This is a genomic window from Bifidobacterium callimiconis, assembly GCF_003952005.1.
In the GTDB taxonomy this organism is placed as follows: domain Bacteria; phylum Actinomycetota; class Actinomycetes; order Actinomycetales; family Bifidobacteriaceae; genus Galliscardovia; species Galliscardovia callimiconis.
Genome location: NZ_QXGJ01000008.1, coordinates 57,672 through 115,342 on the forward strand (window position 1 = coordinate 57,672; position 57,671 = coordinate 115,342).

General features: G+C 61.3%; 41 protein-coding genes, 1 tRNA gene and 2 pseudogenes (2 of these 44 cut by a window edge). 14 read left to right on the forward strand and 30 right to left on the reverse strand.

Annotated features, from left to right (window positions below; translation table 11 throughout):
* From D2E23_RS08310 to D2E23_RS08330, 5 genes are all read right to left on the reverse strand, one after another.
* Positions 1-703: the 5' portion of an aspartate kinase gene (locus tag D2E23_RS08310; RefSeq protein ID WP_126030455.1), read on the reverse strand. It extends 62 nt beyond the left edge of the window; only the first 703 of its 765 coding nucleotides appear in the window; the start codon lies at positions 701-703; its stop codon lies off the left edge, out of view.
* 224 nt (positions 704-927) lie between these two features.
* Positions 928-1,530, reverse strand: a complete 603-nt coding sequence (gene recR / locus D2E23_RS08315) for a recombination mediator RecR (protein ID WP_126030456.1) — start codon at positions 1,528-1,530, stop codon at positions 928-930.
* A 285-nt stretch (positions 1,531-1,815) separates the two neighbouring features.
* A complete protein-coding gene (dnaX, locus tag D2E23_RS08320; protein ID WP_126030457.1) occupies positions 1,816-4,725 on the reverse strand; it encodes a DNA polymerase III subunit gamma/tau in 2,910 nt (969 codons plus the stop codon).
* 343 nt (positions 4,726-5,068) lie between these two features.
* On the reverse strand, positions 5,069-5,413 hold the full coding sequence (locus D2E23_RS08325) for a hypothetical protein (protein WP_240541678.1): 345 nt from the start codon (positions 5,411-5,413) through the stop codon (positions 5,069-5,071).
* Positions 5,410-5,724: a toxin gene (locus tag D2E23_RS08330; protein ID WP_241227257.1), complete on the reverse strand. Its 315-nt coding sequence runs from the start codon at positions 5,722-5,724 to the stop codon at positions 5,410-5,412. The genes D2E23_RS08325 and D2E23_RS08330 overlap by 4 nt, the downstream gene beginning before the upstream one ends.
* A gap of 156 nt (positions 5,725-5,880) precedes the next feature.
* Between D2E23_RS08330 and D2E23_RS08335 the strand changes: the two genes are divergently transcribed.
* Positions 5,881-6,792 carry a formate/nitrite transporter family protein gene (locus tag D2E23_RS08335; RefSeq protein ID WP_126030458.1) on the forward strand — a complete coding sequence of 304 codons (912 nt, stop codon included), beginning with the start codon at positions 5,881-5,883 and terminating at the stop codon, positions 6,790-6,792.
* Between the two features lie 254 nt (positions 6,793-7,046).
* Here D2E23_RS08335 and D2E23_RS08340 read toward each other — a convergent pair whose 3' ends face one another.
* The 7 genes and pseudogenes from D2E23_RS08340 to D2E23_RS08370 form a co-directional block, all read right to left on the reverse strand.
* Positions 7,047-7,553: an Rv3654c family TadE-like protein gene (locus tag D2E23_RS08340; RefSeq protein WP_126030459.1), complete on the reverse strand. Its 507-nt coding sequence runs from the start codon at positions 7,551-7,553 to the stop codon at positions 7,047-7,049.
* On the reverse strand, positions 7,546-7,902 hold the full coding sequence (locus tag D2E23_RS08345; RefSeq protein ID WP_338142181.1) for a TadE family type IV pilus minor pilin: 357 nt from the start codon (positions 7,900-7,902) through the stop codon (positions 7,546-7,548). The genes D2E23_RS08340 and D2E23_RS08345 overlap by 8 nt, the downstream gene beginning before the upstream one ends.
* Positions 7,903-7,997: 95 nt before the next feature.
* A complete protein-coding gene (locus D2E23_RS08350) occupies positions 7,998-8,282 on the reverse strand; it encodes a DUF4244 domain-containing protein (RefSeq protein ID WP_126030461.1) in 285 nt (94 codons plus the stop codon).
* 574 nt (positions 8,283-8,856) lie between these two features.
* Positions 8,857-9,549 (reverse strand): tadC protein, encoded by a 693-nt coding sequence (locus D2E23_RS11960; protein ID WP_126030462.1) that lies wholly within the window; start codon positions 9,547-9,549, stop codon positions 8,857-8,859.
* A 1-nt stretch (position 9,550) separates the two neighbouring features.
* Positions 9,551-10,225 (reverse strand): type II secretion system F family protein, encoded by a 675-nt coding sequence (locus D2E23_RS08360; RefSeq protein WP_126030463.1) that lies wholly within the window; start codon positions 10,223-10,225, stop codon positions 9,551-9,553.
* A 233-nt stretch (positions 10,226-10,458) separates the two neighbouring features.
* Positions 10,459-11,448: pseudogene (locus D2E23_RS08365) on the reverse strand (CpaF family protein); the annotation flags it as partial.
* 205 nt (positions 11,449-11,653) lie between these two features.
* Complete coding sequence (locus D2E23_RS08370) at positions 11,654-12,940, reverse strand: CpaE-like family protein (protein ID WP_126030465.1); 1,287 nt, start codon at positions 12,938-12,940, stop codon at positions 11,654-11,656.
* 1,085 nt (positions 12,941-14,025) lie between these two features.
* On the opposite strand from D2E23_RS08370, the gene D2E23_RS08375 reads away from it, so the two are divergent.
* From D2E23_RS08375 to D2E23_RS08395, 5 genes are all read left to right on the forward strand, one after another.
* Complete coding sequence (locus D2E23_RS08375) at positions 14,026-14,259, forward strand: type II toxin-antitoxin system TacA family antitoxin (RefSeq protein WP_241227259.1); 234 nt, start codon at positions 14,026-14,028, stop codon at positions 14,257-14,259.
* A complete protein-coding gene (locus D2E23_RS08380; protein ID WP_241227260.1) occupies positions 14,256-14,741 on the forward strand; it encodes an N-acetyltransferase in 486 nt (161 codons plus the stop codon). The genes D2E23_RS08375 and D2E23_RS08380 overlap by 4 nt, the downstream gene beginning before the upstream one ends.
* Before the next feature lie 340 nt (positions 14,742-15,081).
* A complete protein-coding gene (locus D2E23_RS08385) occupies positions 15,082-15,336 on the forward strand; it encodes a type II toxin-antitoxin system RelB/DinJ family antitoxin (protein ID WP_126030467.1) in 255 nt (84 codons plus the stop codon).
* Between the two features lie 10 nt (positions 15,337-15,346).
* Entirely contained in the window at positions 15,347-15,613 is a 267-nt protein-coding gene (locus D2E23_RS08390) for a Txe/YoeB family addiction module toxin (RefSeq protein ID WP_126030468.1), read from the forward strand.
* A 248-nt stretch (positions 15,614-15,861) separates the two neighbouring features.
* Positions 15,862-16,626, forward strand: coding sequence for a hypothetical protein (locus tag D2E23_RS08395; RefSeq protein WP_126030469.1), 765 nt, complete (start codon positions 15,862-15,864; stop codon positions 16,624-16,626).
* A 261-nt stretch (positions 16,627-16,887) separates the two neighbouring features.
* Here D2E23_RS08395 and D2E23_RS08400 read toward each other — a convergent pair whose 3' ends face one another.
* From D2E23_RS08400 to D2E23_RS08415, 4 genes are all read right to left on the reverse strand, one after another.
* Positions 16,888-17,508 carry a hypothetical protein gene (locus D2E23_RS08400; RefSeq protein ID WP_126030470.1) on the reverse strand — a complete coding sequence of 207 codons (621 nt, stop codon included), beginning with the start codon at positions 17,506-17,508 and terminating at the stop codon, positions 16,888-16,890.
* An 11-nt stretch (positions 17,509-17,519) separates the two neighbouring features.
* The gene (locus D2E23_RS08405; protein WP_126030471.1) at positions 17,520-17,762 is read right to left on the reverse strand and encodes a hypothetical protein; all 243 of its coding nucleotides are present in this window, start codon (positions 17,760-17,762) and stop codon (positions 17,520-17,522) included.
* A 108-nt stretch (positions 17,763-17,870) separates the two neighbouring features.
* Complete coding sequence (locus D2E23_RS08410) at positions 17,871-19,118, reverse strand: SpaA isopeptide-forming pilin-related protein (RefSeq protein WP_126030472.1); 1,248 nt, start codon at positions 19,116-19,118, stop codon at positions 17,871-17,873.
* A 199-nt stretch (positions 19,119-19,317) separates the two neighbouring features.
* Positions 19,318-22,803, reverse strand: coding sequence for a SpaA isopeptide-forming pilin-related protein (locus tag D2E23_RS08415; RefSeq protein ID WP_126030473.1), 3,486 nt, complete (start codon positions 22,801-22,803; stop codon positions 19,318-19,320).
* Positions 22,804-23,629: 826 nt separating this feature from the next.
* Between D2E23_RS08415 and D2E23_RS08420 the strand changes: the two genes are divergently transcribed.
* The 4 genes and pseudogenes from D2E23_RS08420 (at position 23,630) to D2E23_RS08435 (ending at position 28,872) form a co-directional block, all read left to right on the forward strand.
* Positions 23,630-25,300 (forward strand): dolichyl-phosphate-mannose--protein mannosyltransferase, encoded by a 1,671-nt coding sequence (locus tag D2E23_RS08420; RefSeq protein ID WP_126030523.1) that lies wholly within the window; start codon positions 23,630-23,632, stop codon positions 25,298-25,300.
* 109 nt (positions 25,301-25,409) lie between these two features.
* Positions 25,410-26,126 (forward strand): annotated as a pseudogene (locus D2E23_RS08425) (NUDIX hydrolase); the annotation flags it as partial.
* 1,432 nt (positions 26,127-27,558) lie between these two features.
* The gene (locus tag D2E23_RS08430) at positions 27,559-28,305 is read left to right on the forward strand and encodes a DedA family protein (RefSeq protein WP_126030475.1); all 747 of its coding nucleotides are present in this window, start codon (positions 27,559-27,561) and stop codon (positions 28,303-28,305) included.
* A 494-nt stretch (positions 28,306-28,799) separates the two neighbouring features.
* Positions 28,800-28,872, forward strand: a tRNA-Ala gene (locus D2E23_RS08435).
* A 558-nt stretch (positions 28,873-29,430) separates the two neighbouring features.
* Here D2E23_RS08435 and D2E23_RS08440 read toward each other — a convergent pair.
* Positions 29,431-30,459: a LacI family DNA-binding transcriptional regulator gene (locus D2E23_RS08440; protein WP_126030476.1), complete on the reverse strand. Its 1,029-nt coding sequence runs from the start codon at positions 30,457-30,459 to the stop codon at positions 29,431-29,433.
* A 353-nt stretch (positions 30,460-30,812) separates the two neighbouring features.
* Here D2E23_RS08440 and D2E23_RS08445 point away from each other — a divergent pair, with 353 nt between their 5' ends.
* Together D2E23_RS08445 and D2E23_RS08450 are read left to right on the forward strand one after the other, a co-directional pair.
* Positions 30,813-33,389, forward strand: a complete 2,577-nt coding sequence (locus D2E23_RS08445) for a glycoside hydrolase family 31 protein (protein WP_126030477.1) — start codon at positions 30,813-30,815, stop codon at positions 33,387-33,389.
* A gap of 150 nt (positions 33,390-33,539) precedes the next feature.
* The gene (locus D2E23_RS08450; RefSeq protein ID WP_338142182.1) at positions 33,540-34,511 is read left to right on the forward strand and encodes a YdcF family protein; all 972 of its coding nucleotides are present in this window, start codon (positions 33,540-33,542) and stop codon (positions 34,509-34,511) included.
* Between the two features lie 274 nt (positions 34,512-34,785).
* Here D2E23_RS08450 and D2E23_RS08455 read toward each other — a convergent pair whose 3' ends face one another.
* The 3 genes from D2E23_RS08455 to D2E23_RS08465 all read right to left on the reverse strand — a co-directional run bounded on the left by D2E23_RS08455 (position 34,786) and on the right by D2E23_RS08465 (position 40,843).
* Positions 34,786-36,285: a sugar porter family MFS transporter gene (locus D2E23_RS08455; RefSeq protein ID WP_276313600.1), complete on the reverse strand. Its 1,500-nt coding sequence runs from the start codon at positions 36,283-36,285 to the stop codon at positions 34,786-34,788.
* Positions 36,286-36,513: 228 nt separating this feature from the next.
* A complete protein-coding gene (locus D2E23_RS08460; RefSeq protein WP_164520749.1) occupies positions 36,514-39,795 on the reverse strand; it encodes a tetratricopeptide repeat protein in 3,282 nt (1,093 codons plus the stop codon).
* A gap of 190 nt (positions 39,796-39,985) precedes the next feature.
* A complete protein-coding gene (locus tag D2E23_RS08465; RefSeq protein ID WP_164520750.1) occupies positions 39,986-40,843 on the reverse strand; it encodes an AraC family transcriptional regulator in 858 nt (285 codons plus the stop codon).
* A gap of 135 nt (positions 40,844-40,978) precedes the next feature.
* Between D2E23_RS08465 and D2E23_RS08470 the strand changes: the two genes are divergently transcribed.
* A complete protein-coding gene (locus tag D2E23_RS08470) occupies positions 40,979-42,040 on the forward strand; it encodes a galactose-1-epimerase (RefSeq protein WP_126030481.1) in 1,062 nt (353 codons plus the stop codon).
* A gap of 322 nt (positions 42,041-42,362) precedes the next feature.
* On the opposite strand, the gene D2E23_RS08475 is transcribed toward D2E23_RS08470, so the two are convergent.
* Positions 42,363-43,094 (reverse strand): HAD family hydrolase, encoded by a 732-nt coding sequence (locus D2E23_RS08475; RefSeq protein WP_126030482.1) that lies wholly within the window; start codon positions 43,092-43,094, stop codon positions 42,363-42,365.
* 466 nt (positions 43,095-43,560) lie between these two features.
* Between D2E23_RS08475 and D2E23_RS08480 the strand changes: the two genes are divergently transcribed.
* Entirely contained in the window at positions 43,561-44,661 is a 1,101-nt protein-coding gene (locus D2E23_RS08480; protein WP_164520751.1) for a DUF5067 domain-containing protein, read from the forward strand.
* Between the two features lie 300 nt (positions 44,662-44,961).
* On the opposite strand, the gene D2E23_RS08485 is transcribed toward D2E23_RS08480, so the two are convergent.
* The 9 genes from D2E23_RS08485 to D2E23_RS08525 form a co-directional block, all read right to left on the reverse strand.
* Positions 44,962-46,845 (reverse strand): ABC1 kinase family protein, encoded by a 1,884-nt coding sequence (locus D2E23_RS08485; RefSeq protein ID WP_126030525.1) that lies wholly within the window; start codon positions 46,843-46,845, stop codon positions 44,962-44,964.
* A 553-nt stretch (positions 46,846-47,398) separates the two neighbouring features.
* Positions 47,399-47,893, reverse strand: coding sequence for a phasin family protein (locus D2E23_RS08490; RefSeq protein ID WP_126030484.1), 495 nt, complete (start codon positions 47,891-47,893; stop codon positions 47,399-47,401).
* Between the two features lie 207 nt (positions 47,894-48,100).
* Positions 48,101-48,829 carry a type 1 glutamine amidotransferase gene (locus D2E23_RS08495; protein ID WP_240541694.1) on the reverse strand — a complete coding sequence of 243 codons (729 nt, stop codon included), beginning with the start codon at positions 48,827-48,829 and terminating at the stop codon, positions 48,101-48,103.
* A gap of 134 nt (positions 48,830-48,963) precedes the next feature.
* A complete protein-coding gene (locus D2E23_RS08500; RefSeq protein ID WP_126030526.1) occupies positions 48,964-50,466 on the reverse strand; it encodes a Mur ligase family protein in 1,503 nt (500 codons plus the stop codon).
* Between the two features lie 331 nt (positions 50,467-50,797).
* Entirely contained in the window at positions 50,798-52,213 is a 1,416-nt protein-coding gene (dnaB, locus tag D2E23_RS08505; RefSeq protein WP_126030486.1) for a replicative DNA helicase, read from the reverse strand.
* Between the two features lie 265 nt (positions 52,214-52,478).
* The gene (locus D2E23_RS08510) at positions 52,479-53,027 is read right to left on the reverse strand and encodes a DUF1810 domain-containing protein (RefSeq protein WP_206432025.1); all 549 of its coding nucleotides are present in this window, start codon (positions 53,025-53,027) and stop codon (positions 52,479-52,481) included.
* Positions 53,024-54,256 (reverse strand): TIGR02452 family protein, encoded by a 1,233-nt coding sequence (locus D2E23_RS08515; protein ID WP_126030487.1) that lies wholly within the window; start codon positions 54,254-54,256, stop codon positions 53,024-53,026. The genes D2E23_RS08510 and D2E23_RS08515 overlap by 4 nt, the downstream gene beginning before the upstream one ends.
* A 778-nt stretch (positions 54,257-55,034) precedes the next feature.
* Entirely contained in the window at positions 55,035-56,612 is a 1,578-nt protein-coding gene (locus tag D2E23_RS08520; protein WP_126030488.1) for a TRAFAC clade GTPase domain-containing protein, read from the reverse strand.
* A gap of 60 nt (positions 56,613-56,672) precedes the next feature.
* Positions 56,673-57,671, reverse strand: partial view of a zinc-ribbon domain-containing protein gene (locus D2E23_RS08525; RefSeq protein WP_126030489.1) — the 3' portion only. 2,607 nt of this gene lie beyond the right edge of the window; only the last 999 of its 3,606 coding nucleotides appear in the window; its start codon lies off the right edge, out of view; the stop codon is at positions 56,673-56,675.

A 57,671-nucleotide genomic window follows, 5' to 3' on the forward strand; every position in this document is an offset into this window, starting at 1 on the left:
GATGCGAGAAGGAGCTGCGCACATGCAGCGGCATGTTGAAGCGCTCGGCGTACTCCACGCAACGCAGCGCCAGCACCTTGGAGCCGCAGGCCGCCATCTCGAGGATCGCCTCGTAGGAGATCGCGGGAATACGACGGGCGGTCGGCACGATACGCGGATCGGCGGTGAAGATGCCGTCCACGTCGGTGTAGATCTCGCACACGTCGGCCTCAAGCGCCACAGCCAGCGCCACTGCGGACGTGTCGGAACCGCCACGGCCGAGCGTGGTGGGATCGCCCTTGGCATTGATGCCCTGGAAGCCGGCCACGATCGCCACGTCGCCCTCGGCGAGCACTTCGGCCACACGCTTCGGCTTCACGGCACGAATGTGCGCGGCACCGTAGCGGGCGTCCGTGAGGAAGCCGGCCTGCTGACCGGTGAACGAGTGGGCGCGCGCGCCCTGCGCATGGATCGCCATGGCGAGCAGGCTCATGGAGATGCGCTCGCCTGCGGTCATGAGCATATCCATCTCGCGCTCCGGCGGCTGGGAGTCGATGTCGAGCGCCTGATCGATCAGATCGTCGGTGGTGTCGCCCATTGCGGAGACGACCACCGCCACGTCGTTGCCCTTCTTCTTGGTGTCGATGATGCGCTTGGCCACGCGCTTGATCGAATCGGTGTCCGCCACCGATGAGCCACCGTATTTCTGAACGATAAGTGCCACTTCAGTCCCATCTCGTTGTTGCCGTCGTGATCCCGCGCGAGGCGCAGCATTCCGGTGCCGCATTCCGTGGGAATCGTGTTTCGGTCGCTTGGTGCACAAGTAGTCACATAGTGTACGCAAACGGCAAGATTATAAGGGCTCCAATGCTATGGAAAACATACCGTCGCCAACATTTGGACAACCCCGGCGCGTCAATCGTTCTACGAGGGCTGGGACTTGGCGGCTCAGACCTCGCGACGACCGGCGAGCGCGCGGCCGAGCGTGATTTCGTCGGCGTATTCGAGATCGGAACCGACGGGCAGACCGCTGGCCAGACGCGTGACCTTGACCTCGAGCGGGCCGAGCAGGCGCGAGATGTAGGTGGTAGTGGCCTCGCCCTCGATGTTCGGATTGAGCGCCATGATCACCTCGTGCACTTCGCCGGAGCCGAGTCGCTGCAGCAGCTGGGGGATGTTGAGGTCGGCGGGCCCCACGTTGGCCATGGGGTTGATCGCACCGCCGAGCACGTGGTAGAGGCCGCGGAATTCGCGGGTGCGTTCGATGCTCATCACGTCCTTGGGCTCCTGCACCACGCAGATGATGCTGCGGTCGCGGCGCGGGTCCTCGCAGATCGGGCAGGGGCTGGTTTCGCATACGTTGCCGCAGATCTCGCAGAACCGCACTTTGGCTTTGACTTCGGTGATGGCGTCGGCGAGTTCACGCGCCTCCTGCTCGTCCGCGCCGAGCAGGTAGAAGGCGATGCGTTGTGCGCCCTTCGGTCCGATGCCGGGCAGTCGCGAGAACGCGTCGATCAGATTCTGGATCGCTCCGTCATACGCCAATGCCATCGCTTGCTCCTTCGTGTTTGCTCGTTCCTTAGTGTGATCACACTAGCCGACTTCCTGATTCCCCTAGTGTGATCACACTAACTGAGTCACGTATTCGGTCGGTCATGCGGCTCCGCATTGCCCCTTGGGTTGTCTCCCCTCAGTCTGCCTTCGGCAGCCAGCTCCCCTCGGAGAGGGGAGCTAGAGCAATCACCAGCGGCTCCCCTCTCCGAGGGGAGCTGTCAGCGCAGCTGACTGAGGGGAGATACACCTTCACTCCGTCCCGTCAGAACCACGACCGGCACCCTATTCCTCCTCGCTGGCTGCCTTGCGTTTGGCGACGATGTTGCGCGGATTGTTCGGATCGTCGGGCGCGAGTGTCTCCACGCTTTTGACGTCGAAGAACCGTTTGAGATCGTCGAGGTTCATCGCGTTGCGCACGTTGAGCGACTCGTCGGACATGGAGTATTCGTCCTCGTCCGGGTCGACCTGCGGCACGGGCTGCGCGTTCGGATTCACACCGGGCGCGGGGTTGCCGATGCCGCCGACGGATGACTGTCCGAAACCGTTGGCCTGACCGGGCTGACCGTACTGGCCCGGCCCGCCGAAACCGTTCTGCGTCTGCTGGCCGAATCGCGCGTTCGGATTGAAGTGGTGTTCGGGCGCGGCAGACTGCGACGCGGGACCGTCGGGCTGCGACACGACGGACTGCGGCCCCGGCTGCGCTACCGTCGATTGCGTCGGCGTGGGTTGAGCGGACTGCGCCCACGGATCCTCGTCGTCGGACAGGTCGGGCACCGCCACATGCTTGGTGTGGTGCTCGGCCTTCGGCGCGGCGTGCTGCTGCGACAGATCCTGATATCCGCTAGCGGACGCAGCCGTTCCTTCGGTCTGGCCGCCAGCCGGACTGGCCCACGGATCATCACCGGCAACCGGCGCGGAGGACGCCCACGGGTCGTCTCCCATGACACCGTCGTTATGCGACGCGGAGGTCGGCTGTGATGAGACGGACTGCACGGTTTCATCGGACGCGGCCGGCGTGGGATTCGCCCACGGGTCGCTTCCCCATGGATCCCCGTCATTGGCTGCGGTCGACGTGTTCGCCGTTGTATTCGCTGATGCGGCCGGAGTTCCCCATCCGTCGGGTTCGGCGTCCGGACCGGCAAAATGTGTGCCGTCCGGGCCGGGAGAAACCGAACCGGCTCGGTGAACGTCGGTATCGGCGTCGGTTGCGGCCGGAGTATCGTCCGCGGCATCGTTATGTGCACGCGACTGGGCGGGCTGGGCGATACCGGCGCCCATACCGCCAAGGCTCACCTGAAGCAGCTTGGCCTTGATCTGCTGCTGTTCGGCCGGCGGCAGCTTGCCGAACGGCGGCGCCACCTGACCGTCCGCCATTTTCTTGGTGGGGGCGAGCTGGACGTCGCTGCCGAACATCTCATGCGTGGCCTCGCGCAGAATATCAACCACCTTGGTATGGCCGTTCACGCTCTCCGATGCGACCGCCAACGCGAACGCGTACTTGTTGATGGCCTTGTCGAACTTGATCCACAGGCACATGCGCCCATTCTTCGGATTCGGGGAAAGATTGATGCGCGGCACACGATCGCGGGACACGTACTTGCGCACGTCCTCGGGCAGGGATGCGATCAGGGCGTCCCATTTTTCGTCGGGAGTGCGGGTGTCGGGTGCGGCGGAATCCGTGGCGGGCTCGTTAGTGGCGGATGCGGAGTCCGCGACGGAGGTGTTGGCGGTTTCGGACGATGTCGCCCAGTCGGAGGACGGGGTGGCACCGGTGTTGGAGACCCCCTCAGTCACGCCAGGCGTGACAGCTCCCCCCGCAGGGGGGAGCACGGAAGAAGAAGTCGCGGACGACGACACGGACGACGAGCCCACCTCAGTCGCGCTGTGCGCGCCGGCTTCCCCCACAGGAGTACGCCCGGAGGCGGCCGAGGCCGAAGGCTGGTTGCGCTTGGCGCCAGCGAAACCGCCGCCACGTGCGCCGCCCGCAGTCGCACCGGAATGACCGTCGGCAGAGTTTCCGGACTGCCCGGCAGTGCCAGTCGTTGCGGCGGCGGTTCCAGGCGAACCGGCACCGGTCACCGCGATCGCGGTCGGCGGCACCAGCAGTTTGGCGGCCAGCAGCTCCAGACGCATACGCGGCGACGTGGAACCGCTCATCGCACCAAGCGTGGCGTTGATCACGTCGGCGATCTGCGTCAGCCGGGTCAGGCCAAGCGCAGACGACTGGCGGCGCAGATCATCACGATCCTCCGCCTCGGCGTCGTCGCTCAGCACGGCCTCGGCGCGCTCGCCGGCAATCGTCAGCACAAGCAGATCGCGCACACGCGACAGCAGATCCTCCACAAAACGACGAGGATCAAATCCGCCGACAATCACCTTCTGAATCACGGAATACAACTGCTCGCCATTACGGTCGATCACCGCATCGATCGCCTCGGAAATCAGCGCGTCAGGAGTGAAACCAAGCAGCGCGACCGCAGAATCGTAGGCGATCACGCCGTCAACGGCACCGACCATCAACTGGTCGAGCACGGACAGCGCGTCACGCATGGAACCACCGCCAGCACGCATGGCCAGCTTGAGCACGCCCGGCTCCGGCTTGATGCTCTCCTTGCCGCAAATGTCCTCCAGATACGGGCCCATGATCTCGGGCGGCACCAGACGGAACGGGTAATGATGGGTACGCGAACGGATCGTGCCGATCACCTTCTCCGGCTCGGTCGTCGCGAAGATGAACAGCACATGCTCCGGCGGCTCCTCGACGATCTTGAGCAGCGCATTGAAGCCCTGCGGCGTGACCATATGCGCCTCGTCGAGAATAAAAATCTTGTAACGATCGCGGGCCGGCGCGAAACCGGCGCGCTCACGCAGTTCACGGGCGTCCTCCACACCGTTGTGGCTGGCGGCGTCGATCTCCACCACGTCGATCGAACCGGGACCGCCGGTCGCCAGATCACGGCACGACTCGCACTCGCCGCACGGATGCGACGTCGGCCCCTTCTCGCAGTTCACGCAGCGGGCGAGAATACGCGCGGAACTCGTCTTTCCACAACCGCGCGGACCGGAGAACAGATACGCGTGCGTGAGCTTGCCCTCGTCGAGGGCGCGGGACAAAGGAATGGTGACCTGGTCTTGGCCCACAATGCCGTCGAAGGTGTCGGGTCTATACCGCCTATACAATGCCAAAGCCATACTGCTATTCCAATCCCTTATCACCGAATACGAAAACCGAAGCGGTCACCATACTGTATTTTCTCAGACCTCGCGCTCAATGCATCGCGCTCGCATCGCCTACCGACAGTCCACCGGACTGTCGGCTTTACGGCTCAGCTGGTCCTGACCCACAATGCCGTCGAAGGTGTCGGGCCTATACCGCCTATACAATGCCAAAGCCATACTGCTATTCCAATCCCTTACGATCCGGTCCGCAAACCGAAACGACCGCCATACCGTATTGTCTCAAAAACGCCGTCACCATACTATGCGAACTGCGCGAACTGCACGGTGGCACACACGACGACGGCAAAGCCCGGCCTCACTCATCCGAGGAATCGTCGGACGGTCCGCTTCCGGAATCCTGCGACGATCCTTCGGCGAGCGCCTTGTCCAGCAACGTACGCACGGCTTCGGAACGACTCATGTCGTGCCGATGCGCGTAGTCGTCCAGACGGAGAAGACGGGCGTCGTCCAGACGGATCTGGATCTTGTGCCGGGCCGGGGTCGCACCGATCTCCAATGGCCGCCCCGATCGGCACTTCTCCAGAAATTCGAGCGAGTAGCCGCGCTCGGCCTCCTCCGCGGCGGCGTTCAGCATGGCCGACACCTCTGGAGGAAAATCCTCATCACCCACGATGACGTAGTTGTAATGTTTCTTGCTCACCACAATCCCCTTTCAAAAAGTCGATAGCCGCCTCGCTCCAAATACGGTCGATATTGTTTTCGTAATTTCATCGCATGTATGAGCACCCATCTGGCGGTCTGCTCCTCATACAGCACGATTACTTCCAGCATCGTTCCGGACTGTGTGAATCCGAGACATAACATCTTCGGAGGATCCTCCCTGAGGACGAGTACCTCTTGCGGATGATATGCCACGTATAACGAGTCGTCTGGGTCGATGCCGTGCTTCAACGCACACCGGTAAACCTGAATGTCGGACTGATTCCGCCAGTCACTAATATTGTAGTACATAATTATCGGCTCCTTGCTTCGTTGCAAATAGTGGGAACAACGAGGGCGACGGTCGGCGCTTTGGGCGAATATGGTGTGCGGCAAACGACGCCCAGTCGCGGTCGGTGACGACACGACAGACGCATACGAACATTGATTCCTAGAGAAGGGAACCCCATGCCGAACAACGGCACGCCGGCAACGAACGCCGGCACCACGCAGTCCAACGAGGTGCACGTGACCACCCAGCCTTCGATCCTCACCCCGATCATCAACGTGAACGCGCTCACCCCGGCCGAAACCGAAGAGGCCGTGGAGAAGGCCGGCGTCACCAAGACCCAGCTCACCGGCGGCAAGGCGTTCGTCTCCGCCATGTTCGCCGGCGCGTTCATCGGCTTCGGCGCCCTGTTCTTCCTCATCGTCACCTGCGACCCGGCCATGACCTGGGGCCCGAAGCGCTTCGTCGGTGGCCTCGCCTTCTGCATGGGCCTCGTGCTCGTGCTCTGCTGCGGCGCGGAACTGTTCACCGGCAACTCGCTCATGGCCTCCGACTTGGCGGCACACAGGATCTCCTGGCCGGCCATGCTGAAGAACTGGGTGATCGTCTGGTTCGGCAACCTCGCCGGCGCGCTCGTGCTCGTCACGCTGATCGCGTTCGCAGGAACCATGGGCCTCAACGACGGCGCCGTGGGCAACACCGCCGTGGCCACCGCTGCCTCGAAGATCACGCCCGACTGGTTCACGCTGTTCTTCCGCGGCATCCTGTGCAACATCCTCGTATGCCTGGCCGTGCGCATCGGATTCTCCGCCCGCTCCGTAGCCGACAAGGTGCTCGGCATCCTGCTGCCGATCGCCGGCTTCGTGGCCATGGGCTTCGAACACTGCGTGGCGAACATGTTCTTCCTGCCCGTCGGCCTCGTCTCCAAGATGCTCGGCTTCGGCGCCCAGGCGGCCGGCGCGGACGCAGTGACCGTGCAGGGCATCCTGTACAACCTGTCCGCCGCCACGCTCGGCAACATCGTGGGCGGTGCGATCTTCGTGGCGCTCGCCTACTGGTTCGTCAACGCGAAGAAGAACGCGACGAAGTAGCAGCAAGAACGCGCTCGAGCGATGAGTGCGGCGAGTGACGCAACGTCAGCGGTTCATCGGCCGTCTGTGATGAGTATGAATACACGGTCCGCGTGGTTCATGCCCGTCGTGGGCGGCCGTTGCCGTTGGGGCTGTATGTGCATTGAGTTTGAATCCGCGTTGGCTGACATCCGTATGAGCCGATATTGATCAGCGGAGTTCCCGTACTGTCGCACCGTCATTCCACGATTGTCATTCGACGATGATCGACGACGTCATTCCACGACATCAGAATTTGCAACGACACAATTCTTGGGTCCAGCCCGTGCAGACGTGTGTACATCGCCGACGAGCGGAACGCGAGTCTTCACTCGAACCGTCACGATCACGTCCTCATCGAGCGTCCGACACGTTTCGAGTGTTGCACGGTTCTTTTTTGCCAGTCGTTTCGCGACCGTACACGGATCGCCGGCGGAATCATACAGAGCCGTGGCCCCGGCCAACGCGGCTGAATCGGCTGCCGTACCGGCCACGGTCTTACAGTGCAGCACGTTCCCGAATGCAAGAATCGCGGTCAATAGCACACCGACCATCAACACCAATCCCACACCCACCACCGTTCCCGACCCTTCGTCAGCTACGCAATGGCCGCCACGGCCGCATTTCAAAAACCCGGCTTCCCCTTGAGAGGAAGCTGCTACGCGAATGCGTGACCGATGAGATGCCTTCGCGACCACGACCGTCACATTCCCGGTATTCTTCTCCCCCGCACGCTCACTCATATCGCAGTCCCACCGCCTCTCCTTCCACCGCCACCGGCAGCATGCCGAGCGGTCCCGGACCCACTGGGCAACGCGTGGTCACGGTGATCTGATCCTGTTTTTCCTCGACGCGCACCGTTGCGCGGGAACCGGCTATGCGGGTGACCACATCGGACGGGTTCGCATCCCCGTCTGGCGCGATCACCATTTCCCGAGCGGCAACCCGGGCGGCTTCCTGACAGTTCATCGACACCGTCACCGCCCGGGCCGACGACAGCAGCAGCAACGCCACCACCATCACTGTGGGCAGAACCACGGCGAACTCCGCTGTGACGGTTCCTTGATCGTGGCGTTTCAACGCATGTGCCAAATCACGAAGACGATCTCGGATTGGCCCACGCTCATGTTCCTGTCCACACGATGTTCGGATATGTCTCGTCGTGTTCGCCATGGTTCACGCTCCGATCAGTTGGCGACGGACAGGGCCCGTTCGACCAAGCCGTTGAGCAGGCCTTCGACGGTGCCCGACTTGAGGATCACGACGAGCAGACCGGCGAAACCGGTGGCGGCGATCATCACCATCGCGTATTCGGCGGTCGCCAGACCGGATTCAGGCTGTTCGGTGACGGTGCGGAGACGACCGCGCGCGTCGAGCAGACAGATCTTCTCATTCGCGCGTTGGGCCATATTTTTCATTCGATCGATGATGCCCGTCGCGGCAGGCGGCGAGGCATCCAACATGGTGTCCATGGTGATTCCTTTCTGGAGTGGTTCGGACATGATTGTTGGTTGATTGTTTGTTGGTTGTTTGTTGGTTGTTTGTTGGTTGTGATTGGTTGTGATTGGTTGTGATTGGTTGTTTGGGTTGTTGTGATAGGTAGCTCCGGAGCTGTTCCCAGTCTGTTGAATTTCCCGCCGCCAGTCCATGCTTTCCACCCAATGTGGTCGAATGCAACCCCCTCGGAATCGCCTTCGGCGATGCTGTGCCGTGTTTCGCTGGCGCGAAACGAGTCACCTCATCCGTCGGCTACGCCGACACCTTCCCCTCAAGGGGAAGGCAACATTACCGGATACGGTCGCATAGGTAAGTGCTGGCTTCCCCTTAGGCTGAGCCGTCAAATGAACAGTCCAGTGGACTGTTCATAGGCGAAGACGAGCCGACAGGCGAGCAGAATATCGCCGGCCGTAGGCCGTCCATTCTTGCGGATGAAGCTGTCACGCGAACGCGTGACTGATGAGGTGACACGTTCCCGCGACAGCGGGAACACAACACAGCATCGGCCGCAGGCCGATTCCATAGCCCGATTCCAATACCCATATGCACCTACCCCGTGGCGAAGGAGATTATGGAGGGGATTACGCCGATGAGGATGAAGGCGGGGAGGAAGCACAGGCCCATGGGCACAAGAACCCGGACGGATAGTTTCGCCGCAGCCTCCTCGATCCGCTGTCGCTCGTCGCGGTCAATCTGTTCGATCGTCGTTTCGATGCGCAACAGTGGCGAGATACCGTGCTTCCACGACGGCTCCAACGCGGAGCGAATCACGGCGAGCGCAGCCGCATCCGGCCCATCCGGATCGGCGACTCCCCACGCATTGTCCCAATCGGCACCACGGTTCAGCGCCCGCGCCACCCGGATCATTTCGCGACCAAGATCATGGCCATCACCACCAGCACCACGACCAGAACCATGGCCGGCACTTCCCCGATCGTCGAGCCCAACATCATCGATCGCATTCCCGCCCCTGTCGCCGAACCCTCCCGCACCTCCCACGCCGCCTCCACATCCACCGGCGCGCGAACACACTCCTCCGATCACTTCCAACGCTCGTGGAATCGACGCCCCCTGGCGCACGGCGACGGCGATCATCTCCAACACCAGCGCGACGGCCGTTCGTATCCGCCGCTCCCCGCTGCCTTCCCCCACGAGCGGCGCCCACCGCGTACCGGCCACACATAGGTAGACGGTTATCGTCGCTGTCATGGCGGCGGCGAACGCCCAGAGTTCCGTCGTCATGTCACGCCCGCCCATCCCGTTGCACTTCGGCATCGTCACGCAACGGTTTGGTCAACGCGTCGATCCATAGCAGTCCGATTCCGTAGCAGGTCAGCCCGCCCAGCAAACACAACCATCCGTACAGTGATCCGAACAGGAACGTCAGCGGACTTGCGCCCATGATCTCGCCCAGCATGACCGTGACGACCGGCAGTGCGGCGAGCAGTTTCATCGTCGATTCCGGCATGGCCAACGCTTGCGAGCGCGACGCCTCCATCAGGCATTCGCGACGGTAGGCGGCTGACACGGCGGATAGGCATCGTGCGGTCTCGCATCCAAGCAGTTCGCTCACCTGACAGGCCATGGTCACGTTCACCGCCACTCGCCACGCGCGTTCCTCGGTTTCGTCGTCACTGCGTTTGGCGTCGAATATTTCCATCGCACGATCCACGGTGATCGTCGGTGACGGATACGTTCGTTCGGCGAGTTCTTCGAATGCTTCGACCACGGTGCCGCCGTTGCGCACGAACGATGTGATCGACGACAGTACGGCCACGATGCCGATTCGTGACGATGGTCGGGCCGGTGACGGGCTCAGTCCCGACAGGCGTTCCGTCCGTTCCGTTCTTCCGTCGCATATCATCCAGATCGTCACGCCGATTAATATGCCGACGGCCACGGGAAGCATGACGGTCACCGTCCGTCCGTGCGTGGCGGCAATGCAGGCGTATTTGACCGTATGCGCGTCGGCGTTCTTGGCAACGTGGGGACTGGGCGAGACGCGCGATCAGACGTTGTGGAACGCACTGATATTGATCGTTCATTCGTTGAACGAACAGGCGTGGATGACGCCGGCACAACACGGTCGCCTACGGAACGCTGCACCGGCCGGACCGACACGGCCGACGCAATCACCGCGCCCGGAACATGCCATTCCGCCACGAACTCGTCCCACAACGGTCGATGCACCACCGGCTCGCCACGACCATCCCACTCGCAGATCGGACTACCAACCAGCGCACCGTCGGCTGCCACCCGCAGACAGCCGATCTGCGCGATCCGGCGTACGCCACGCTCACGCTCCAAATGAATCACCACGTCGAACGCGCCCTCGGCCAGCATCGCCAACGCCACCGGACTCAGCCCGGCCAGCAATCCCAGCGTGGACAGTCGCGCCGGCACCCGTCCCACACCATCCGCATGCACCGTGGCCATGCCGCCATGATGACCGGAATTCAACGCGCGCAGCAGGTCGGCGATCTCCTCGCCGCGGCACTCCCCCAACACCACACGATCCGGACGCATACGCAACGTGGCCTTCACCAGATCCGGTAAGCCGATCGCGCCCTTGCCCTCCACGTTCGCCTCACGCGCCACCAGCGACACATGATTGCCATGCCGCAAACCGCCCAACTCACGAATCTCCTCCACGCTCACGATGCGCTCGCGCTCGTCGCATTCGGCCAGCAGCGCCTTCAGCAGCGTGGTCTTGCCCGTACCCGTACCACCGGAGATCAGCACCGTGGCACGCCCCACCACCAGTGCCTTCAGCAATGGCAGCCACTGCAACGGGAACAGGCCCGACTGCCCCAGTGAATCCAACCGCGCCAACGCACGATCGGGAAAACGAATCGACAACGCGGCACCCTGCGCCACCAGCGGCGCGATTACCGCATGAATACGCACGCCATCCACCGTGGCCGCGTCCGCGATCGGATGCGAATCATCCAACCGATGCCCCAACTGCGCACACAACTGCACCGCATACTCGCGCACGATCTGCGGCGAACGAAACCCCACCGTCAGCTCCCGCTCCTCCATGCCCGAGCCACAATCCGCCCATACACGGCCATCACAGGTCACCGCCACATCCGTGACGCCCTCCTCGTCGGCGAGCTCACCCAACGGACCGAACACCAGGCGCTCGCCGGAGGGCGTGGCAGCGTAGGAGTCGTCGTAGTCAGAGCCGGTCTCGTAATCGGCTTCAGCACGATAATCGGCGTTGACATCGTACTCGTTGCCGGTACCGCCGGTACTGTAGTCGGCGTTGGCAGCATAGACGGTGCCGGAATACTCGTCATCGGCATACTCGTCCTTGCCGTAGCCGGCGTTGCGATACGTGCTGTCATTCATTGCGGCACTCCATTTCCAGACGATCGCACAACGCGTCCAACGATCGTCGATATCGTCGTGGAACCGAGGGTATGCCGGTGCCGGATAGAACGGATTTGCTGATCGACCGGTCGTGTGTGAAGACGGCGATCAGCGGGGAGCCGAGATATTCCTCGGCTTCTTCGACGGCCACCACGCCCGACCGCGGCGCCGACGCGGGTTTGATGCCAACAAGCAGTGTGGTGATGTCGGCGCCGGCGAGCCCGACCGCGTTGCCGGCGCCACCCGGACGGGATCCACCATGGCGGGCGCCTCCGCTGGGACCGCTTCGCCCGTTGCCGCCACCGCCACCATGCCGTCCTCCGGAACCATGACCACCGGAACCACGACCTCCACCGCCACGATTGCCTCCGCCGTGCCTGCCACCACCATGTTTGCCGCCACCGGAACCACGACTTTCCTTCAGGCGCATCAACAATCCACGTGCCCGGGCCAGTCCGAGCACGCTGAGCTCGACCACCACCACACGCACGCCCGCATGCATGCGCAACGTGTGTTCCGAATCCGCGTGGCCACCGTCGACCAGTACGATTTCGCACGCCTCGGTCAGCGCTCGCATGGCCGCGTCCACCTCCCACCAGTCGGGTGCGAGATCGTTCCACGGGTCGGCTGCCAGCACCACGGTCTCCTCCCACTCAGGTAGTTCGTGCAGCAGCGAGCGCGGTTCGATTCGTCCCAGTGGTGCGCTGACGGAACTCCAGCGCATGCCCGGTTCGGTTTCGATGCCGAGCGTGACGTCCATGCCGCCGGCGGTGAAGTCGGCGTCGACCAGCGCGCAGGTGCGGTTGCGCATGGTCAGATGCCACGCGCACAGTGCGGTGAGTACGGTGGCGCCCACGCCGCCGCTGGATGAGAGGAACATGACGATGCCGCTGCCGGGACCGCCGGGAGCGGATAGGAATGACGAGGAGGAGAGCGGTGGGCCGACGGCCGTGCTTCGGGAACGGGCTCGTGGACGGGACAGCGCTTGGGACGATTGCCGTGCGGACTGCGATGCGGACTGCTGCGAGGCAGGTGCGGATACTGCAGACGGCACCAACGATGCAGCGGCGTCGGTATGACGGCCTCGACGAGTGCTCGGCCCTTGTGCGGCGGCAGCCGTATCGGGATACGGGGATGTTGCAGCCGGCGCGATCGCCGCAAACTGCGATGCGGGGAACTGCGCCATTCCCGACTGCGGAGACATGGCTTGCGATTGCATTGGCTGTGATATCGGCTGGATCGGCATCAGCTGCGGCACGACATATCCTGATGCGGGCGAGGGTCCAGAAGCGGACACCGGCGCGACGACAGCGTATGGGGATGAAAACTGTGCCTGCGGATATGGGGAATACGGCTGCTGTGCAGCGGCGCCATACTGCGAAACGTCATGGGAGCCGACGCTGGTTCCGGAAGAACCGTTTCCGGTTTGGCCGCGACCAGACGACGACGGCATATAGAAACGTTCGGGTTGCGGCATGGGCATGTATCGCACATCGTCGGGCAATGGGACGGAAGCTGGTTCCTGATAAGACGAATGCGGCGAGGATGCCGCTGGACCTCTGGTCGAGGAGGCTGATGGTGTCTGCGGAATCGGCCGGGATTGTGAAATCTGCGGAGATCGCATCGACGTTGATGCCCCTGCGGAATGTTGGACGGAATGTTGGCCACGGACCGGAGCCGACGACGGTTCTCGCGTGGATGGTCGGAAGGTGGATGGAGGTCGTACGCTGGTCATGTCATTGGTCATAGTCATGTCTCAAATCAACCAGCTGACCGTATGACAAGACAAGAGCTGATGGGTGATGTGGTCGAATGGAGCCCCCGTATCGGTCTCGGCACGGTCTTGATACGGTCTCCGCGGGATTTCAATGATGTCTCGACAGGGGCTCGACGTGAGCCTGTCACAACGAGGTCACACCCCACCATGATCTCGGCAGAGTCACGACGAAGTCTTGATGCGACCCCGTTATGGCCGTGCCGCAGTCCCGTCATGATCTCGACGCAGTCCCACCGTGACCTCGCCAAAAAATCTTCGGACTTTTTCCTGATTTTGGCTTGCGAGCGCGAACATGTGGGGCATAATAGATGTAGCAAGCAAAACAGAACAGCGGAGCCCACAAGAGTGAATGGCCGCGTATGGTCAATGAAGTTGGGCGGATTTTAAGACTTACCGCTACGACGATGACGTTGTGTAGAGATTCCGCACTGTGGAGCTTGTACATAGAACCGGCCTCCGAATGGGGGCCGGTTTTTGTTTGCCCAAACCCGCTTTGTTCGTACGGACATTCGCCGTACAATAGAGTTATGGCACAAACATCATCGACAAAGGACAGTCGTTTTGAGATGCGACTGACACAGGATCAGCGTCTGAAGATCGATCAGGCAGCCGAAACCAGGGGGCTCACCGCGTCACAGTGGGCATTGTCCAACCTGTTGGAGGCCGCCGATCGAGATATTCGCGAGGCGCACATCATCCGACTCAACGATCAGGCTTGGGAGAACTTCACCGCGGCACTCGACCAGCCCATGCCGGCAAAAATCACGCAGCTGCTGGAAAGCGAGCCGATCTGGAAATGACCGAGCTATCCAGGCCACGTCGTCTGACTTCGGAGGACGATATATCCGACTTCGATTGCGGACTGCCCGTCGTCAACGACTGGCTTTCCCGTCATCTGCGAATGGCCGGTCGTCAGCATACGGCCGTGGCATATGGCACATTCGACGGATCGACTCTGGCCGGGTATTACACATTGAGTGCCTACAGCATGACACATGACGACGCGTCCGGCTGGCTGCGACGTAATAGTCCGGATCCGATACCCGTCATTCTTCTCGGCATGCTCGGCGTGGATGTTCGATATCAGACCATGCATGTGGGAGGGCAGCTTCTGCGGGATGCCATTCTTCGGGCGCTCAGCGCCGCGGAGATCATCGGGGCACGAGCTCTTGTGGTGGAACCCGCCACGGAACGCGCAGCCGCATTCTACATGCATTATGAGTTCCGCCATATCGCCGGCTCCGAGATGATGTTCATTCCGTTGGCTGGTGGACAGCGATAGAAGGCCGAACCTCGTCTCTCTTCTATCGTCCCTTTTATAACTTTTTATATCTTTTATATCTTTTATAAGTTGGGGTGGCGCATCTGACTCCGCGCGTTCATACCTACGTCCTCCTTGCCACATATTTGGGGCGCCGAATACCCGAGTTCTACTCTTTGGGGCATCAAATACCCGTTTTTCCGTTGATTTTCGTCCATTTGGCACCCCAAATCCTTGGGAGAGGCGGCAGAACTCCACGCGGCTGAGCCCTGCCGCCTCGACTATAAAGGCATCATATATCATTTGACTACCGGAATGGTATACTTCTTGTATAAGATAAATGCTGTTTGTGGAGGCTATCATGACGATGACGACGATCAATATCCGCATTGACGATCAGACCAAGAAGAGCATGAACGAGGTATGCGACGAGCTGGGCATCAGCATGAGCGCCGCATTCAACGTGTTTGCCCGAACCGTGGCGCGGGAGCGTCGGATCCCGTTCGAGCTGAATGCCGACCCGTTCTATTCGCGTGACAACATCGCATACCTGCGCCGCGCCGCCGACCGGATGGATCACGGCTCGGGGCATACCCATGATCTGATCGAGGACTAGGGAGTATCCGATGTTCAAGGTCTGGGATGATGAGGCATGGGATGACTATTTACTCTGGCAAACGCGGGACAAGAAAACTCTGAAACGGATCAACTCGCTCATCAAGGATATTGAGCGCAATGGCATGAGCGAGGGAATCGGCAAGCCTGAACCATTGCGAGGAGAATTGAGTGGATGGTGGTCACGTCGCATCGATGCGACGAATCGACTCGTCTATCGCATTCGCGAAGATCGACTGGAGATCATCGCCTGCCGTACACACTACGGCGACCACTGACCGCAAAACGTTCGAATCCGGGCTATCTGCGCCACGACGAAACTACGGATCTACCAGCATTCATAAAACGCAATATCTCTATGGCAATTTTCTGCCATAGAGATATTTTTGTCGCACAATGATATCCATCAACGACGAGGACGAAAAGTCTGGCAATAAAGGCATTTCACGCCCGAGAAGTGGCACCTGGCCCTGTGCGTCGGGGCCGGACCACCCAAACGCCAAACGTACGAGAAGGGAAGACGATTATGGAAATCAATGATTGCGGCGGATACAACTACGCGATTCAGCGGCTGAGCGACCTGCGCTACGTGGCAGGTTATGCATGTGACCTGCCTCTGGGTTGGACCTACGATCCTGAGCGTGCCGTAGTGATGGAATCCCTGGACGAGGAGGTGAACCGCGGCACGTTCCTGAGCGATATATTCGGCAAGGAGGTTCTGCGCGAGGAGTTTCTGCAGGCCGTGGCTGACTTGGATCCCGACGATGAGGATGACGAGAACAACGAATGGTACTGGCGGGACGAGGATGCGTGGGAGATCAGCAAGCGCGTTCTCAAGCCTGGATACCGGCTTGTTCGCATCCCCATGCTGTTCGATTACTTCCTGGAGGAGGACGAGAACGGCGTGCCGTGGACCGAGGACAATCCCGATCCGTTCTGGGACGAGGACGGGGACCATCAGAATCTTGTGCTGATCCGCAACAAGGTGTTCGGTGAGGGTGGCGCCATTGCTGCCGAAGGCGAGTATGTGCCGGATGATGCCCCGTGGTCGGCATGCTCTGACGAGGAACTCACGGCCCGACTGTTCAACATGGAGGGATTCAAAGCGGAGGACCTATTCCAGGCTTCCCACATGATCGATCCGAAGCACCCCCTCACCCGCAAGTACTTCCCTGAGATGGCCATCAGCCAGACCGTGGAGGAGGAAATGCAGGTGGTTGCCGGCTGGGGCGTCAAGGACGAGGCCGTGCAGCGCGCCACGGCAGAGTGGCTCATGGGGAGTAAGGGCTGATTTTGTTTGTGGTGTGGGGTTGACCGGGCCTTTGATCCAGCTTTCATGAAATTTGGGGCGCCGAATACCCGAGTTTCACTCTTTGGGGCGTCAAAGTCCCGGATTTTCGCCGATTTTCGGGAATTTGACGCCCCAAAGAACAGCATCCGACTCTCGTCAGCTTATAAATTACCAATTGCACGCAAATAGCCACACACTACGCGCATTCCTTGTTCCTTCGTTAATTCAAAAATATTGATCTTTTTGCTATTTAACTATCAATCAGTGAAAAATGGGCACAAAAAAGGATAACAACGAAACGACCACGGGCACGCCTGCCATTGTTAATAGGAAAGCATCCACAAAAGCTTTACTTATTTTGTCTTGAAAGACCCCTGAGCATGCAAAAACAACTTTCAAAAGTCCAGCAAATCCAATTTCGATAGAAAATAGTCGCGTAAGGGAATTCAATTCACGGAAAGACATATCATAATTCCCCAACAAGTAAAATACGACCACAAAGATAATACCTAAAAATAACCCGCAGCAAGCACCTCTAAGACTTTTCCTCTTTACATTTTCTGATGAATTTGAAAGGTCCTCACCGGAACGAGCTTCAGCTCCAGCTCCAGCTATAGCGTGCGCTGCTGTGCCACCACTCGCTATAGCTATATTAAGTGCCGGCACAGCTGGAACCTCACCAATCTCTAACTGAAACACGTCGGTCTTTTTATCAGATACAGCTCTTTTCTCTTCAGAAGAAGCGCTGTCCGCAGAAGTCGAGTCTGCTTGCTCCCCGGCTTGCTCTCTCGCTTGCCCTCGAGAAGGACTGATCTCACGATCATCCGAGATGAACTCACGTTTAAACGACAACAATGAAAAAGACCATTTTGCATGCTTCATATTAAATTACCTTAATTACCCTTTATTGAGCTCGTTTGATCAGCATTCTTCTTGCTGCCCCAAGGCCACCGACAACGTCGTCCGACATTATTCTGGCTGCTTCCATTGCCTACTATCGCCGTAGCATTCTGATGATTCGAAACCGCAACAACTACAAGCGGATCAATGCTCGAACCTTTATCATCTTCCTTACCAGATCCTGAAGCATTAGGCGTAGAATCACCAATACGTATCTCAACGTGGATATCAGACACTACCATTCCTTTTATAAATTTCATTCAAAAATTAAGGCCGCACCAAGATTAATAAATCTCAGCGCGGCCCATTATTAAATTACTAGTAACAACCTAGTAATTTTGTATTCAGGCGCGGAGGGCGCGCTTGGTGGAGCGGGACTTCAGGAACACGGTTCCGGCTGCAGCGGCGAGGATCACGCCGACCGCGGAGAACAGGATCGTGCCCGCGGCACCGGTCAGAGGCAGCTGGGTGATGGACTTGACGTTCTTCACCTGGTAAGTCGAATTAGCGTCACCGGTCTTCGGAGCCAGACCCCACTGGTCGGTTCCCTTGAACTCAGTGACCTTACCGTCCTTGAGCGTCACAGTGAAGGAAGCCAGCGCAGTACCGAGGAATCCTTCGGGAGCCGCAACCTCGGTGACGGTATAGGTACCATTTTCGAGATTCTTGAAGGCGTAGACACCATCCTTCTCCTGGAAATAAGAGCCGCTAGCTGTGGTGTTATCGATGGCTGAGTCTTCGAAAGACCAGGAACCATCACTGTGCCACGTCAGATACTTACCATCCTTGGTCACGGTGAACTTTGCGGCCTTAGCAGTGTCGGAAACCTTTACAGTCTGCCCATCGGCATCGACCTTGGTGAAGCTGAAGGCACCGGTCGTGGTCGTGACACCGGCGATCTTGCCGTTCGCGGCACCGGACAAGTTGAGCACGCCTTCTCCATTGGTCAATGCAGCGCCGTTTACGGTCACCTTGGTACCGACCAGCATCGTGTTGAAACCGTTCACCGTATATGTAGTGGTGGTGTCGCCTTCCTTAGTCACGAATGCCTGCGTACCGCTGGCGTCGTAGATCAGATACAAGCCTGCATCCGGCATAGTCAGCGTCATCGTCTTGCCATCTTTAGACAGCTCTCCAGATACGGGCGTATCAGTATCAGCCGGCTTTACCGTCTTCTCAAGCTTGGTGACAAAGGCACGATCATCACGATTCGTCAGGTTCACGTACTGAACCATCGGATCGCCCTTAGTCGCATCGTAATTCGCACCAAGCGCCGTGATAACAGCCTGCTTAGTTGTGGCGGTAGTCGTCAGGGTCAGACCTTGAGCGATGTCCGCAGAGCTGCCTTCCGGTACCAGCGTGTAAGCCGCGAGCTTCACAGCCTTGAACGAACGAGGCGTAGTAGTGGCATTCCCATTCGCATCAACGGTCTGGAAGTAACGAGCATCGTCAACGGTGATTTTAACGGTCTTCCCGCTAATATCCACCACCGGCGTCGTCTCAGCCGCGCTGGCGGTGGTGGCGCCGAGGGCGAGGCCGCTGAGCAGTGTGGCTGCTGCGGCGAGGCCGGCGAACAGTTTCCTCATCTTCATGAGAGAACCCTTCTTTCTTTTTCCTTTGATTGGTTACTGGTTTCTGCTGTCGCGGAGGGGGAACTGGCGCTCCGCGATCCGCAAATCTTTGAGGGTGAGTGGGGTTGGAACCCTCCCTCAGTCCGCCATTCGGCGGACAGCTCCCTCCCTGGGAGGGAGCACGCAGAGGGTTTGGGCTTCTCGCTCCATTCCGAGCCGGTTACATGATGGCGGCCTTTCGGCGTCGGTATTCAGCCACGATGGCGGTGACCAGAGCCGCGGCTCCGGCGAGCGCTCCGCCGGCGATCAGCCAGCTACGCGCCGACCATCCGCCGGTGAACGGCAGCACCGAGATCATGCGCGCATTGCCGATCGCGTTGGCGGGGGCACCGTTGCCGGTCACAAGATCGCTTCCGGAAAGCGTGAGCGAGCTATCCTTCTCGGTCGTGCCGATCGTGAAGTCGAACGTCTTGTCGGTCTTTGCGTAGCCGTCGGGGGCCTTGGTCTCAGACAGCTGATACTTGCCGGGCAGCAGCTTCTCGACCGCCAGTCCGCCCTTGGTCGTATCGGTATCGGCGAGACCGTTCTGCGGCGTGATACAAGAGCCGGGCTGGCAGTCCACGACTGCCCACGACTTGCCGCTGACCGCTTTACCCGAGGCATCCTCAAGCTGTGTGATCGTCCACTCGGACCCGCCAAGCAGCGTCGCCGCACTGTCCTTGTCGACCTTGGACCACGCGAAACGGGTCGGTTTGTTCGCGAACTCGCCAGTCACACCATCGTTCCACGCGACGGTCCTGTTGCCTGAAGCATCGGTGCCGAGCGTGAACGTGTACGTACGGTCCGTCTTCCAGTACTTGTCGGGCGCCTGGGTTTCGGTAAGCGTGTAGTTGCCGTCCGGGAACACCCAGCTTCCGTCAGCATTGGTGAGCTTGATGTCGAGGGCGAACTTGCCCTCCGCATCGTTCGTATCCGCACCGGCGTCCGACGAGCACGTCCCCGACTTCGTGCAGTCCGTGACGTTCTCGTACTTCAGCCCGTTGGGTCCGGTCAGGGTCCACTGGCTGCCGGCGATGGGATTGTTGCGATCGTCGGTCTTCGTCCATTCGAGCTTGCCTTCGACCAGCTTGTTGCCGATGATGCGCTTCGCGTTCTGTGAGGCGTCACCGGACAGGTTGTTATCCGGATTGCCCTTCGAGTCCGTCTTGGGCGAGCCCGGGGCGTATTCGAGGTTCGGCTCCTTTGGGATTTCCTTGCTATCCGATGTAACGGCGACAATCGTGAACGTGTACTCGTTTTCGGTCTTCTGGTAGCCGTTCGGCGCGGTCTTCTCCGTAAGCGTGTACGTGCCAGGAGCAAGGTTATCGAGACTGATACCGCCCATATCCGGATCGTTGTCCCTACGCCCGTTGTCCACGATATCGACCGTCCATGTCTGCGAGTCCTCGGTCGTGGATGCGACCTTCCAGCAGTCGGCGTCGGTCGAGCTCGTCGCCTGGCAGTCGGTGGGACGCATATCGTCGTCGTTGTACGGGGTCAGCCACTTATCCTGATCATCCTTGCCGAGCGTGACGGACAGGGTCCACGTGGACGACGTCTTCACCGGTACGACCGGGTCTGCGGACAAGTCGACCTTCTGCCAGCTCATCGAATACGGGGTGTCGAATACGACCACGCCGTTCGAGCCGAAACCACCACCGGACATACGCGAACGATTGCCGTCGATGGTGATCTGTGCCGTTTTCTTCGCGTTCTCCTTCAACGCGTTCGCCTGGCTCTCGCTGCCATTCACGGTGGCCTTGAATGCCACACCCGTCTGGTATGCGCCGGGCGTGGCATCCTTGGTAAGGGTGATCAGCCCCTCCTTCTGCACTTCGGTGGACGGATGCAGGGTGGTACTGGCCAGAACGGACTGGCTACGCTTACCTCCCATCCACGAGTCCTTGAAACCGGAGGACTCCTTCAACGGCGTGTTGTCCCAATGCCAGGTCACGGCATCCTCGTTGCGATCCGTGAACCACGTATTCAGCAGAAGGAACTGGTTGTCGCCCAAGGTCTTTGCCTGAGGGTTCATGATCGATAGGTCCGAGCCGGCATACGTGACCTCTGTACCGTTCTCCTTCGGCTTGTTGGCCTCATTCGCGTCGAGATCCGGATTCACCGAGTTGCCGAACAGGGCGATGTTGCCACCCTTCGACGCGGTCGAATTGCCCGACGGGCAGAACCACAGACCGCCGCCGAAATGACCGGCCGTGTTCCCGAACGCGACCGTCTTGCCCACATACGTGGTCGTGGACTCCTCCGTATAGATCGCGCCACCCAGATAGCCCGACGTGTTGCCCTCATACGTGCCACCCGTGATGGTCGCGGTGGACCTCATCATCAGGAAGACGGCACCACCGGCACCACCACGCTCGATCTGCTCCTTGGCATCACCCGACGGGCGCCGAATCATGGCCCAGTTATTCTGAAACACCGGCTTCGAGCCATCCACCCCGTTCTTTATGTACAGAGTGCCGCGAGCCCAGATCGCGCCACCACCCGAATACAGTCCCGACGACTTCTCCCCGTTACCGTCGAACAGCACGTTGCCGCGCACCGTCAGCACACCCTGATTGCGAGCATCGTCCTCGTTCATATACACGACGCCGCCACCGTTGCGCTGGGTATCGCACGCGGCATAGGACGTCAACGAGCAATCTCCCGCGTCCTGCACGTTGTTCTTGAACACGACCCGCTTATCAGCCACGCCACTGATCGTGATCTTACCGGTGCCATAGCTGTGGATGACGCCACCGTTACCACCGTTCTCCGCTTTATTGTCCTCGAACGTTCCACCCGTAATCGTCAGCGAGGCACCACCGGTCCCGTACCACACGCCACCACCGGACGTCGCACTATTGTCCTTGCCATCAGAACCTGTGCTCTTGTTGTCCGAGAACGTACCGCCATTGATGGTCGCGGAACCGGACGCCTGATAGATCACGCCACCGTTCTCCGCAGTGTTGTCCGAGAACTTGCCGCCATTGATGGTCGCGGAACCGGACGCCTGATAGATCACGCCACCGTTCTCCGCAGTGTTGTCCGAGAACTTGCCGCCATTGATCGTAAGCTCGCCCTCATTCAGCACGACCGTTCCCCGGTCCGCCTTCAGACCGGTGAACGTGCCGCCATGGATGGTCACCGTACCGTAGGAGTGCATGAGCGGACCATAGACATGGTCGTCCTTCGGGTGCGTGAACGTGAGCATGTTCCCGCCCTTGTCGGAATCCACGCCCTGCACGCCGATGGTCAGGGAGCCGCTGCCCTTCTGAGGCCAGAGCATCGAGCCCGTGCCCGTCCACGTGATCGTATGCATCGACTGCCCGTCGGACACGATCGTGATCGGGCACTTGATGTTTTTGCTGCCATTGGACAAGTCATCCGCATTCACCGTGATGTCGTTGGTGACGGTCACGGTACGAGACTCGGCCGAATCGCCACATGTCAGCGCCGCCGCCAGGCTACTCGCATCGGAGGCCGAGTACGACGTGCCATCTGCCGCCGCCGGTGCTGTCGCAGACGTCCCGCTGTCGGCCGCCGTGGAAGCGGGATCATCCGCGTAGGCGACGCCTACGGCAAGCGGCCCCATTGCCACCACCGCGATCACGCTGGCGATCTTCGCGACGAACGCGCGGGTATGCGAATGTGAAGTCGAACGCTTCATATGAGGATTCTGGATATCGGATTCCATATATCGAGAACCAACCGGTCGGTTACTCAGGAGAGTGCGCAGCCTCCTGAAGGGCACCCTTCTAACCCCCCTCTTCTTCGGGGGTGTCGTCGCGGCGACGCCATGCACCGTTTCGCATCAGCGCAAATCCTTACATAACTCTCTATCACTTCACAAGCGTCAAGCCGAACCCGAATTTCTCCGAGGCACGACAATTACAACATCAGACAAATGTTGCAATTCCAACGCTTTGCAATTTCATCCTATAGCGGCGCCCCATTCCCCAAAAGAGGATGCCGGCCATGTTCGTCCTCCTACGGCGACAATCTCACATCACATCACCCCCCCCCCGAACCGAGTAGCGTAACGGGGGTCAATGTTGCGCACTATCACCCGAAAGACCTACTAAAACGGGGGGTTATGCAAGATTTGGCAACCGGTTTGCAAGATTACATAATTACAAATTAATCACTTTTGATCGCCCGTAATCATCGCATTATCAAACATTTCCAATGTTCAATATATTCACATATTCATCACGTAAAAACTCTATATTCTGCTACCAGATGCGAACGTTCTCATCGTTGGGAATCAGCCAATCATCTTCCCCGTTCGACGCCCACCACCACACTGGACTACCCTTGGAACCATGGGCTCGAAGATTCGCACACGCCGCATCAGGGGAAGTCACGGCGCGCACATACGGCACACCGCGGCATCACCACGCGCCAACGCGCGCGCAATCCCATCCGCGCTCGCCGGAATAGTGGACCCGCGCACCGCATCCGAACGCGCCGCGGGCTGGATCTGGCCCATCCTCATGGCGCTGTTCGGCGGACTGCTGCGATTCATCCGACTCGGACAGCCGCAGGCCGTGGTCTTCGACGAAACCTACTACGTCAAGGACGCGTGGACCATGCTCAACACGGGCGAGCCACGCGACTGGCCCGCCACGATCAACGCCATCAAAATCGACGACTACTTCGCCAACGGACAACACCTGACCGACTGGCTGCCCGTGGCCGAATACGTGGTGCATCCGCCGTTCGGCAAATGGTGCATCGCGCTGGGACTGCAACTGTTCGGCGGCGCGGCCAATTCATTCGCGTGGCGCGTATCCACCGCCGTGGCCGGCACGCTCGCCATCCTGATCCTGTGCCGCGTGGTGCTGCGCATCTTCCGATCGCTGCCGATGGCGCTCATCGCCGGATTCCTCATGTCCATCGACGGCATGGGCATCACGCTCAGTCGCACCGGACTGCTCGACAACTTCATCATGGTGCTCGCGCTCGGCGCATTCTGCTGCATGCTCGCCCACCGCGACTGGGCCAACCGGCGCCTCGCCGACGCCTACCGACGGCAATCGCGCCGACGTCACGCCAAATGGATACCGGTGGTGCCGTGGCGGACTCGGCTGAACGGGGACGCGGGGGATGCGAGCGCGACCGGCGGCAACGGTACTGTCGGCAGTGGCAACGTTGGCAACGGCTCTGCCGGCAATGGCAAGGCTTCCGACGAATTCGATCCCGACGCCACGCAAACCCTGCCGCCCATCCGATTCATCCTCGACTCCACCGGCCCGGTCATCGCATTCTCCTGGTGGCGTCTCGCGGCGGCGATCCTGCTCGGACTCACCACCGGAGTCAAATGGTCCGGCGCCTACTTCTTCGCCGTGTTCTGCCTGATCAGCGTGTTCTGGGATGCGTGGCTGCGCCGGCAGAACGGCTTCCGCGCATGGTTCGTCACCGGACTGTGGAAGGACGGCATCCTCGCCGCGCTCTACATGGTGCCCGTATACATCGCCACGTATCTCGCCACATGGATCGGCTGGTTCATCCACCCCGACTCATACATGCACGACTGGGCGCGCATGAACCCCGGTAAGGGCATCACATGGCTGCCGGAAGGACTGCGGTCGTTCGTGCAATACCACATTCAGATGTGGCAGTTCCACACCACGCTCGACGCGCCGCACGACTACAAGGCCAACCCGCTCACCTGGCCCATTCAGGAGCGACCCACCAGCTTCTACTGGCGAGAACTTTCCGGCCATCCGGGCCTCTGCACGCTGCGGCCGAACGAGACCTGCGTGGCGGCGGTCACGTCGCTCGGCAACCCACTCATCTGGTGGCTCGGCACGGTGTGCGTGGTGCTGGGCGTAATCGTGGCCGTGGTGGCCAAGGGCGGCGACTGGCGGATCTGGGCGGTGCTCGCCGGATTCCTCGGCGGATGGCTGCCGTGGGCGCAGTACCTCAACCGCACCACGTTCACGTTCTATGCGATCGTGATCCTGCCGTGGATCATTCTCGGATTCATCTACGTGGCCGACTGGCTGCACGGGCTGTTCGACGCATTCTCGTTCTGGTGGGTGATGGGCGGCGTGCTCGTGATCATCACGCTCGTGTCGGTGTTCTTCTACCCGATCTGGACGGCGATTCCGGTACCGTATTCGTTCTGGCTGTCGCACATGTGGTTCGATAGCTGGATATAGGGGATATAGGCGAGGCACGAACGGACTGGCGAGTCTTTACAATCGCGCGTAATCATGGTTCTGGTCATATTCTTTGAACCCCAATCCCAGCGAAGGAAGTAGTGCAGTTATGGGACTCGGCAATGTTTCGGAACGACGCAGCCAGCCGCCGCAAGTAGGCGTGTCCGTGGTGATCCTTGCGCTTGGCGAGGACGCGAATGGGGCGGAAGCGGGCCGCGATGGCGAAGCCGCGGAACGCAACGGCGGCAAGCGCAACCGACTGTGGCTGCCGCTGGTGCGCCGCGTCCGGCAGCCGTTCCAAGGCATGTGGGCGCTGCCCGGCGGCGATCTTCGCGCCGACCGCACGCTCGAGCAGGCCGCCTATGCGGCGTTGGAGTCCACCACCGATCTGCATCCGCGGTATCTTGAGCAGCTGTACACCTTCGGCGGGCCCACCAGGTCGCACGGCGGGCTGCCCATGGTTTCGATCGTGTACTGGGCGCTCGTGGGGCGGGCCGAGGCTCGGGAATTCAAGGCCGGGGATAACGTGCAATGGTTCCCGGAGAACGAGCTGCCGGAGCTGGCGTTCGATCATCGGGAGATCATCGACTACGCGCTGCAAAGGCTGCGCACCAAGATTGAATACCCGCTCGTGGCCACGCGGCTTGTGGGCGAGGAGTTCACACTCGCGCAGTTGCATGGGGTGTATGAGGCGATCACCGGGGAGACGATCGATCTGGCGAATTTCCGACGCAAGATGCTTGCCTCCGGGCAGCTTGAGGCCACCGGTAGGAAGCAGCGCGAGGGGCGGCACCGTCCGGCCGCCACGTACCGGTATGTGCCGGAGGGCGGCGCTGGGGACTCGAACGTTGGAAGTTTCGGGAACGCCGGGAACGTGAGTGGGACCGCGGCTTCGGGGCATCTTATGGGACTGGGCCTAGGCCTAGGCCTGGGACTAGGTGGTGGCAGCGGCGTGGACACGGTGACGCAGGTTGTCGGCGGCGACGGGCGCGAAGGCAACCGGCACGACGGCAATGGACGTGATGACAATGCCGGAGCCGGGGGCTCGATGGGTGTCGAGACCGAAGGTGAACGGTCTGATGCCCCTGCCTCCAAGGCAGCCGCGAATGGGCACCGGGCCGGGACGGCGTCGGCTGGAATCGAGACCGGGCACTTCGATCGGGAGGATCCGCTCGCAGCGCTCGTGCCTTCGCGGCGATGATGTGTTGAGTGCAGGGTGCGGACCGAGCATCGGAATGCAATGGCCCGGTTCCGCCGGCACTTCTCCCAGGTTTCCGGTTCCGAATGCGAATCAGCGGTATTCATCGCTCTGCATTCGGACCTATCTCCGAGTTGGGACGTTGATTTGCGGTCTTGCAGAGAGCTATCTACGGATTTGGAGGTCCTTTGCCAAATAGACTTTCCGCCATATCGGCAGGTGCACTCCCCTCGGAAGTTCAGATTTCATAGGTTTTTAGCGAAACCTAGCCTCACTGCATTAATATCGCGGCTCCTCACGCCATATGACAATTTCGGCTACTTGAAGAAGGACCTCCAAATCTGGGGATAGCAGTTTGCAACGCTCCTCAAGGACCTCCAAAACGAGGAATAGCCTCCTTGCAAGTCTCGCGAAGCATTTCCGAGGGCCCGGTTATGCCTGTGGATGGGAAATCGGAGACCCGAATGGAGTCCAAACTGGGCTCTCGGCCTCGAATCCCGGGGCCAACCGCGCTTCGCTAGGTGGTTCGCGAACCCGGTCAACGTCTAACCCCGCTTCCCTAGGTACTCTCCGAACTAGAGGAACCGAGGCGCTCGCAAATCCTCTATTCACACAGATAGTTTTCCCCGGAAAACTATCTGTTGCAATACCTATCTTTTAGGGGTCTATTTTTCGGAGCACCTAGGGAAGCGCGGTTAGACGTCTCCATGCTCCGGCAAGCACCTAACGAGGGGAAGGTAGTCCTTACCCACCATGGGCGGATGCCCCTTCCCTATCCTGCTCAACCGCGTGCCACGACAGTTTGTGCGGAAGTGTTCGATTTATGCGGGACTTGTGCGTATAGGAAACGCCGTAAACCCCCGTCTTACCGCTGCTGCTAGGGTGTGGTAGTGGTTCGCGGGGCCGCGGAAATTCAACCGCCCGCGGCCGCAGGTCGGGAATGCCGGCAATATCCGCAACACCCACGAAGACCAGAACCCAAGAACCTAAGGAATCACGAGATGCGCCACGGCAGGTGCCACGGCGCCAGAGCGAACAGAGCGGCAGGAAACAATACAGCATGGCTTTTGTCAATTTCATCCTTGAACTTCTGAAGGATCCGCGCGCGGCGATCGCGGCCTGGATCGCCATGGGCCCGGGAGTGGCCTGCGGATTCATCTTCCTCATCGTCTTCATCGAGACCGGCGTGGTGTTCTTCCCGTTCCTGCCCGGCGACTCCCTGCTCTTCGCAGCCGGCGTGTTCGCCGCCCCCGACGCCACCACCGGCCAGTCCGCGCTGCCGCTGGGCATGCTGCTGCCCGTGGTGTGGTGCGCCCCGGTCATCGGCGACCAGTGCAACTACTTCATCGGTCACTTCTTCGGCCGCCGCATCATCAAGTCCGGCAAGGTGAAGGCCATGACCCCGGAGCGCATCGCCAAGACCGAAGCCATGATCGACAAGTGGGGCCCGCTCGCCGTGTTCCTGGGCCGCTTCTTCCCCTTCATCCGCACGTTCATGCCGTTCATCTCCGGCATCTCTGGCATGCGCTGGAGCCGCTTCACGCCGTTCTCGGTGCTCGGCGGCCTGACCTGGTCCTCCCTGTTCACGTTCCTCGGCTACTTCTTCGGCAACATTCCGGCCGTGCAGAAGCACTTCGAGCTGGTGATCGTGCTGATCCTGCTCGTGTCGCTGCTGCCGACCGTGATCGGTCTGCTCAAGGCCAAGTTCGGTAAGAAGAAGGACACCGTCGCCGAGGGCGCCACGGCCAATGCCGAGACCATCGACGCTACCGAGTTCAGTGACTCCACCCCGCATCACGCGGCGTGATCGAGAGTGGGGACGACGCTAGCGACATAATCCCTCCCTCAGTCACGCTGCGCGCGCCAGCTCCCTCCCTCGGAGGGAGCACACAGGTGTCGTTCCTTCGTTCTCCCTCCGCGGGAGGAAGATGTCATGGCATGTGCCATGACAGAGGGAGGGCACAACCAGAAAGACTCAATCCCTCCCTCAGACCGACTGCGTCGGCCAGCTCCCTCCCTCGGAGGGAGCACGAGGAGTATATACGAGTCTCGTCGGCCAGCGTCCTGCAAGAACGGACGGCCTGCGGCCGACCTTCCTTCCGGTTCGCTTGTCGGCTCACCTGAGTCCTAAAAACGCCGCCGGCGTTTTCCCTGACGGACTCAGCCTCCCACGGAGGGAGCACGAAGGGATTCAACGTTCACTATGCGAACGGTTTGTGAACGTGACACGGGATTGAATTGCGCAAATTCGCGCGTCGTACTATATTGGGGCAAGTTGTCAGATATGGCAGCACGACCTTTGGGGCTATAGCTCAGTTGGTAGAGCGCTTCGTTCGCATCGAAGAGGTCGGGGGTTCGACTCCCCCTAGCTCCACGAAGGCCTTCCGAATTCCACCTCGGAAGGCCTTTTTTCGTATGTGGGTTGCAGCACGGCGACCGGCCAGAATTCGGTCGCTCAGTCCGTAAAGGGTCGCGGACAGATCGGCATGAACGCGCACCGGCTGCCCCCAGAGGGAACACGCAGGTGTCGTCCCTTCGTTCTCCCTCCGTGGGAGGGAGATGTCATGGCATGTGCCATGACAGAGGGAGGGCACAACCAGAAAGACTCAATCCCTCCCTCAGACCGACTGCGTCGGCCAGCTCCCTCCCTCGGAGGGAGCCACGAGGGGTATATACGAGTCTCGTCGGCCAGCGTCCTGCAAGAACGGACGGCCTGCGGCCGACCTTCCTTCCGGTTCGCTTGTCGGCTCACCTGAATCCTAAAAACGCCGCCGGCGTTTTCCCTGACAGACTCAGCCTCCCACGGATGGAACACGCAGGTATCATGCCGGCCAGTACCCCGCGGATCCTCGCCAATGACGGCGCTGCGTTCGTGAGTACACGGGTGTCGGCGCCCGCCCGCGCACCTGCGTCCGCCCGCCGGCCGACCCGACTATTGCCCCAGGCGGCAGGTGGTGGAACGCATGATCAGGGATGTGCGCAGCATGCTGTGGGGCTCGTGCAGGGTCTCGCCGTGCATGAGTGCGACCGCCTTCTCTGCGGCCATGCGACCCATCATCACAGGATCCTGATGCAGCGTGGTCAGCTCGGCCATGGAGGAACGATCGTTGTCATCGAAGCCGATGATCGCCAGATCCTCGGGCACGCGGATGCCCACGCGGCGCATCGCATAGATCAACGCGATCGCGAAGTCATCGGTCTCCACGCAGATGGCGGTCGGACGGTTCGGACGCGAGATGATACGGTTCGCGGTCTCCGAAACCGCATCCTGGAAGCTGCGGAACTTACTGGAGTCACGCCCTTCGAACAGCGCCAGATTCTCCTCCTCGTACCCCATCTCGCGCGCGGCGTCCATGAACGCGCCGGAACGCAGCTTGGCACTGAACAGGAAGTCGGGGTTGTCGGGCATCTCCACGAATCCGATGCGCTCATGGCCGAGCGAATGCAGCAGCTGCACGGCCTGATGCATGGAGTCGGCGTCGTCCACACGCACGGTGGCGCTGTACCCGCCGATCGCACGCGCGTCGAGGCCGACGGACGGAATGGTGAGATCCTCGAGGATGCCCACCTGCGTGTTGTCGAGCATGATGGACACGACGATCATGCCATCGAGATTGCGGTTGCCGGGCAGCCGCTCAAAGAAGCGCTGCATGTCGGCCTGCGTGCGCACGATCATCGGCACCAGATCGTATCCGGCCTCGCTGAGCACCTCGTAGGCACCTTCAAGCGCGGCGGAGTTGAACCATGTGTTGAGCGTGTCGGTGAACACCATGGTCACGCGCATGGTCTTGCCGCTGGCCAGCGACGACGCGCTGCGCGACAGCGTGAAATGCAGACGATTGGCGACTTCCTGCACGTGGGCGCGCGTCTTGGCGCTCACTCGTCCGGTGCCGCGCAACGCGCGCGATACCGTGGATTCGGAGACTCCGGCCTGTTCCGCCACTTCCTTGAGACTCGCCACGCCCCCACTCCTTTATGCTCGATGCCGTATGCGCAATTACGCAAGATTACGCAATTACGCAAGATGCCGTCCATCCAATTATCCAAACGCTTGTTCCGCTCGAAATACGCGGATGAACCGCAACCAAGCATAGGCTTGCGCAAGTGATTTGCGCAAGTCGGCAACTGTGCGCAATCTCACGTCGCACACGGTGCCGCACATGACATCGCACTCGATGACGAACATAATACTAACGTTTGCATACAGAAAAGATATCAACACGACGAACTGCTTGCGTATCATATGCGCAAGCGCTAGCATAATAGTGCGTCAGACATCACGCACATCATGACACATGCAACGAAGGAGTTCATATGGTCGACAAATCCCTCTTCTCGCTCAAGGCACTCGGCACCGCCCCCGCCATGAATCCCGCAGTCACGCTCGGCGGTGAGGCGGAAGGCAAGCAGTGGCGCATCGGCATCATCACCGAATCGCTCGTCCGTTTCGAGTGGTCCGACTCCGGCAGGTTCATCGATGCGCCCACGCAGACCGCGTTCGTGCGCGACTTCCAGGCCGCATACGGCGACGACCTGCCGCAGTTCTCGGCGATCGAACGTGACGGCTGGCTGGAGATCGACACCCCGCACCTGCACGTCTCGTACAACCAGAAGCCGTTCACCAAGGAGGGCCTGTACGTCACCGTCAAGGGCGTGAAGTCCACCGATAACACGTGGCATTACGGCGACGAGCAGACGCACAACCTCGGCGGCACCGCGCGCACGCTCGACATGGTCAACGGCCGTACGCCCGTTGGCCCCGGCGTGATCAACACCGACGGCTGGGCGATGATCGACGATTCGCAGTCGAACCTCATCGTCGAGGCCAGCGAGGTGAACGGTCATGAGAACCCGTTCGGCACGTGGGTCACGCCGAAGAGCGAACCCACCGAGGACTTCTACGTGTTCGGCTATGGTCATCGTTACCGCGAGGCCGTGCACGACTTCTACAAGCTCACCGGCCCCACTCCCCTGCTGCCGCGTTTCGTGCTGGGCAACTGGTGGAGCCGCTACCACCGCTACACCGAGGCCGAGTATCAGGAGCTCGTCACGCGGTTCGAGAAGGAGGGTATCCCGTTCACCACGGCCGTGATCGACATGGACTGGCATCTGGTGGACGCGGTCGATCCGAAGTACGGTTCCGGCTGGACCGGCTACACGTGGAACAAGGACTTCTTCCCGAATCCGCAGCGCTTCCTGCACTGGCTGCACGACCACGGCATGAAGACCACGCTGAACGTGCATCCGCGTGACGGCGTGCGCGCGTTCGAGGAGTTGTATCCCGAGGTGGCCGAGGCCGTGGGCATCGATCCGAAGACCGGCGAGGCCGTGCAGTTCGACCTGACCGATCCGACGTTCATGAACGCGTACTTCGACAAGCTGCATCATCCGATGGAGGACGAGGGCGTTGATTTCTGGTGGCTGGACTGGCAGCAGGGCGGCGTGACCCGTCAGCGCGGCCTCGACCCGCTGTGGATGCTCAACCATCTGCATTACCTGGATTCGGCGCGTGCCGACGCCAGCCGCGACGGTGAGGACGACGATCCGGCGCAGCGCATGGACGCCCGTCCGCTCACGTTCTCGCGCTACGCCGGCCCGGGTTCGCACCGCTACCCGATCGGCTTCTCCGGCGACACCGTGGTGACGTGGGAGTCGCTGAAGTTCCAGCCCGAGTTCACCGCCACGGCGAGCAACATCGGCTACGGCTGGTGGAGCCACGACATCGGCGGTCACATGTTCGGCTACCGTGACGAGGAGCTGGAGGCGCGTTGGTATCAGCTGGGCACGTTCAGCCCGATCAACCGTCTGCATTCCACCGATTCGCCGTTCAACGGCAAGGAACCGTGGAACTTCCACACCGAGGTGCGCGACGCGATGACCGCCACGCTGCGTCTGCGTCACGCGCTGATCCCGTACCTGTACACGATGAACTGGCGCGCGGCCGAGGACGGCGAGCCGATCGTGCAGCCGCTGTACTGGGATTACCCGGAGATCCGCGACGCGTACAAGCTGGTCGACGAGTTCCGTTTCGGCACCGAGCTGCTGGTCGCGCCGATTGTCTCCCCCGCCGACCGCGACGTGCAGATGGCCAAGGCCGACGTGTGGCTGCCGCAGGGCACGTGGTTCGACTTCTTCACCGGACGTCATTACGTGTCCCGTCCGGCCGACGGTCGTCGTCTCGAGGCATGGCGTGGTCTTGACGGCGTGCCGGTGTTCGCCAAGGCGGGTGCGATCGTGCCACTGCAGGAGGAGACGGAGGGCGCCGCGCTGAATTCCGTGGCGAATCCGTCCGCTCTGCGCGTGCTCGTGTTCCCCGGAGCGAACGGCGAGTTCACGATGGTGGAGGACGACGGTGCAGTGGAGTCCGCCGTGCGCAAGGCCACGACGGCGTTCACGTGGAACGTGGGCGCAGGTGCCGGCCAGACGGCGGCGTTCACGATCAACGCCGTTCAGGGTGCGACCGACGTGGTGCCTGGCGAGCGCACGTGGACGGTGGTGTTCCGCGGCGTGAAGGAGTCCGCGGTGGCGGTGTCCGTCGACGGTTCGGCGTCGGTGGAAGCCCGTACGTCGTATGATCCGGAGACGCTGAGCCTGACGGTCGAACTGCCGGCCGTGAGCACGGCGGAAACGATCACGCTCACGCTGACCGACGGTCTTGCCGTGGCGGACAATCCGACGTCCGACGACGTGTTCCGCATTCTCAAGGACGCGCAGATGTACTACCTGACCAAGGAGAAGGCCAAGGCGCTGATCGACGATCTGGGCGTGGCCGCGCTGCCGGGTCTCGCCACGCTCGAGGACATGCACGGCGTGGACGAGAGCCGCTTCAACGACTCCCACATGCCGCAGTCGGTGATCCAGGCCCTCACCGAGGTGCTGACGCGGGAGTAGCGTACGCTACCGGCATCGGTCGCCGGTAGCGTACGCGTGCCGGGTGGTCAACGTCATCGATCGCCCGGCATCCCCTCTCATCCGTCACACAACATGACATGCGATATGGCACATCATGTTTCATACATGAATGCCAGAGCACGGTGATTGGTGCTGCACTATGCGCTATATAATCGGCACCGACTTTGCGATGCGGAATCGCTATCGCAATTGCAAGGAGGCATCATGCACCGCACCGAGACCGAAACCATGACTGCGGCACGGCTCGACGAACTGGCTCAGGCGATCAATACGGTCGGCGAGTTCTGCGGGCCACGGGACGTATCGACACTGACGCAGGCCACGGTCAGCGCGCAATTGGCAAAGCTCATGACGGCAACGGAAAACACCGATCAAGCCGACGCGTTGGTACTGTTCGGCGGCAGTATTCTCCATGGCGTTGACGTGCTCGCACAGGGCATCCGCAATGGCGTGGCCAAACATTACGTGATCGTCGGCGGAGCAGGCCACACCACGCAGACGCTGCGCGACATAGCAGGCCAAGCGTTCCCGAGCATCAGCACCGACGGCAAGACCGAGGCGCAGATCTTTGCCGAATGCCTACGCGAACGGCACGGCCTGTCGGTCGACTGGCTAGAAACGAAATCGACGAACTGCGGCAACAACATCACGAATCTGCTCGATCTGTTGCGAGGTCACCTGCCCGACTGCCGGTCGCTGATCCTGTGCCAGGACGCCACCATGCAACTGCGCATGACCGCGGGACTGCGCAAGTTTGCGCCCGATATGACCGTGATCAACTATGCCGCGTATCGGACGCGCGTAGCACCGGTCGAATATACGGCCGATCGATTCCCCAACGATCCCGCAACCATGCTCGATCATCTCACCTACATCGACGAGCCTGAAGGCATGTGGCCGATCGATCGTTACGTAAGTCTGCTCATGGGAGAAATCGCGCGCCTCACCGACGATGAGCACGGGTACGGCCCACGTGGCAATGATTTCATTGCACACGTCGACGTTCCAGATACGGTGCATCAGGCGTCGGCGCTCATCAATACGCTTCTCGGCGATATGACCCGTACGGCGAATCCGCTTTTCGCGTCGGCGAAACGGTGATGAAGTCGCAAAAACGCAATATCGCCGAAAGCGATTCAAAAACTCTGCCGGAGTCCGGCCGGGGATTGGAATCGCCTTCGGCGATGTTGTGTTTTGCGACTTCGTCGCGGTCACCTCATCCGTCCGGCTGCGCCGGCCACCTTCACCAGCAAGAGCGGACGGCCTGTGGCCGCGATATTTTGCTCGCCTGTCGGCTCGTCTTCGCCTATAAACAGTCCACTGGACTGTTTACTTGACGGCTCAGCCTCTCAAGGGGAAGGAAAGAGGGGAAAGGCTACTTGGTGGGGCGGAAGAAGGCTTCGATCTCTTCGAGGCGCTTGCCCTTGGTCTCAGGGACCAGGAATCGTACGCCGAGGAAACCGATGATGTCGAGCACGGCGAAGAACAGGAACATGCCCTGACCACCCCAGCTGGCGAACATCATGGGCGTGAACTGGCCGATCAGCCATGCGGTGCCCCAGATGAACACGCCACACAGGCCGGAGGCGCGGCCGCGCAGATGCGTGGGGAACAGTTCGGGGATCATCACCCACGTGACCGGTCCCATGGAGAACGCGAACGCGGCGATGAACCCGCAGGCGAACACCACCACGAGCACGCCGGGCGCGTTGAACATGAACGTGAGCGCCATCGCCACGGCGAACACGGCCATCAGCGCCGTACCCCACAGCATGAGCGGCTTGCGGCCGGCACGGTCGATGAGCACCATGCCCACGACGGTGAACACGAGCTCTACGCCGCCCACCATGGTGGAGGCCAGGAACTCCGAGTTGCCGCCGAATCCGGCGTTACGGAAGATCGTGGGACCGTAGAAGGAGATGGTGTTTTGGCCCACCGCCTGGTTGAACACGGCCAGGAAGATGCCCACCAGCAGCGCCTTGCGCAGGCCGGGGCCGAACAGTTCGGCAAAGCTGCCGCTCTGGTCGAGCTTGATCGACGCCTCGATGGCCTTGGCCTCCTCACGGGCACCGGCCGTGCCATTGATGCGTTCGAGGATCTTGAAACCCTGCTGTTCCTTGCCGGACTGCATCAGGAATCGCGGGCTTTCCGGTGCGAACAGCATGAACACGAACAACACCAGCGCGGGTGCGGCACCAATGCCCAGCACCCAACGCCATCCGGTGCTCACACCCCATTCGTGCGAGCCGGACTGTGCGATGCCGAAGTTGATGATGTTGGTGAGAAAGATGCCGATGATGCACAGGAACTGGTACATGGACGACAGTGTGCCACGCCATTTCGCCGGCGCGCATTCGGTGACGTACGTGATGGAGATCGACGACGACAGACCGATGCCCAGACCGCCGATGATTCGGGCGGCGATCAGCTGCTCGGGCGATTGGGTGAATGCGGCGAACAGTCCGGCGATGAAGAAGAACAGCGCGCCGAACATCATGACCTTGCGTCGGCCGATACGGTCGCTGAGGAAGCCGGAGACGCCGACGCCGACCACGCCGCCGATGAAGATGCTGGAGACGATGAGTCCTTCATGTGCAGGGGTGAGATCGTAGAGTTCCTGCAGGAATCCGATGGCGCCGGAGATGCTGACGGCGTCGTAGCCGTAGAGCAGGCCGGCCATGCCGGCGCTGAGTGCCAGGATGATGACGTATTTCATGGAGCCTTGGGCGACGGCCGGCTGGGCGGTCTCCCGAGTGGTGTCGTCGCCGTTGACGACCTGGGTTGTGGACATGAGTGGGGTCCTTACTATGAGGGTTGATGGGGATTGATGGGAGCGGCTGCGTTGCCGCGAGGTGGAAGGAAAGCCCTCCCTCAGTCACGCTCCGCGTGACAGCGTCCCGCAAGAACGGACGTCCTACGGCCGACATTCCATCCGTTCGCCGGTCGGCTCACCCGGAGGGAACACGAAACAGAATGAAAAAAGGGGCGTCCTGAAGGGTGAAGGACAGGACGCCCCATGAATGGGGATGGGTTCGGTCGCCGGTGCGGATGGTTGGAATCCGATCCGCGCCGGCGATGGGAACCCGGTGCCTGGCGCTGACCGTCAGGCGTCGAGCACGCCGAGCAGGTGCAGCTCGAAGCGGGCCTTGAGGTTGTCGGGGTTGAGCTCCAGGCTCTTCTCGAACAGCTCACGGGCGCCGGCCTTGTCGTTGAAGAACAGGCGGCTGTAGGCGAGCGCGCGGACCGTTTCGGCCTTGTGCTCGGTCACGCCGTCGGGCACGAACGACAGGTGCAGCGAGGTGACGATGGGCTTGCGGTCGAGGTCGTTCTTCACGTCCTCCTCCCACTTGACCACGGAGGCGCTCATGTCCTTGCGGGAGATGATGTTGTCGCCGAGCAGTCGTTCGGCGAGCGCCACGTAGTAGTCGGTTTCCGGTCCCATGTACGGGCTGTAGTTGCTGTGGATGAAGGGCAGCAGGCGGGATGCGGCCTTGCGGGCCTCGTCCTCGCGGCCGAGCTTCTGCAGCGCGGCGGCCTCGAACCAGCGGGCGTAGTACAGCTGCTGGGTGTCCCACCAGCCTGCGCGGAAGTTGTCGGGCACGATCTGCGCGTTGCGGTAGCATTCGAGCGCTTCCTCGACCTTGCCGTCGCGTTCGAGCAGTCGTCCCTTGCAGCACAGGGCGAAGGTGTACGACTCGGTGAGGTAGGTCTCCTGGCATTCGGCGGCCACGAACTCGTGGTTCTTGAGCACGTCGAGCGCCTTGTCAAACTCGAACACATTGCTGTAGGCGTCGGCCACCTCCCAGGCGAGCGTGTCGGAGGGCTTGTCGGGCAGGTTGGCGAGCAGCCAGTTGAGGCGTTCGCGTCCGTCCACGCCGAGCTTGGCGGCCACGTAGTTGGTCTCGCGCACGAGCGTGTCGTCCTTGGGCTTGACCTCCACTGCCTTCTTCATGAGTTCCAGCGCCTCTTCGCGGCGGTCGAACTTGCTGAAGTAGGCGATGGCGAGGTTGCGCCAACCGATGTAGAAGTCGGGCTTGAGTTCGGTGACCTTCTTCCACTGGTCGGCCGCGGCCTTGTACTGCAGCTTGTTGTACAGCAGGCAGCCGTACAGGTAGGCGGCGGTGTAGTCGGTCGGGTCGGCTTCGACGGCGGCCTTGAGCACGGGCAGCTCCTCGAGGCGGTACGGGAACACGTCCACGATCGGGCTGTCGGACACGGCCTTGCGGTTGGATGCAGCGGCTTCGGTCTTGCCGAGGGCATCGTAGATGAAGGCGAGCGTGTAGTGGGTCATCGGGGTGGACTGTCCGGCGAGCTTAGCGCCTTCGAGCAGGGCGACGGCCTCTTCCTTTAGTCCGGCGCGCAGCAGGTCGAACGTAACGTCGAGGATGGTCTGTGCGGGGTTGCTCAGCAGGATCGAGTAGAACTCGCCCAGGTCCTTGCCGGAGTAGTAGAGGTGCGCGAAGCGTGCCAGATGGTCGAGCTGGTCGCGGGCGATGATGCCTTCGAGTTCCGACAGACCGGTCTCACGGTCGCCGAGCTTGATCTCCGCGATGGCCTTGTAGGTGCCGCAGACGGCGTGGTCGGCTTCCTTCTTGAGCGCCTGCTCGGCGTGCTCCTTCATCTTGGCCCAGTCGCCGCGCTGGCCGTCGATGCCGGCGATGAAGGTCATGGCCGGGGAGATGACGTTGTTGCTCCACGCGGCCTTGAAGAAGGTCTCGTAGGCGGCGTCCACCTGGCCCTTGCCGTACTCGCACAGCGCCTTGAGGTAGCTGTAGGTGCCGTCGTACGGGTTGTGGTTGAACCTGTTGAGCACCTTGTCGGCGCGGTCGAGGTACTGCAGAGCCTCGTCGTACAGGGCGTTGTTGTAGCGGTCCTCGGCCATGGCGAGCAGGGACGGCAGGTGCTCGGGATCGCGCTCGAGCGCCACCAGGTAGTAGTCGCGGCCCTTGAACGACGGGTCACGGTACTGGTCGATGTGCTCGCCGGCCACGTAGATCTCCTGCGCGGTGGTGAGCTCGTGCGGGGTGGGGATGCCGGGGTTGTCCTCGGGGATGCGCAGCACGTCGGGCTTGTCCTCGGTGTAGTCCATGAGCACGGTGCCGTCGGCGGCGGTCAGGCGCAGCGTGTAGACGTCGGCGGGCAGCGCCACGTCGAACTTGCGGTAGTCGCCGGGGTCGAGCGTGATGGTCTCGCGCAGCACCACGTCGTCACCGTCGGACACTTCGAGCACGGCGTCGGCCACGCTCTTGGTGACGGCGATGCGCACTTCGCTGTTGGCCTTGTCGAGGTTGACTACGCCGTGGATGTTGGCGAAGGTCGGGGCCTTGGTGCCGTGGATCGGGAACCAGAACTGCGACCAGGTCTTCACCTCGTATGGGGCGATGTACGTGAAGTCGGGCTGGTCGTCGGAGTAGGCGCCGGCCATGAGCTCGGCGTGCTCGCCGTCGTTGTCGGTCAGGTTGGCGTTCCACGCGTCGCCGAGGTCCTCGAGCGCCCACATGAACTGCTTCTTGCCGGGCACCACGTGATGGTCGGCCACGTGTACGGTGCCGCAGTCGCGGTCGTGGTCGTAGCCGCCGAAGAAGTCGTACTTCGACGGGGCGGCGAAGTAGGAGTTGCCCTTCAGCGTGTTCTTGTGGATGCTGATATCGGTTTCCTCTTCGTGGTTCTCCACCGCGTACCAGCCCTTGGTGATCGGGAAGGTGGCGTGGTGGCGATCGTAGTGGTGGTGCACGTAGCCGACGTCCTGAGGGAAGAACAGCTGGTAGTTGGCGTTGACGTGGATGCCGGCGTTCTCGTACCAGAGGAACGGGTGCTTGACGGGCGTACGGTTGTCGATCTTCACCACGGTCTCGTAGTAGGAGACGTCCGGGCGAAGCTTGACGCCCCACGTGCCCTTGAGACGGTACTGGCCCGGCGAGGGTGCGGCCTCGGAGCACCAGACGATCACGGTGCCGTCGTCGAGCTTCTCGATGCTGTAGTCGACGGGCATCCACGTGCCGGGACGGTGATGGAACGGGAAGTTGAACTCCATGCCGCCGGAGATCCAGTTGCCGTAGGAGCCGACGATGACGGGCTTGATGCGGTGGTGACGGTAAAGGAAGTTGTAGTCGTTGACCTTGTCGTAGCCTTCGAGGATACGGCCGCCGAGCTCGGGCAGGATCAGCAGGCGAATGTAGTCGTTCTCCAGGCGAACCACGGTGTACTCATGATCGGTGAGCTTGTCGCGTTCCACGCCGAGCGTCACACGGTTCGGGTAGGCGTAGCCGGTGGAACCCTGGTGCTGACGGAACTCAGAGTACATGGGCATTTCATCGGGAGTGGGCGGTTCGTAGGTCGGGATGACCATCTTCTCGACGCCGGTGACCACAGGATTGTGAGACATGGGAAACTCCTTTATTTCGTAGGCGTTGACTGGTGTTTGCGTTGTTCTTGACTGCGCTGTCACCATTAACGATATGCGCGAAACAAAGGCGTTTATATATAAAAAGTGCTCTGCGATATGCAAAAAATATCCATCGAAACGAACATCGACGATGTGCGAAATCGACGACGATCACGCCACGCCATCGTCGCTATTCGCGCATCGAACGCCGGTACTCCAACGGCGTCATGCCCTCCGCCTTGCGGAACGCCAGACAGAACGCGCTGGGCGATGAGAACCCGCACTTCGCGCAGATCCGTTTCAACGAATCGTCGGTCTTGGCCAGCAGACGCTTCGCCGCGTCCATGCGGGCGTTGACCAGGAACGCATGCGGCGTCATTCCCGTCGCCTTGCGGAACTCCTTGATGAAATAGCCGCGGCTCATGCACGCCATATCCGCCAGCTCGTCGTTCGTCAACGGCTGCGCCAGATTCGCCACGATGAAATCCTGCACGTCGTCCATGGCGTACTGATGCTCCGGCTCCTCGATCGGCGACTCCTCCGCCGAGCCGGCGCATTCGGTAAGAATGTCGGTCAGATACCGCGACATCATCGGCTCCGAAATCCGCTGCCCCTCACGGAAACCATCACCGATACGCCGCAGACGATTCACCGCGAACTGCGAGTTGGCGGTGGAGAACACGTTGCCCACGCGCTCGCTGATGAAGTCGTAGTACATGCGCGCGGATACGCCGTTGAAGTGGATCCACAGCACCTCGCTGTCGGCCAGGGCCTCGTACGACTGCGGTTCGTAGCAGTCGATCAGCACGAAGTCGCCGGCGCGCGCAACGATGCGATCACGTCCGGGAATGTCGATGCCGAACCTGCCCGAGCGGATGAAGAACAGCAGAAAGTTGTCGAGCGGGCCGCGGTTGAGCGTGTATCCGGCCACGTATCGGTACGACCCCAGCCACTCCGGGTAGAGGAACACCTTCGCGCCGGAATTCGACGGATGGTACCGGTAATGCTCGGACTGTTCGTTGACCACGTTCCGTTCCGCTGGCTTCATGATGCACTCCTCGTTGAGTTGGCTGATCCGCGACCGACTGCGAACCGACGCTTCCGGCGTCATTGCGCACTTTTCGATAACGTCAGTGCACTTTCTATATAGTATGCCGCTCGGCCGTAACTCTAGTCTGGATTCATGGAGCAATGGCGCACAACAGACGATCATGAATTAGTTACCTCATCGAACGATATTCGTACGGTAACCATTGCCGGGTCGAACGGCATGACCGCACGGCTTACGAATCATGGCGCCCGACTCATGTCATTGACAATGCCCGACGGCAACGGCAAGCCGGTGGACGTGGTGCTCGGCAAGGACGATCCGCATGATTACGCCACGGACGATACGTTGATGGGCGCGATCGTGGGCCGCAACGCCAATCGCATTCAGGGAGCGCGGTTTACGCTCGACGGACGTGAATACCAGTTGACAGCGAATGAGGGCGCGAACAGCAACCACAGTCAGCCGAATGGGTACGAGCACCGGAATTGGACGATTCTCGAGACCGGGGATTCGTTCGTGCGGTTCGGACTGGATAGTCCCGATATGGATCAAGGGTTTCTAGGGCGGTTCCGGGTAAGCGTTCGATATGCACTGATTGAACAGGGACTGACGATTACCGTACGCGGCGTATGCAATGCGACGATCGTAGCCAATCTGACCACGCACACGTACTGGAATCTCAACGGCGAGGGCAGCGGCGACATACTCGGCCATCAGCTTCACATACCGGCCGATCGGTTTTATTCGACCGATGAACAATTCATTCCGCTACCCGGTCCGGCAGGTCGCGTGGATGGCACGCCCATGGATTTCCGCAGGCTAGTCAGCATCGGGGAACGGCTACGAGTCGGGGCTTTGAAGGACGATCAACAGCTCGCCATCGCCCGCGGCTACAACCACGCGTTCCCGATCGACGGAACCGCAGAACGAAGGCTGAAGCTCATGGCGGAAGCGGTCGGCGAGCGCAGCGGCGTCCGCATGACGATGTATGCGGACGCGCCGACTGTGCTGCTGTACACGGCCGGGTTTTTGGACGACGTTCCCGGCAAGAACGGTCACCGATATGGTCCGTCCGCGGGACTGTGTCTGGAACCGGGATTCGTACCGAACGCCATCAACCGCACGGACTGCCCACGCCCTGTATTGCCCGCCGGCCAGGAATACCAGCTCAACATCCTCTACCGCTTCGGCTAGCCCTTCTCTCTTGGCTTCCTCTTGAGGGGAGAAACAGCGATATTCCTTCTCTTTTCCTTCCCCTCAAGGGGAAGGTGTCAGCCAAAGGCTGACGGATGAGGTGGAAGCGGCGCCAGCCGCAACAAAAACATCGCCGAAGGCGATTCCAATCCCCGGCCGGATTCCGACAGAGTTGTTGAATCGCCCTCGGCGATGTTGTGTTTTGCGACTTCGTCGCGGGTCACCTCATCCGTCCGGCTGCGCCGGCCACCTTCCCCTCAAGGGGAAGGAGAGAGGAAAGGCTGCTGGGCTCTTCCCCAAGGGGAAGGCGCAGTGGCGACGGCTACCTGACGGACTTGAGGCGGAGGGTCACCAGGTCGCGGAACATCTGCGGGGTCACGCCGTCCCAGGTTTCGATGGAGGCGAACTGGGGACCGTTCTTCGACGGCGGATTGTCGGAATGGATGTAGCCGGTCAGCGCGATCGTGGTGGCACCGGAACGGGCCGCGGACTCCAGGCCCACCGCGGAATCCTCAAGCGCGATGCACTCACGAATCTCGTCGCCCTCGATGCCGAGCTTGGCTGCCGCGGCCAGATACGGTGCGGGATTCGGCTTCTTCTCCTTCACGTCGTCACCGCACACGTACGCGGTGAACACGCCCTCGGGAGCCTGCGCGATGGCCGACTCCGCCATGGCGCGCGGCGACGCGGTGACCAGCACGCTGGGAATGCCGGCATCACGCACGGCGACCAGCACGTCGAGCACGCCCGGAATCCACGGCATGTGCTCCATCTCGCGCTTGGCCACGAAGTCGATGAGTCCCGCGCCCAGCTCCTCCACGCCAAGCTTGGTGCCGCGGTCGATCATCATCTGCGCCACCTCGGGCACAGGCGTGCCGGTGACCTTCCAGCCCATCTCCTCCGACCAGTCGCCGCCGTGCTGTTCGGCGAACCACAGCTCGGCCTCATGCCAGATCGGTTCGGAATCGATGAGCGTGCCGTCCATGTCCCAGAACGCCGCGCGCGGCAGCTTAGTAGCGGTCGTTGTCGTCTTCGATGCAGTCGCTTTCGTCATGACTCCAACTTTACGAAGCCCCGTGGTCCACAAAACTCGGCATCTGCGCCGGTAGACTGGAAGCGGAAGCCGAGAACAGCGAGCAAAGGGGTTCGTGATGGGCAAGCGGGATAGGGGAAACAGCGGTTCCGATGGGTTTGGGAGTAGCGGCGACGGATATGTTTCGCCGTTTTCCAACGACGGGTACGTGAGTCATGACGACGGGGATGCCAATGCCGACGCCAACTATGTGAATTACAGTGACGACACAAGGCAGGATGATTTCGGCGGAGGCTCGACTGATTCGTCAACGCGTCTGACAAAACCATCGGCCCGATCACACAGCGGCCAAGCATACGACTCGCAACAAGATATCAACCAAACCCCATCCCACCGCGCGTCGGACACAAAAACGCCGGTCAACCGTACACTTAGCTCGGCCATGTCTCCAAAAGGCAGGTCGAACGGCATCATCACCACGATTGTGGTGGTAGCCGTTGTTCTGCTGTTTCCTACAATCGATAACCTGATCAACAACACCGGCAACCATTCATCAGACAGCTCGTCCAGCTCCTCCCAAACCACGGAGGCCGTGGACAACACCACCTACAAGACGCTCGACATCAGCGGCGAACTCAAGTATTACGAAAGCTCGGGCAGCACGGGCAAGACGCTGGCCGGCAAGTTCGCGATCGTCGGCGCGCAGCGTGGCCCATCCGACTGCAACGGTCAGCCCACCATGCTCGTGACCTACCAGTTCACGAACCTGTCCAAGGAGAGCACCAGCGCGCAGGACTACCTCTCCTACAGCGTGTACCACCAGGGCATGGGTCTGCGGCAAATCGGCTGCTTCGCCAAGGGCAACCCGGACGGCTACAACATGCGCGACATCTCCAACAACGTGCAGCCCAAGGCCACGCACGAGTTCAAGGTCGCCTATGAGATGCCCGATCAGGCGGTCCGCACATTCCAGTCACAGAACACCGGACAGGACATCACGCAGATCGATCAGGATCTCACGTACGATGTGCGGATCAGTAATTACTCGCGCAATCTGCCCACGTCGATCGGCGCCACGATCACGCTGCCGCAGGACGTGAACGATTTCGGCGCCACCGACGTGACCAAGCCGCGCACGTTCGAGGCGCCGTCCGCGACCGCCGATTTCAAGAACGGACTGCAGCGGATCATCGGCAATTCGTACGTGTACAGCGACGTGCTGGGCGCGAACAAACAGATCGACGTCAAGGCCGTGAGCGCCAAACGCGGACCGGACACGTACGACGGCAAGCACACGGTGATCGTGACCTATCAGTGGATCAACCACACGAAGATTCCGCTCACGTTCAACGACGCCATGACCGAGACCGCGTATCAGAACGGTGTGGAGTTGGAGAAGACCGTGTTCTCCGATCCGACCGACACGTATTCGGTGACCACGCGCGACGCTCCCGTAATGCCGGACGTGCCCATGACCACCACGATGGCGTACAAGCTGCGCGACGACACGAGCGCCGTGAGCGTGGACGTGCAGGGCTACGCGAACTCCGACGGCGGCAAGGCCGACTGGACACTGAACCTGGAATAACCCCGTCCCTTCGTTCTCCCTCCAGGGGAGGGAGATGTCATGGCGCATGCCATGACAGAGGGAGGGATCCAGAACCGGAAAGGCCCACGATCCCTCCCTCAGTCACGCTGCGCGTGCCAGCTCCCTCCCCTGGAGGGAGCACGATAGGGTTGGGCTTCGTTGGTCGGCGTCCCGCAAGAATGGACGGCCTGTGGCCGACCTTCCTTCTGGTTCGCCTGTCGGCTCACCTGAGTCCTGAAAACGCCGCCGGCGTTTCCCTGACGGACTCAGCCTCCCCCGGAGGGAGCACGCAGGTCTAGCCTACTGCCGGCGCTTGGGACAGTTCTTGCGGAAGATGTCGACCACGATCCACAGCGACAGCACGAACGCGACCACGTATCCCATGAATCCGATGAGCGGGATGCCGAACACGACCGGCTTCATGCCCGCGTAATACACGATCGACGAGCCGATGAACAGACCCACCACGATCAGCGCCATGGTCAGACGGTCCACCATGTAGCTCATCTGTCGAATCGGCTCCTCCGACCCGACCATCTCCACGTTCGCCTTGATCTGCCCGCGCGTGAGCATGCGCATCGCCGTACGCGACTCGGACAGCGCGCCCAACGCGCCGTGAATCGCCTTCTGCCCCTCGATACCCAGCGTCTTCACCTCCTCCTTGGCGGCGGAACGCAGGCCCTTCGTATTCGCGATGTGCGCGGTGATGATCGCGATCATGTCGGTCTCGGGCAGGAACTCGTCGAGCACACCCTCGAGCGTGACCAGTCCGCGCGCCACCGTGGTCACGATGCCCGGCAGCTCCACGTGATGCTTGCGCGACAGCTGCACCAATGCGTTCACGAACGCACCGATGTCGAGATCCTGCAGACTGACCGTGCCGAAGTCCTGCACGATCGCGTCGAGATCGCTCAGCAGTCCCGGATAGTTCACTTCGGACGTGTCGGTGGGGCCGGCGAACCGCAGGAACGCCTCGGCCAGCGCGGGCGAATCCTGCTTGCCCACGGCGAAGATGATGTCCTGCAGGATCGACCGTGTGCGCGCGGACAGGCGGCCGGTCATGCCGAGGTCGATCATCACGATCTGCCCGTCGTGGATGATGATGTTGCCCGGATGCGGATCGGCGTGGAAGAAGCCCTCGTCGAGCACCTGCGCCGCGTAGTTGTCGACGAGCTTGTTGCCGATCTCCTCCAGCGAGTAGCCGGCCTCGACCAGACGGTCGGGGTGCGAGACGGAGATGCCCTCCACGTAGTCCATCACCACCACGTGCTCGGTGCACAGGTGGATGTACGGCTTGGGGCAGTCCATGTACTTGTAGTCCTTGGCGAACTCGCGGAAATCCACCAGATTGCGCGCCTCGATGAGGAAGTTCGTTTCGGACTGGAAGCTTTCCCACAGCTCGCCGATCACGCCGTTGAGGTCGACGATCTGCGCGGATTTCACGAATCTCGTGGCGTATTTCGACACCGATCGCATGATGTCGATGTCCTGCGCCATGGTTTCGCGCACGCCCGGACGCTGCACCTTGATGGCCACGTCCTCGCCGGTGACGAGTCGGGCGCGATGCACCTGGGCGAGCGACGCCGAGCCGAGCGGCGTGCGGTCGATCCATTCGAAGATCTCGTCGACGGGCCGGCCGTATTCGCGCGAGAGCGTGTCGAGCACGGTCTCGTAGGGCATCGGGTCGGCGTCGGCGCGCAGTTTGGCAAGTTCGTCGCAGAACTCCTGCGGCAGGATCTCGCTTCGCATGGAAAGGTTCTGACCCACCTTGACGAACGTGGGGCCGAGCGCCTCGAACATGAGCCGCATTTTGACCGGCGTGAGGCCGTGGAAGATGTCGAACTGGCGGGCGATGCCGAAGATCTCGTGGATGCGGTGGATGCGCCCCTTGCGCGTGAGATGGTACTGCTGCGCGAACGTGGGTTCGTTGCTGCCGAACAGGCCGATCGTGCGTTCGTGGCCGGCGCCGTCGGTGAGGCTGTCCTCCTCTTCGGTGACCGGGGTGCCGGAGATCGCGTCGAGCACCTGCTCGTCGGTGATCAGCGTGTCGTTGGGGGCGTCGGTGACGGGGGTGGTGAATTTGGGGAGTCTGGGACGCTTGCGCTCGGATGATGACGATGCGGTGGCGGGGTTGGTATTAGTGGCGGTGTTGGCCGACGTGTCTGCCGCGGTACCGGACGGCATGGTGTCGGGTTTGCCGGGGTTGCGTGTGGTATCGGGGTTCTGTGTGACGTCCTGCATGGTCTGCGATGTGGACGACTGGTTCTGGTTCAGCCGCGACCGCTGCTGGCGGCGCGGGCTGTGCTTCTTCCGCTGATTGCGCTGATTCGCGTGCGCCTTGTGTGCCATAGTTCACCAATGATAGTTCGCGGTTGCGGCGAGGGACTGTTGTGGGATGAGGTGTGGGTGGAAATTGAGAGTGAATGGGATGGGGCAGGCTCCCCTCAGAGAGGCTGAGTCCGTCAGGAAAACGCCAGAGGCGTTTTTAGGACTCAGGTGAGCCGACAGGCGAACCAGAAGGAAGGTCGGCCGCAGGCCGTCCGTTCTTGCGGGATGCCGACCAACGAGGCCCAACCCCATCGTGCTCCCTCCAAGGGAGGGAGCTGGACGACGAAGTCGGACTGAGGGAGGGATTACGAGCCTCCCAGCTTCCAGAGCCCTCCCTCTGTCATGGCGTGCGCCATGACATCTCCCTCCCACGGAGGGAGAACGAGGGGGACCTGTGGACTCAGAATCCTTACTCGGCCTTGGCCTCGGCACCGCCGGCGGCAGGAGTCTCGCCCTCGGCTGGCGCATCGGCAGGAACGTCGGTCGCGGCCGCGGCCGCATCCTCATCCGCGCCCTTGGCTGCGGCGGCGTCGGCGGCTGCGGCCTTTTCGGCGTTTACGGTCTCAGCGATCTTGGCGACGCGGGCCACGTATTCGGCGCGCTCCTCCTCGCTCATCACGGACAGACGGGCCTTGAGCGCGGCGTCCTTCACGTCGTCCACGGCGTCGCGAGCCTTGGACGCGGCGTCGGTGGCGCCGGCGAACGCGCCCTTGGCAGCGCCCTGCGCCTTGCGAGTCAGCTCGGAATTGAGCACCTTACCCTGTTCCACGGTCAGCTCGCCCTTCTTCACGAGCTCGTCGACGATCTGCTGGCTCTTCTCGGCGCTGGCGGCCACGGCTCCCACGCCCGCGAGGAAGATGGTGCGCAGGCCATCACCGAGATTGTTGAAGTTGAAATCAGCCATGATGACACTCCTTCATATCCGCCGGATGCCCGGCCATACGGCTGTTACGTACTGTTACGTACTGCTTATGCGGGCCGCACGCGGTCGTATATGGTTGCGCACGATTCCCGCATCGACTCCAACTTTACCCCAGCGGCCCCCGTCTCCCCCTGAACACACTCGGGTGTCATGTCGTCGCTTCAGACGCCCGGCGGTGATTGTCAAACGTTACCGCGGGCGGGATTCGGCCACTCGACGCGCCTCGGACGCGAACCGGTCGAGACGGTCGAGCTCCTCACGCGCGGCGGGCGTGACCTGCGGATCGAATACGCCGTAACGATGTTCGGCGGCCTTGGCGATCAGGAAGTCGGCGATGCGCGGGTTCTTCGGCAGCAGCGAGCCGTGCATGTACGTGCCGATCACGTTGTTCACGCGTGCGCCCTCGAATCCGTCCTTGCCGTTGTTGCCCGCGCCCTCGCCGCGCACCTTGCCGAGCGGCTTCGCGCCGTCGCCGAGGAACGTCTGGCCGGAATGGTTCTCGTAGCCGATCACCGTGCCGAAGTCGTCGGACTCCTCCACCAGATTGCCGATCAGACGCACCTCCTCGCCCACGGTGTGCGCGTCGAGAATGCCGATGCCGGGCAGCTTCTCGCCCTCGCTGGTCTCGAAGTACTCGCCAAACAGCTGATACATGCCGCAGATCATGAGCATGGGCACGCCGTCGGCGGCGAGCTCGCGGATCAGGTCGGCGCGGGCGAAGAAGTCCTTGATGATCTTCTTCTGGCCGGTGTCCTGGCCGCCGCCGCCGAGGATCAGATCCACCTCGATCGGCCACTGGTCGCCCTGGTTGTAGTAGTGCGTGACCGGCTCGTAGCCGTACAGCGCCATGCGACGCTGGATGGTGAGCACGTTGCCCGAGTCACCGTAGATGTTCATGTCCTTCGGGTAGAGGCTCATGATGTCGAGGCGGCGGTCCTCGGCGGGGGTTTCGGTCTCGAGGGTTGCGGCCGTGGTCGCGGTCGCGGCGGCCTCGGCGGTTTCGTTCACGTTTGTGGTTTCGTTCGTCATCGTCAGTCCTCGTTTCGTTTCACTCAGCGGCCCACGCCGGCGTCCGATACCTTGGTCAGATGACCCAGATGCGAGCGCACCTTGAGCATCGACGTGTACGTGCAGTAGATGCGCTTCGGCGTGCCGGGGTTCGCCTTGACGAACGCGTCCACGGCGGCGTCGATGTCGGGCTCGACCTTGCCGACGGGCACCTGATCGTATTCGAGGCGCAACGCCATGTCCCACGCGCGCACGCCGGAGACCATGCGCACGCCGGTGCCGCGCAGTCCGGTGAAGTCCACGTCCCACAGCCAGCTCATATCGCGGCCGTCGGCGTACTGGTCGTTGATCACGATCATCGTGTCGTGGCCGGCCGGGTCGAACGACTTGAGCGACATGCGGAAGCCCATCGGGTTCTTGACGAGCAGCAGTTCCACGCTCGTGCCGTTCACGTCGATGGATTCGCCGCGGCCGAACGCGGGAGTGACCTGCGCCACTGCGTTGATCAGATCGTGGGTGCCGGCGTTCGCGAACTTCTGGATACGGCGGCGGGCGGCGGGCTTGGCGAGCTTCGACGATTCCATGACGGTGGCGTCGACCATGGCGGCGCGCACCACGGCGAGCGCGGCGGCCGCGTTGTAGAGGTTGTAGACGCCTTCGAGCTTCACTTTGGTGGACTGGGTGATGCCGTCGATGAGGAATTCAGCGGTGTGGTCGCCGACCTTGGTGAGGGTGACGTCGGCGGGGAGGGGGTTGTGGGACGTCTGGGCGTCGGACCCCCTCAGTCCGGCGTTGCCGGACAGCTCCCCCTGGGAGGGGGAGCCGGTAGAAGTGGATTCCGGCTTAGAAGAGGAAGAGCCGGAAGAGACCATGTCGGCGGCGTGCATGTCGTCGTCGGACGGGAAGAAGGTGCGCAGGTCGTCGGACAGGCCGAAGTAGTGCACCTTGGTGCCGTCGGGCACGAGCGAGGCGAGCTTGGCGATGCGCGGATCCTCGCGGTTGAGCACCACGGTGCCGTCGGTCGCCTCGGCCACGTGGCCGAGCAGTCGGGCGGTGTTGTCGATCTCGCCGAAGCGGTCGAGCTGATCACGCATCACGTTGAGCAGCAGCGCGTACCGCGGGCGCACCTGCTTCACGAAATGCACGGCGTACGCCTCGTCGAGTTCGAGCACGGCAATGTCGGCGTTGAGATGACCGGTGATCGACACCTGCTGCAGCAGCGCGGACACCACGCCGCGCGTGAAGTTCGAGCCGGTGGGGTTGGTGAACACCCTAAGGCCGAGCTGCGAGAACATGGATGCGACCATGCGCGTGGTGGTGGTCTTGCCGTTCGTGCCGGACACGAGCACCACGCCGTACGGCAGTCGACTCAGCGTGCGGGCGAGGAATCCGGGGTCGATGCCCTCGATCACCTTGCCGGGGAACGCGCTGCCGCCGTGATGGGTCACGCGGGCGGCCAGACGCACGCCCTTGCCGATCAGCGGGGTGGCGAAGGCGTTCCACGGCTTGCGCGGAGTGGCCGGGCGCGCGTTGTTCGCACCCTTCACGGTGTTCGTGCCGGTGCTCGAACCGTTCGATCCGCTGTCGTTCGCCGAAAGACCGGCCTGACCATTACTCTTCACTGTTCACTGCCTTCTGTTCTGTCTGTTCGACCTGATTGTTCGGCTTGATGATCGTCCTGATCAACCGATCGTCAATCAATCCGACTGCCCATAACCATACCAATTCCACGTCACGTTTATGGGGGTCGACGGGGCTTGATGATCATGTCTGATGATCATGTTGGACAAGGTGCCTTTCTTCCCTCCCCCGCGTTCTCCCTCCAAGGGAGGGAGATGTCATGGCACGGCGTGGCAGAGGAAGGCTGAGGCACCTGATTCACACGCCCTGCTGGAAGTCCTGGGGCATGTCCTGGAAGCGGGAGTTGGCGCCGAGGAACGCGAGTCCGAACGTCTCCGTGGGGCCGTTACGGTGCTTTGCCATGATGATGTCGGCCTCGCCCGGGCGGTCCTCCTTGTCGTAGAAGTCGGGTCGGTGCACCAGGAACACCACGTCGGCGTCCTGCTCGATCGAACCGGACTCACGCAGATCGGACAGCTGCGGCTTCTTGTCGTTGCGCATCTCCGGGCCACGGTTCAGCTGCGAAAGCGCCACCACGGGCACCTCGAGCTCCTTGGCCAGCAGCTTGAGCGCACGCGAGAACTCGGACACCTCCTGCTGGCGGCTCTCCACGGCCTTGCCGGAGCTCATGAGCTGCAGGTAGTCGATCACCACGAGCTTGAGATCGTTGGTCTGCTTGAGGCGGCGACACTTCGCGCGGATCTCCATGAGGCTCATGTTCGGCGAATCGTCGATGAACAGCGGCGCGTTGGCGAGCTTGCCCCAGAAGTTGTTGAGCGTGTTCCAGCGTTCGGGCGTGATCTCGTCGGCGCGGCGCAGCGCACCCAGCGGAATGTTCGTCTCGGCGGCGATGATGCGCTGTGCAAGCTCGTTCTTGCTCATCTCCAAGGAGAACACGACGGTGGTCATGTTCGCGTGCAGGGCCGCGTGGCGGGCGAAGTCGATGCCGAGCGTGGACTTGCCCATGGCCGGGCGGCCGGCGACCACGATCATCTGGCCAGGCTGCAGACCCTGGGTCACGTCGTCGATGTCGCGGAAACCGGTGGGCACGCCCTTCTGGATCAGGCCGTTCTGCAGGGCGTCGAGCTGGTTAAGCGTCTCCTCCACCACGGGGCCGATGGCCTCGTAGTCCTGACGCACCTTGCCCACGCTCATCTCGTACACCTCGGCCTGCGCGAGGTTCACGATGTCCTCGGCCTGCGAGCCTTCCGCGGAGTAGCCCATCTGAGCAATCTTGGTACCCGCGGCGATCACGTTGCGCAGGATCGCGCGCTGGTGCACGATGTCCGCATAATAGGTGGCGTTGGCGGCGGTGGGCACGGACGCGACCAGACTATGCAGATAGTCGGCGCCGCCCACCTTCTCGAGGTTCCCCTCCTTCAAGAGTTCATTGGCCACGATCACCGCGTCCACCGGCTGCGAGGCGGAGAACAGCGTGATGATCGCCTCGTACACGGTCTGATGCTTGGGCTGATAGAAGTCGGTGACGTCGATCATCTGGCTGACCTCGCCGATCGCGTCCTTGCTCATGAGCATGCCGCCAAGCACGGCCATCTCCGCGTTGTCGTCGTGCGGGGGGACACGGTCGAAGATCGGGTCGCGATCCGACCGCCCGTTGTGCGCGGAGGAGCCTCCGTCTCCGCGCTCGTTCCTCTCAAACGTCTGTTCTGCCATACTCACGATTGTAGGGAGGCTTGGCGATGGGAGGTCCGAGTTCCGCTACACGCCACCAATTGTGCGCTTTGTGCGGTTTGCGCGCGGATTTCGAACATGATGTGGGAGGTTGTGTGAGGGGCCGAAATTGAGACGGTTCACAAATCGACGATACCCGATGAGAGGGCCCTATTTACTTGGGCACTCCCCCGGTATCTTCGTTTTGTGAACCGCTCTTCCCCGAGACGATCCCGGGGTTACTTCAATCCACCTCAAAAACCGAACATTACCGACCCAGAATCGAGAGAGTGCGGCGGTCAGGATGGCCTCCGAACCACTTGGCGAGCACCGCATCGAACACCGGCTGGTCGGGATCGGCAAGCGCGAACAGCGTCATGCATGAGCGGAGCTTCATATCGTCCGGGCGGCCGAAGACCGCGGTGGCGGTGGGTGCGGTCGCGTCCAGCGCGGCCTGGGTGATCCTGATCAGGCGCGGGCCGAGCACCGGATGCACCAGATACGCTTTCGCCTCGTCGAGGCAGGTGATCGCGTAGTACTGGGATGTGCTTGAGCGGCCGAGCCCCTGAATCTGGGGGAAGACGTACCAGATCCAATGGGATCGCTTGGCGCCGGCGCGCACCTCGGAAAGCGCAGTGGCGTAGGAATGCCGCTGGGCATCCACGAATCGCTGGAGGTTCCACAGGTCGGGGTCGGCGGGCGGCGTGGATTCCGAGACGGCGGAGGCGGCAGCCGCAGGGCTGGCCTCTTCCGGCGCAGCACTCACATGTGATGCACCGGAGCCAGCACTCTCCGCGTTCATGGATTCATCGTTCATGCTGCGGCTCCTTCCGACTCGGCTTCGCTCTTGGCTTCGTCCTCAGCATCTGAGCCCGAGCCGAACACCTCGGCGAACGACTGGTAGTTGCTGCCATGCCCGATGATCGCGAACACGATACGCTTGAACCGCCCGCGATAGGCGTCCTCCTGCAGCACTTCCTTGAACAGTTCGGCCATGTGCTTGGGCGGGTTGTGGAACGCGCCGCAGCCGAACGCGCTGAGCACGAGCTCGTCCACGCCGTTGTCGATGGCGATGTTGAAGATCGTGCGGATCTTGCTCTTCGTGGTCTCCACCAAGGGGCCCGAGATGCGGCGCTCACCGTCCGGAGTGGTGGTGGTCGGCGGGGTGTTGATGGCGGCCACAGCGATGAAGTTGACCTTCCAAGGATCGTCGAGCAGCGGGCATCCGTCGGATTCCGGCCCGCGGAACACGGTGATGTTCGGACTGTAGCAGCCACCGAAGTTCGGGTCGAGCGGATACTGTTCGGGCTCGGGTTCGACCCCGTACTGCTTGGCGAAGTACGAGTAGCGGTACAGCGACAAGAAGTAATTCGACCTGCGGAAGCAGGATTCCTCCTGTGCGGTGGAACCACCGATCACGCCGCCGCCGGGCGTATAGGCGTTGGCCATGTTGAGCACGGCCACCTTGCCGGCGTCGGCCTTCACGAGTCGTTCGGCGGCGAGCAGGCAGTCGTTCGACTCCACGGTGATCTTAGTGTCGTAGCACTGCTGCGGCGGTTCCGGGGTGAGTTCGCTCGAGTAGAGCCTGGAATCGGTGGCGATGCTCGGGTCGGCGGGAATCCGCACGATGTGGCCGGTTTCGGAACGGTATTCGCCGGCCTTCACAGCTTGGAGGGTGGAGTAGTACACCATCCGGTGTGCCGCGTGACGCTCCCACTTCTTGCGGCGTTCGAGCCATAGGGGTGCATTCCACGAGACCGCGCCGCCGTGGACGATGGTCTCGAACGGGTCATCGGAACGCTCGTACGCCTGCTCGTCCGTGGGCCACAGCGACGAGATCCAACCGCCGCTGTAGTCCATCCAGTCGCCGGTGAGCTTGTCCTGGAAGATGGCGTGACCGTTGCCCATGCTGTCGTCGATGGCGAGCTCGCCACGCACGAGCTTCTTCTTGATCGCCCATTCGTCGAGTCGCTGCATCCAGCCACGGAACTTGTCGGGGTCCGCCAGCTTACTGCCGTATGCCCATTCCGAACTCGGTGTCGTCATGATCGTCTCCTTTGATCGAGTTTTCTTGGTTGTCAGCCGATTGAGAATATTGACGTGATTTGCTATCCGCCGGGTATATGGGCGAGGGGCGTGGATTTGGGATATGAAAAATGCGGGAAGCCAAGCACCTTTGTCGTTTCAACGAGGAAAATGACACCTATCTCCAGGTTGTGTAGTTCTCAACGCCCTTTGCATAGACCAAACCGGCGATATGGAGGTCTTTTACAAGGAAGAGGCCGCCAACGGAGCAGCAAATTCTCATAGTTTTTGACCATAAGGACGCTATTACGCATCATTCTTTGTCCCTTCACGATCATGATCTACATGACGAAGAACCTCCAAATCGGTAGATAGCGCTGAGCAGCCTCGCCAAAGGACCTCCATATCAGGAGATAGCCTCCCTTCGCGATCCCGTTGACCACATCAGCGGCTTCCCGCGCTCATGCGTCATCTCTTTCCGTCCGCATTCGTCCACAATCGCTGTCGAACACTACGAACTGGGGCTAACCCCGGTTCGCTAGGTGGTTTGGCTTGTTTGCAGAGGGATAACCCTCGTTCGCTAGGCACTTATCCAAGTAGAGCCATGCCAAGGAAGTGCAATCATTGCTAGCCTCATCGGCAAAACGCTGTTTCCTTGCGGCCTTTGTCTCAAAAGCCGCGCCGGTCTACTTTGACAAGTACCTAGCGAACGCCGGTTAGATCCCAACACAGCATCGTAAGTACCTAACGAACGCGGGGTAGGACCAATCTCCTTTCCACGTCTCCCAGTCCGTCGCTTTTACTTCCACGCCGGCGTGCCCTTGCACCGCTTGGTCATGCCGAGGAAGCCCTTCTCCGTATGCGAGCACTGCGCCGTACCGGCGGGATTCACCGTCCCGCACAACGGGCACATCCAACGACCGTCCTCGGTGCACTTGCAATCCGGGCAGAACTCCTGAGTGATGTGCAGACGACGCTGACACTGCGGGCAGAACCAGTCATTGGGCTCGTTGATGAACCCCGTGGAACCGATGAACCCGAACCGGTTCAGCATCCACAGCAACGGCTCCACCAGACGCTGCGGTTCCGGAGAAGCCGACGGAGCTCCATATTCCCCGTTTTCATTTTTAAGCCCAGCGACCGGTACACCAATTGACTCCACCATGAACAGGTCATGAATCGGGTACTGCACGGATAGCGTGTTGAGCAATACAAACGACAGTCTTTCCACAAACCCATAGACCGGCTCGTATAGCTTGTTGTAGCTATCCGCATTGAACACCGGACGGTACTTGCCGCCGTTCTTCAGATATTCAAGCTGCGGAATGCACGACTTGCCAAACACCACCTGCGCCACAGTATCGCCCTTGGAAATGCACACAGCCACCGGGATACGGTTGAGATCATTCGCATGCGCATCGAACAGATCGTGAACCACGTTCAGCACCGCCTGCGGGCCGCGAACCGGATCCGGCGGCTCGAACTGTCTAGGCTCCACCAAATACAGGATGCCGTCGGCATGTCCAATGAATGGGGCGAACTTCTGAGCTTGTTTGACCACTGCCAACGTATCGTAACCGATCTGACAAAGCTGACCGGAAACGTCGCAGAGTACCAAAGTCAAGTCATGCGCTCGACCGGGCTCATCCTCATAAGACAGGTCAAGGAACAAAGGCTGTTGCAATTCGTCCGGAGGGGTGCGTACAGGTAAGGGCTTCTCCATCTCCACCGGATTGATGTCACAATACCTACGCGTATACATGGACGCAGGCTGAGCATTGATCCCACACTTGGCGAAATCGTCCGTAGCCCACCGCATCAGCTGCGACAAGTACACCGTCTTACCGACTCCGGAAGCTCCGATCACCGGAATGAACTTCACCGGATACTGCCCGTACAGGTCCGGCAGCGGGTTATGGCAAAACGGGCACACGCGCCGCGAGGTTTCCCGACCGCAGGCGTCCGTGATCTTGTACAGCATGCCGCTTTCGGTGGTACTCCCGCCGTCGAGGAAGAAATCCGGCTCTGAATGCGGATCGTGCACCGGCCGCCGCCACGGCTTTATGGTCTCGCCTTCGGTCGGCTCCCACCACTCGGAAGTGCCGCCGAACCGGCTCCAGAACTCCTCGTATTTCGGATCATCTCCGGCTAGGAAACCGGAGAACACCTTGAATCGCTCGATGTATCCTTCACGGAACTCCTCACTCAAATCCGGATCCTGTATGATATCGCCCGCGGACCGATACTGCTTCCCGGTGTCCGGATTGCTGAAACCGAAATCATCCGTACTCTTGAACACGGTTTCCATGCGGAAGTGCACGTCGCCGTCGTCGAACTCCTTAAAGCAGTAGGGACAAGTTATCCTATGCCCCGGCATTGGTTCCTCCTTCGTTGAGGCTGAGTGATCGGAAAAGGCATGACCGGTTTAGCCAGCGAATCAGCCGGCGCGTTGCGAAAGAAAAGCCAGCCAGTCCTTGGCGTCCTTGAGTTCCGGCGCATCCGGCGCGTAGATCATTGATCGGATATCGACCAGAATGCGGCAAAGCTCAACAGCTTCCCGATACCGGTGCAGATCGTTCAGAACGTAGATCAGCAGGTGCAACGCCGAAAGCGTGTCCTTGTTGGCCAAGCCGTAATTGAATTGACGTAGCTCATACGCCTCTCGAGCGAGGGGTTCCGCTTCCTGGTAGCGCTTTTCCTGCCTGAGTCCTTCAACCTGAGCCACGAGCATGTCTGCGCGCGCAATTTCTTGTTCATCAGTCATGGGGCGAGCTTGCCTTTGGTGGGTGTTGTTACCCTGCTGTGAAGAGACCGGACTTGGCCAATCGTTCATTGAGGTCTCTTGGACTGGGCTGCCGCAACTGAAGCAGAATTTCGCACCGGGAGCCAACTGTGAGCCACAGTGCGTGCAGAAAGACGAAACAGCCGGCGGGAACGACGGCGTCGACGACGAAGCATCCGCATGCTTCGGTCTCGACTTGGACGCAGTCCTGGGTGCATCTCCGGTTTCAGGCGATTGCTCGAGCCGGGACGCTAAAACGTCGCGCTTGGTTTTAAGCGAACCACGGCTGGAGGCATACCACGGGGAATCGATGAGGATGTCGAGCTCGCGAATTTTCGCCCGCAGCACTGCCTTCATGTCGGAAGCGGCACCAGCGCATTCGGCAAGACCCTTGCGAATCTCGGACAGCAATTCACCGACCGATTCATTGGACACGTCCTCCGAGGCCAGAGCGTGCTGCGCTTCCTCGAACCAGTAGCGGGCCCGGTCAGCGAGTCCCTGCCACGATAGGTAGGTCTGTCCCAGCATGCATCGAGCCTGCCCAATGAAGAAACCATCGTCGCAATTCGCGGCGAGCACCAACCACCGATACGCTTTAGACCGGCTCTCCGCGTTCGCGGCGAAAGTCATGCAGACCATGCCCTTGCAATCGTC

Bases quoted from the DNA above. Each gene is read 5' to 3' on its own strand.
- D2E23_RS08430 (WP_126030475.1), top strand. From the start codon at position 27,559: ATGGCTTTTGTCAATTTCATCCTTGAACTTCTGAAGGATCCGCGCGCG.
- D2E23_RS08395 (WP_126030469.1), top strand. From the start codon at position 15,862: ATGGAAATCAATGATTGCGGCGGATACAACTACGCGATTCAGCGGCTG.
- D2E23_RS08335 (WP_126030458.1), top strand. From the start codon at position 5,881: ATGCCGAACAACGGCACGCCGGCAACGAACGCCGGCACCACGCAGTCC.
- D2E23_RS08350 (WP_126030461.1), bottom strand. From the start codon at position 8,282: ATGGACACCATGTTGGATGCCTCGCCGCCTGCCGCGACGGGCATCATC.
- D2E23_RS08490 (WP_126030484.1), bottom strand. From the start codon at position 47,893: ATGGCTGATTTCAACTTCAACAATCTCGGTGATGGCCTGCGCACCATC.
- D2E23_RS08445 (WP_126030477.1), top strand. From the start codon at position 30,813: ATGGTCGACAAATCCCTCTTCTCGCTCAAGGCACTCGGCACCGCCCCC.
- D2E23_RS08380 (WP_241227260.1), top strand. From the start codon at position 14,256: ATGACCGAGCTATCCAGGCCACGTCGTCTGACTTCGGAGGACGATATA.
- dnaX (WP_126030457.1), bottom strand. From the start codon at position 4,725: ATGGCTTTGGCATTGTATAGGCGGTATAGACCCGACACCTTCGACGGC.
- D2E23_RS08420 (WP_126030523.1), top strand. From the start codon at position 23,630: ATGGCGCTGTTCGGCGGACTGCTGCGATTCATCCGACTCGGACAGCCG.
- D2E23_RS08415 (WP_126030473.1), bottom strand. From the start codon at position 22,803: ATGAAGCGTTCGACTTCACATTCGCATACCCGCGCGTTCGTCGCGAAG.
- D2E23_RS08520 (WP_126030488.1), bottom strand. From the start codon at position 56,612: ATGCCGGGGCATAGGATAACTTGTCCCTACTGCTTTAAGGAGTTCGAC.
- D2E23_RS08475 (WP_126030482.1), bottom strand. From the start codon at position 43,094: ATGACGAAAGCGACTGCATCGAAGACGACAACGACCGCTACTAAGCTG.
- D2E23_RS08400 (WP_126030470.1), bottom strand. From the start codon at position 17,508: ATGAAGCATGCAAAATGGTCTTTTTCATTGTTGTCGTTTAAACGTGAG.
- D2E23_RS08390 (WP_126030468.1), top strand. From the start codon at position 15,347: ATGTTCAAGGTCTGGGATGATGAGGCATGGGATGACTATTTACTCTGG.
- D2E23_RS08385 (WP_126030467.1), top strand. From the start codon at position 15,082: ATGACGATGACGACGATCAATATCCGCATTGACGATCAGACCAAGAAG.
- D2E23_RS11960 (WP_126030462.1), bottom strand. From the start codon at position 9,549: ATGACGACGGAACTCTGGGCGTTCGCCGCCGCCATGACAGCGACGATA.
- D2E23_RS08340 (WP_126030459.1), bottom strand. From the start codon at position 7,553: ATGAGTGAGCGTGCGGGGGAGAAGAATACCGGGAATGTGACGGTCGTG.
- D2E23_RS08495 (WP_240541694.1), bottom strand. From the start codon at position 48,829: ATGAGCCTCTACCCGAAGGACATGAACATCTACGGTGACTCGGGCAAC.
- D2E23_RS08375 (WP_241227259.1), top strand. From the start codon at position 14,026: ATGCGACTGACACAGGATCAGCGTCTGAAGATCGATCAGGCAGCCGAA.
- D2E23_RS08330 (WP_241227257.1), bottom strand. From the start codon at position 5,724: ATGTACTACAATATTAGTGACTGGCGGAATCAGTCCGACATTCAGGTT.
- D2E23_RS08470 (WP_126030481.1), top strand. From the start codon at position 40,979: ATGGAGCAATGGCGCACAACAGACGATCATGAATTAGTTACCTCATCG.
- D2E23_RS08515 (WP_126030487.1), bottom strand. From the start codon at position 54,256: ATGACGACACCGAGTTCGGAATGGGCATACGGCAGTAAGCTGGCGGAC.
- recR (WP_126030456.1), bottom strand. From the start codon at position 1,530: ATGGCATTGGCGTATGACGGAGCGATCCAGAATCTGATCGACGCGTTC.
- dnaB (WP_126030486.1), bottom strand. From the start codon at position 52,213: ATGGCAGAACAGACGTTTGAGAGGAACGAGCGCGGAGACGGAGGCTCC.
- D2E23_RS08465 (WP_164520750.1), bottom strand. From the start codon at position 40,843: ATGAAGCCAGCGGAACGGAACGTGGTCAACGAACAGTCCGAGCATTAC.
- D2E23_RS08510 (WP_206432025.1), bottom strand. From the start codon at position 53,027: ATGAACGATGAATCCATGAACGCGGAGAGTGCTGGCTCCGGTGCATCA.
- D2E23_RS08485 (WP_126030525.1), bottom strand. From the start codon at position 46,845: ATGCCGTCCGGTACCGCGGCAGACACGTCGGCCAACACCGCCACTAAT.
- D2E23_RS08410 (WP_126030472.1), bottom strand. From the start codon at position 19,118: ATGAAGATGAGGAAACTGTTCGCCGGCCTCGCCGCAGCAGCCACACTG.
- D2E23_RS08460 (WP_164520749.1), bottom strand. From the start codon at position 39,795: ATGTCTCACAATCCTGTGGTCACCGGCGTCGAGAAGATGGTCATCCCG.